The organism is Deferrisoma sp., from assembly GCF_054681715.1.
In genome coordinates, this window is sequence record NZ_BAAHFQ010000014.1 from 1 (window position 1) to 49,719 (window position 49,719).

General features: G+C 73.2%; 48 protein-coding genes. 36 read left to right on the forward strand and 12 right to left on the reverse strand.

The features are described 5' to 3' along the window. From ACY0I8_RS03805 to ACY0I8_RS03820, 4 genes are all read left to right on the forward strand, one after another. Positions 1-808, forward strand: an 808-nt coding sequence (locus ACY0I8_RS03805; protein WP_461393645.1) for an FAD-dependent oxidoreductase, incomplete at its 5' end; no start/stop codon positions are given. A gap of 141 nt (positions 809-949) precedes the next feature. After that, positions 950-1,798, forward strand: coding sequence for a glycosyltransferase family protein (locus ACY0I8_RS03810; RefSeq protein WP_459939886.1), 849 nt, complete (start codon positions 950-952; stop codon positions 1,796-1,798). After that, positions 1,777-2,727, forward strand: coding sequence for a ParB/RepB/Spo0J family partition protein (locus tag ACY0I8_RS03815; RefSeq protein WP_461393646.1), 951 nt, complete (start codon positions 1,777-1,779; stop codon positions 2,725-2,727). Before ACY0I8_RS03810 ends, ACY0I8_RS03815 begins: the two co-directional genes overlap by 22 nt. Continuing rightward, positions 2,724-3,785, forward strand: a complete 1,062-nt coding sequence (locus ACY0I8_RS03820) for an SPL family radical SAM protein (RefSeq protein ID WP_461393647.1) — start codon at positions 2,724-2,726, stop codon at positions 3,783-3,785. Before ACY0I8_RS03815 ends, ACY0I8_RS03820 begins: the two co-directional genes overlap by 4 nt. A gap of 95 nt (positions 3,786-3,880) precedes the next feature. On the opposite strand, the gene ACY0I8_RS03825 is transcribed toward ACY0I8_RS03820, so the two are convergent. Continuing rightward, positions 3,881-4,402, reverse strand: coding sequence for a Slp family lipoprotein (locus ACY0I8_RS03825; protein ID WP_459939889.1), 522 nt, complete (start codon positions 4,400-4,402; stop codon positions 3,881-3,883). Between the two features lie 460 nt (positions 4,403-4,862). On the opposite strand from ACY0I8_RS03825, the gene deoC reads away from it, so the two are divergent. Next, a complete protein-coding gene (gene deoC, locus ACY0I8_RS03830) occupies positions 4,863-5,531 on the forward strand; it encodes a deoxyribose-phosphate aldolase (RefSeq protein WP_461393648.1) in 669 nt (222 codons plus the stop codon). Positions 5,532-5,552: 21 nt separating this feature from the next. Here the strand turns inward: deoC and ACY0I8_RS03835 are convergent, their stop codons facing one another. Continuing rightward, on the reverse strand, positions 5,553-6,737 hold the full coding sequence (locus tag ACY0I8_RS03835) for a pyridoxal phosphate-dependent aminotransferase (protein WP_461393649.1): 1,185 nt from the start codon (positions 6,735-6,737) through the stop codon (positions 5,553-5,555). A gap of 91 nt (positions 6,738-6,828) precedes the next feature. Beyond that, a complete protein-coding gene (locus ACY0I8_RS03840) occupies positions 6,829-8,112 on the reverse strand; it encodes an IMP cyclohydrolase (protein WP_461393650.1) in 1,284 nt (427 codons plus the stop codon). Between the two features lie 172 nt (positions 8,113-8,284). Between ACY0I8_RS03840 and ACY0I8_RS03845 the strand changes: the two genes are divergently transcribed. The 5 genes from ACY0I8_RS03845 to ACY0I8_RS03865 are packed head-to-tail and all read left to right on the forward strand — an operon-like array spanning position 8,285 to position 13,146. Continuing rightward, the gene (locus tag ACY0I8_RS03845) at positions 8,285-8,632 is read left to right on the forward strand and encodes a hydrogenase maturation nickel metallochaperone HypA/HybF (RefSeq protein ID WP_461393651.1); all 348 of its coding nucleotides are present in this window, start codon (positions 8,285-8,287) and stop codon (positions 8,630-8,632) included. Further along, positions 8,629-9,288, forward strand: a complete 660-nt coding sequence (gene hypB / locus ACY0I8_RS03850; protein ID WP_461393652.1) for a hydrogenase nickel incorporation protein HypB — start codon at positions 8,629-8,631, stop codon at positions 9,286-9,288. The genes ACY0I8_RS03845 and hypB overlap by 4 nt, the downstream gene beginning before the upstream one ends. Positions 9,289-9,340: 52 nt before the next feature. Further along, the gene (gene hflX, locus ACY0I8_RS03855) at positions 9,341-11,026 is read left to right on the forward strand and encodes a GTPase HflX (RefSeq protein WP_461393653.1); all 1,686 of its coding nucleotides are present in this window, start codon (positions 9,341-9,343) and stop codon (positions 11,024-11,026) included. 16 nt (positions 11,027-11,042) lie between these two features. Further along, a complete protein-coding gene (locus tag ACY0I8_RS03860) occupies positions 11,043-12,653 on the forward strand; it encodes a methyl-accepting chemotaxis protein (RefSeq protein ID WP_461393654.1) in 1,611 nt (536 codons plus the stop codon). Then, positions 12,646-13,146, forward strand: coding sequence for an acyl-CoA thioesterase (locus ACY0I8_RS03865; RefSeq protein WP_459939897.1), 501 nt, complete (start codon positions 12,646-12,648; stop codon positions 13,144-13,146). The genes ACY0I8_RS03860 and ACY0I8_RS03865 overlap by 8 nt, the downstream gene beginning before the upstream one ends. 19 nt (positions 13,147-13,165) lie before the next feature. Here the strand turns inward: ACY0I8_RS03865 and ACY0I8_RS03870 are convergent, their stop codons facing one another. After that, on the reverse strand, positions 13,166-13,444 hold the full coding sequence (locus ACY0I8_RS03870) for a hypothetical protein (RefSeq protein ID WP_461393655.1): 279 nt from the start codon (positions 13,442-13,444) through the stop codon (positions 13,166-13,168). On the opposite strand from ACY0I8_RS03870, the gene ACY0I8_RS03875 reads away from it, so the two are divergent. Continuing rightward, positions 13,443-14,510, forward strand: a complete 1,068-nt coding sequence (locus tag ACY0I8_RS03875; RefSeq protein WP_461393656.1) for a uroporphyrinogen decarboxylase/cobalamine-independent methonine synthase family protein — start codon at positions 13,443-13,445, stop codon at positions 14,508-14,510. The two genes, ACY0I8_RS03870 and ACY0I8_RS03875, sit on opposite strands and share 2 nt — an antisense overlap. A 32-nt stretch (positions 14,511-14,542) precedes the next feature. On the opposite strand, the gene ACY0I8_RS03880 is transcribed toward ACY0I8_RS03875, so the two are convergent. After that, a complete protein-coding gene (locus tag ACY0I8_RS03880; protein ID WP_461393657.1) occupies positions 14,543-15,658 on the reverse strand; it encodes a tetratricopeptide repeat protein in 1,116 nt (371 codons plus the stop codon). A 228-nt stretch (positions 15,659-15,886) separates the two neighbouring features. Here ACY0I8_RS03880 and ACY0I8_RS03885 point away from each other — a divergent pair, with 228 nt between their 5' ends. From ACY0I8_RS03885 to ACY0I8_RS03900, 4 genes are read left to right on the forward strand one after another with little or no spacing between them, the layout of a single operon-like run. Next, the gene (locus ACY0I8_RS03885) at positions 15,887-16,276 is read left to right on the forward strand and encodes a PaaI family thioesterase (RefSeq protein WP_461393658.1); all 390 of its coding nucleotides are present in this window, start codon (positions 15,887-15,889) and stop codon (positions 16,274-16,276) included. A gap of 10 nt (positions 16,277-16,286) precedes the next feature. Then, a complete protein-coding gene (locus ACY0I8_RS03890; RefSeq protein ID WP_461393659.1) occupies positions 16,287-17,444 on the forward strand; it encodes a cation:proton antiporter in 1,158 nt (385 codons plus the stop codon). Continuing rightward, positions 17,441-18,814 carry a cation:proton antiporter gene (locus ACY0I8_RS03895; RefSeq protein ID WP_461393660.1) on the forward strand — a complete coding sequence of 458 codons (1,374 nt, stop codon included), beginning with the start codon at positions 17,441-17,443 and terminating at the stop codon, positions 18,812-18,814. The genes ACY0I8_RS03890 and ACY0I8_RS03895 overlap by 4 nt, the downstream gene beginning before the upstream one ends. Position 18,815: 1 nt before the next feature. After that, positions 18,816-19,985 (forward strand): exo-beta-N-acetylmuramidase NamZ family protein, encoded by a 1,170-nt coding sequence (locus tag ACY0I8_RS03900; RefSeq protein ID WP_461393661.1) that lies wholly within the window; start codon positions 18,816-18,818, stop codon positions 19,983-19,985. Positions 19,986-20,020: 35 nt separating this feature from the next. Here the strand turns inward: ACY0I8_RS03900 and ACY0I8_RS03905 are convergent, their stop codons facing one another. Then, positions 20,021-20,209 (reverse strand): hypothetical protein, encoded by a 189-nt coding sequence (locus ACY0I8_RS03905; protein WP_459939905.1) that lies wholly within the window; start codon positions 20,207-20,209, stop codon positions 20,021-20,023. Between the two features lie 63 nt (positions 20,210-20,272). Here ACY0I8_RS03905 and mpl point away from each other — a divergent pair, with 63 nt between their 5' ends. Next, positions 20,273-21,703, forward strand: coding sequence for a UDP-N-acetylmuramate:L-alanyl-gamma-D-glutamyl-meso-diaminopimelate ligase (mpl, locus tag ACY0I8_RS03910; RefSeq protein ID WP_461393662.1), 1,431 nt, complete (start codon positions 20,273-20,275; stop codon positions 21,701-21,703). Further along, complete coding sequence (locus ACY0I8_RS03915) at positions 21,703-23,511, forward strand: family 10 glycosylhydrolase (protein WP_461393663.1); 1,809 nt, start codon at positions 21,703-21,705, stop codon at positions 23,509-23,511. Before mpl ends, ACY0I8_RS03915 begins: the two co-directional genes overlap by 1 nt. 104 nt (positions 23,512-23,615) lie before the next feature. On the opposite strand, the gene ACY0I8_RS03920 is transcribed toward ACY0I8_RS03915, so the two are convergent. Then, complete coding sequence (locus ACY0I8_RS03920) at positions 23,616-24,395, reverse strand: DUF4197 domain-containing protein (protein ID WP_459939908.1); 780 nt, start codon at positions 24,393-24,395, stop codon at positions 23,616-23,618. A gap of 128 nt (positions 24,396-24,523) precedes the next feature. Next, complete coding sequence (locus ACY0I8_RS03925) at positions 24,524-25,327, reverse strand: DsbC family protein (RefSeq protein ID WP_461393664.1); 804 nt, start codon at positions 25,325-25,327, stop codon at positions 24,524-24,526. Between the two features lie 875 nt (positions 25,328-26,202). Between ACY0I8_RS03925 and ACY0I8_RS03930 the strand changes: the two genes are divergently transcribed. The 19 genes from ACY0I8_RS03930 to ACY0I8_RS04020 are packed head-to-tail and all read left to right on the forward strand — an operon-like array spanning position 26,203 to position 46,239. After that, positions 26,203-27,009 (forward strand): ExeA family protein, encoded by an 807-nt coding sequence (locus ACY0I8_RS03930; RefSeq protein ID WP_461393665.1) that lies wholly within the window; start codon positions 26,203-26,205, stop codon positions 27,007-27,009. Then, positions 27,006-27,950, forward strand: a complete 945-nt coding sequence (locus ACY0I8_RS03935; protein WP_461393686.1) for an HD-GYP domain-containing protein — start codon at positions 27,006-27,008, stop codon at positions 27,948-27,950. Before ACY0I8_RS03930 ends, ACY0I8_RS03935 begins: the two co-directional genes overlap by 4 nt. 29 nt (positions 27,951-27,979) lie before the next feature. Next, positions 27,980-28,288: a PqqD family protein gene (locus tag ACY0I8_RS03940; RefSeq protein ID WP_459939911.1), complete on the forward strand. Its 309-nt coding sequence runs from the start codon at positions 27,980-27,982 to the stop codon at positions 28,286-28,288. Then, positions 28,285-29,340, forward strand: coding sequence for a radical SAM protein (locus ACY0I8_RS03945; protein WP_461393666.1), 1,056 nt, complete (start codon positions 28,285-28,287; stop codon positions 29,338-29,340). Before ACY0I8_RS03940 ends, ACY0I8_RS03945 begins: the two co-directional genes overlap by 4 nt. Next, positions 29,337-29,492: a hypothetical protein gene (locus tag ACY0I8_RS03950; RefSeq protein WP_461393667.1), complete on the forward strand. Its 156-nt coding sequence runs from the start codon at positions 29,337-29,339 to the stop codon at positions 29,490-29,492. Before ACY0I8_RS03945 ends, ACY0I8_RS03950 begins: the two co-directional genes overlap by 4 nt. Then, the gene (locus ACY0I8_RS03955) at positions 29,489-30,331 is read left to right on the forward strand and encodes a hypothetical protein (protein WP_461393668.1); all 843 of its coding nucleotides are present in this window, start codon (positions 29,489-29,491) and stop codon (positions 30,329-30,331) included. The genes ACY0I8_RS03950 and ACY0I8_RS03955 overlap by 4 nt, the downstream gene beginning before the upstream one ends. Then, positions 30,328-31,701: a nucleotidyltransferase family protein gene (locus tag ACY0I8_RS03960; protein ID WP_461393669.1), complete on the forward strand. Its 1,374-nt coding sequence runs from the start codon at positions 30,328-30,330 to the stop codon at positions 31,699-31,701. Before ACY0I8_RS03955 ends, ACY0I8_RS03960 begins: the two co-directional genes overlap by 4 nt. Continuing rightward, a complete protein-coding gene (locus tag ACY0I8_RS03965; protein WP_461393670.1) occupies positions 31,698-32,690 on the forward strand; it encodes a polysaccharide biosynthesis/export family protein in 993 nt (330 codons plus the stop codon). Before ACY0I8_RS03960 ends, ACY0I8_RS03965 begins: the two co-directional genes overlap by 4 nt. A 2-nt stretch (positions 32,691-32,692) precedes the next feature. Further along, positions 32,693-34,795 carry a GumC family protein gene (locus ACY0I8_RS03970; protein ID WP_461393671.1) on the forward strand — a complete coding sequence of 701 codons (2,103 nt, stop codon included), beginning with the start codon at positions 32,693-32,695 and terminating at the stop codon, positions 34,793-34,795. Further along, the gene (locus tag ACY0I8_RS03975; protein ID WP_461393672.1) at positions 34,792-36,150 is read left to right on the forward strand and encodes an O-antigen ligase family protein; all 1,359 of its coding nucleotides are present in this window, start codon (positions 34,792-34,794) and stop codon (positions 36,148-36,150) included. Before ACY0I8_RS03970 ends, ACY0I8_RS03975 begins: the two co-directional genes overlap by 4 nt. Continuing rightward, a complete protein-coding gene (locus tag ACY0I8_RS03980; protein ID WP_461393673.1) occupies positions 36,147-37,349 on the forward strand; it encodes a glycosyltransferase family 4 protein in 1,203 nt (400 codons plus the stop codon). Before ACY0I8_RS03975 ends, ACY0I8_RS03980 begins: the two co-directional genes overlap by 4 nt. Then, positions 37,346-38,728, forward strand: a complete 1,383-nt coding sequence (locus ACY0I8_RS03985; protein WP_461393674.1) for a hypothetical protein — start codon at positions 37,346-37,348, stop codon at positions 38,726-38,728. Before ACY0I8_RS03980 ends, ACY0I8_RS03985 begins: the two co-directional genes overlap by 4 nt. Before the next feature lie 31 nt (positions 38,729-38,759). Then, positions 38,760-40,091, forward strand: coding sequence for a WbqC family protein (locus ACY0I8_RS03990; protein WP_461393675.1), 1,332 nt, complete (start codon positions 38,760-38,762; stop codon positions 40,089-40,091). Beyond that, positions 40,088-41,224 carry a glycosyltransferase family 4 protein gene (locus ACY0I8_RS03995; RefSeq protein ID WP_461393676.1) on the forward strand — a complete coding sequence of 379 codons (1,137 nt, stop codon included), beginning with the start codon at positions 40,088-40,090 and terminating at the stop codon, positions 41,222-41,224. Before ACY0I8_RS03990 ends, ACY0I8_RS03995 begins: the two co-directional genes overlap by 4 nt. Beyond that, on the forward strand, positions 41,221-42,201 hold the full coding sequence (locus ACY0I8_RS04000) for a glycosyltransferase family 9 protein (RefSeq protein ID WP_461393677.1): 981 nt from the start codon (positions 41,221-41,223) through the stop codon (positions 42,199-42,201). Before ACY0I8_RS03995 ends, ACY0I8_RS04000 begins: the two co-directional genes overlap by 4 nt. Further along, positions 42,198-43,673 carry an oligosaccharide flippase family protein gene (locus tag ACY0I8_RS04005; protein WP_461393678.1) on the forward strand — a complete coding sequence of 492 codons (1,476 nt, stop codon included), beginning with the start codon at positions 42,198-42,200 and terminating at the stop codon, positions 43,671-43,673. Before ACY0I8_RS04000 ends, ACY0I8_RS04005 begins: the two co-directional genes overlap by 4 nt. Further along, positions 43,670-44,797, forward strand: a complete 1,128-nt coding sequence (locus tag ACY0I8_RS04010; RefSeq protein ID WP_461393679.1) for a glycosyltransferase family 9 protein — start codon at positions 43,670-43,672, stop codon at positions 44,795-44,797. Before ACY0I8_RS04005 ends, ACY0I8_RS04010 begins: the two co-directional genes overlap by 4 nt. Continuing rightward, the gene (locus ACY0I8_RS04015; RefSeq protein WP_461393680.1) at positions 44,794-46,005 is read left to right on the forward strand and encodes a glycosyltransferase family 4 protein; all 1,212 of its coding nucleotides are present in this window, start codon (positions 44,794-44,796) and stop codon (positions 46,003-46,005) included. Before ACY0I8_RS04010 ends, ACY0I8_RS04015 begins: the two co-directional genes overlap by 4 nt. A gap of 51 nt (positions 46,006-46,056) precedes the next feature. Further along, positions 46,057-46,239, forward strand: coding sequence for a DNA gyrase inhibitor YacG (locus ACY0I8_RS04020; protein WP_461393681.1), 183 nt, complete (start codon positions 46,057-46,059; stop codon positions 46,237-46,239). A gap of 222 nt (positions 46,240-46,461) precedes the next feature. Here ACY0I8_RS04020 and ACY0I8_RS04025 read toward each other — a convergent pair whose 3' ends face one another. The 4 genes from ACY0I8_RS04025 to ACY0I8_RS04040 all read right to left on the reverse strand — a co-directional run. Further along, positions 46,462-46,920: a PaaI family thioesterase gene (locus ACY0I8_RS04025; RefSeq protein ID WP_461393682.1), complete on the reverse strand. Its 459-nt coding sequence runs from the start codon at positions 46,918-46,920 to the stop codon at positions 46,462-46,464. Continuing rightward, positions 46,917-48,389: a class I adenylate-forming enzyme family protein gene (locus ACY0I8_RS04030; protein ID WP_461393683.1), complete on the reverse strand. Its 1,473-nt coding sequence runs from the start codon at positions 48,387-48,389 to the stop codon at positions 46,917-46,919. The genes ACY0I8_RS04025 and ACY0I8_RS04030 overlap by 4 nt, the downstream gene beginning before the upstream one ends. Beyond that, complete coding sequence (locus tag ACY0I8_RS04035) at positions 48,386-48,751, reverse strand: VOC family protein (protein ID WP_461393684.1); 366 nt, start codon at positions 48,749-48,751, stop codon at positions 48,386-48,388. The genes ACY0I8_RS04030 and ACY0I8_RS04035 overlap by 4 nt, the downstream gene beginning before the upstream one ends. A 56-nt stretch (positions 48,752-48,807) precedes the next feature. Further along, a partial coding sequence (locus ACY0I8_RS04040; RefSeq protein ID WP_461393685.1) for an ABC transporter substrate-binding protein occupies positions 48,808-49,719 on the reverse strand: 912 nt, incomplete at its 5' end.

Here is a 49,719-nt window from a genome sequence, read left to right on the forward strand (position 1 = left end):
CGAAACGGAGGTCCGGGCCGGGGCCCGGGTGTACCGGGTGTTCCCCCACGAGTCCCGGGTGCTCCTCAGCGACGGCACGAGCCTCTACTTCGACCGGCTCCTCATCGCCACGGGGGCGGCGCCGCGCATGGGCCGGCGGGCGGCCGAACTCCGGCACAAGGTGTTCACGCTGAACTCGTTTGCCGACGCGATCCGGCTGGCCGGCGCGGCGACCGGAGCGGGGCAGTGGGTGCTCGTGGAGGGGGAGGGGCACACCGGGCTCGAGGTGGTCCGGGCCTTTGCCTTGCGGGGGTGCCGGGTGGTGTACCTCACGAGCCACACCCGGTTTTGGCCGCCGGGGTCGCCGGTGGCCCGGGCCGACGTGCTCGAAAAGCTGCTTTCCGAGAAGGTGGAGGTGCTGTTCGACGAGACCGTGCTGGACATCCTCGACCGAAACGGCGAGGGCTACCGGGTGGTCACCTCGTCCCGCCGGGCCATCGACGCGGGGCTCGTGTGCGAGGCCGGGGCCCTGGAACCCGCCGTCGAGTACCTGGCGGGGAGCGGGCTCCTGGTGGACGGGGGGGTGGTGGTGGACCGGGAACTCCGGACCAACTTCGACAACATCTACGCGGCGGGCGACGTGGCCCGGGTGTTCGACAGCGAGCACGGCTGGATCCGGGGGAACTTCGGGTGGGAGAGCGCCCGGGACCAGGGCCGGGTGGCCGGGTACAATCTGGTCCACGGCGGGGGCCGGGAGGTGGGGGCGGCCGAGCCCAACTTCCGGAAACTGACGGGCACGAAGCTCCTGGAGCGCTGGCAGAAGGGCTAAGGGGGAACCACGGAGGGCGCGGAGGGAGCCGCGCCGGAGTCCTCTCGTTCCCCCGCGGCGCTCGACGAACGTGCTGAACGAGGCCGACCGGCCCAACGATTCACGACTTCACGATTCACGGTACCCCCCAGCGGACACCCCATGCCCCACGTCTCCGTGGTGATCCCGACCCACGACCGCCTCGGCCTGGTGGACGAGGCGGTCGCGAGCGTTTTGGAACAGACCTTCCCCGACCTCGAGCTCGTGGTGGTCGACGACGGCAGCACCGACGGCACCGCCGAGCACCTGGCGGCGCGGTTTCCCGACCCCCGGCTCCGGATCGTGGTCCAGGAGAACCGGGGCGCGAGCGCGGCGCGAAACCGGGGGGCGGCCGAAACCTCGGGGGAGTGGCTCGCGTTCCTCGACTCCGACGATAGGTGGCTCCCCCGGAAGCTCGAGCGCCAGCTCGAGGCCCTGGCGGCCCACCCCGACCACCCGGCCGCCTACACCGAGGAGATCTGGTACCGCAACGGTCGCTGGGCGAATCCCCGGAAGATCCACGCCAAGTACTCGGGCTGGATCTTCGAGCGCTGCCTGCCCCTTTGCATCATCAGCCCCTCCTCGATCCTGATGCGGCGCGAGGTGTTCGAGGCCCTGGGGGGCTTTGACGAGAGCCTGCCGGCCTGCGAGGATTACGATCTCTGGCTCCGGCTCGCGGCCCGGCACCCGGTGTTGCTCGTGCCCGAGCGGCTCATCGTCAAGCGAAACGGCCACCCGGGCCAACTCTCCCAGGCCCACTTCGGGCTCGACCGGTTCCGGGTACGGGCCCTGTGGAAGGTGGCCTACGACCCCGAGGTGCCCGACCGGCTCCGGGCCCGGGCCCTCGAGACCCTGGCCGAGAAGGCGCGGGTGGTGGCCCTGGGGGCCCGGAAGCGGGGCCAGACGGAGAGGGCCCGGGTGTTCGAGCACTCCCGGCAGGAGGCGTTGGCGTGGCGGGAACGGATCGGCTGACCCTGGTGGAACCGGACGCGCTGCGCCCGGATCCGGAACGCTACTCGTTTTCGTGGCCGCCCGGGGAGGAGCGGGCCCGGCTGGCCGAGAGCGTCGCCCGCGTGGGCGTGCTTCGGCCCCTGTGGGTCCGGGAGGAGGGGGGAGGGCTTACCGTCGTGGCGGGCCACCGCCGGCTCGATGCCCTGCGCCGGGTCGGCGCGTCGTCGGTTCCGGTGCGGATCACCGACCTCGAGGGGCCGGCCCTGTGGGACCTCCTCCTCGCGGACCACGCCGACCACCGGCCCTGGAACCCCGTGGAGGCGGGGCTCTACCTGCGGCGGCGCACGGCCGACACCGGGGAAGCCCTGGAGGGGTTGGCCGAGACCGTGTTCCCCCGCCTTGGACTCGCCCCGCGGCCCCAGGCGGCCCGCGACGCCCTGTGGTTCGCCGGGTTGCCCGAGCCCCTCCGGGATGGCGTGGTGGAGGGCCGGGTTCCGGCCGCCGCGGCCCGGGCCCTGGCCGGGGTGCCGGAGCCCGAGGCCGTGTCGGTGCTCACCTGGCTTTCGGCCTGGCGGCTCGGGGGGAACCGGTTCGCCGAGTTGGCGCGTCTGGCCCTGGAGTGCGCCTGGGCCGAGGGGGCCGAGGTGGAGGGATGGCTCCGGGCCGAGGGGCTGTGGGAGTGGAAGGGGACGCCCGAGGGCCTGCGTGCCGAACTGCGGGCCCGCCGGTTTCCCACGGTGACCCGCTGGGAGGGGCGGTTTCGCCGGGTGGTGAAGGATCTGGAGCTCCCCGAGGGGGTGCGGGTCGAGGCGCCCCAGCATTTCGAGGGGGGAGAACTGCGGTGCGCGGTGGCGTTCCGGAGCCTGGAGGAGCTCGCCCGCCGTCTCGGCGAGGCCCGGCGGGCGGCCGAATCGGGGGCCTGGGACGCCCTGGCGGAGTTTCTCGGGTGACCCGGCCCTTTTCGCGCATCGTGGTAGACGAGGACGTCCGGGACCTGCCCTTCACCCGGGCATTCCTCGGCCGGGTGGGGGACGAGGTGCCGGTGGAGGTGCGGCCCCAAGGGGCCCCCGGCCCCCGCGGCCGACGCACGGCGCATGTGACCCGCGACCCCGGCCGGTTCCTGAAGCCCTGCCCCTGCAGCCCGGGGGTGGTGCGGTGCGGGTATTGGGTGCTGACCCCGGCGTTTCAGTGCCCGTTCGGGTGCACGTACTGTTTCCTTCGGTTCTACGCGCCCGAGGAGCCCCTGACCGTCTACGCCAACCTGGCCGACGCCGAGGCCGAGTTTCGGGAAGCCCTGGAGGCCTGGCCCGGCCCGGTCCGGCTCGGCACCGGGGAGTTCGCCGACAGCCTGGCGCTGGACCCCTGGACCGGCCACGCCCGGTGGCTCCGGGACCTGGTGGCCCCCCACCCGCGGGTGACCCTGGAGCTCAAGACCAAGAGCGACCGCATCGACGGTCTCCTGGGTCTGGAGCCCCTCCCCAACCTGGTGGTGGCCTGGTCGGTGAACCCCCCGGAGCGGATCCGCACGGACGAGCCGGGCACCGCCCCCCTGGACCGGCGCCTCGCCGCGGCCGCGGCGGCCGTGCGGGCCGGGTATCGGGTGGCGTTCCATTTCGATCCGGTGATCCTGGAGCCGGGGTGGCGGGAGGCCTACGCCGATGTCGTGGAGGCCCTGTTTTCGGCCGTGCCCGCCGACCGGGTGGCCTGGGTGAGCCTCGGCACGCTTCGGTTCCCCCGGCGGTTCCTGGAGCGCTGGGGCCCCAAACTCCGGGGCGCGAGGGCGTTTTTCGGGGAGCACGTTCCCGGGCCGGACGGGAAGCTCCGGTACTTCTGGCCGCTACGGCGCGACGCCTACCGGTTCTTGGCCGACCGGATCCGCCGCCGGGCGGGAGAGGGTTTGCGGCTCTACCTCTGCATGGAAACCCCGGCCATGTGGCACGCGGCCTTCGGGTTCGAGCCCGAACCGGAGGGCGACGTGGAGCGCTGGCTTGCCGCGCCGTTCGGGTGACGGGACGGGTGGCCCCCGGGCGCTTGGATCCCGGGAGGCATACGAGCGGAAGAAGTACCCTTCGCACGTCCACGCATCCGCGCGTCCCCGCGGAGTCACCACCACCACGGCCGGGTGCCCACGGCCGGGTCGTACCAGGGGGGATACCAGGCTTCCGCGCGGGAAAACGGGGTCCGGGCGAGTTCCCGGCGGGACCAGGCCCGCACCTCGGCGGCCTTGACGACGAGGTACCGGCGCGTGGCGTCCCCCTCGGTTCGTTCGGCCGTGCCCGCGAGTTCCCCAACCACGGTGACGGCCCGGCCGGGGGAGAACAGCCGCGGATCCAGTTCGGCGTCATACTGGGCGAGGATGCGGCCGTCGCCCAGACGGTCGGTGCGGGGCCGGTCCCACCCGTCGATGGGTTTGTGGAGGAGCCGCAGTTCGGTGCCGGTTTCGGTGGCCCGGACCTCCTCCACCACCCCGCCGATCACCACGAACTGGCCGACGCGCCGGTCGGCTTCCGCGAGGAGGTGGGAAAACCGCGGGGGCACCTCGTCGTCGGTGCGGGCGTCGAGATGGGCCGCGCACGAGGCGAGGAGGAGAAGGCCGATCAGGAGGAAAGCGTTCCGGATGCGCATCGCGGTGTCCTTTGTCTCAAGCCTACCCGGTGCCCGTTCGGATCGGCAATCGGCAGGGGAAGGTTGAGCCTTGGGGCTTGACCCGGTTTCGGCCGCAGGGAGGACCGCCGCGCCATGGGCTGAGGGACCGGGGACCACCGACCGGCGATCGTGGACCGAAGTTCCTTCGAAGCGTTACCAATACCTTCAAAAGTATTGCCGGGGGGCGGGTGGGGGACTGGTTACGGCCGGGCGCGAGTGCGGCACCGGATCGCCGCGCCTTTCCATGCCGTTGTCGGCTCGGCAGGGCGGGGCGGGGGTGGCGGACGTTCCGAACCTTTCAAAGCGATCCGGGCGTGGTGATGGCGCGGCGAGGCAAGGGGCCGCACCCGGCTCTCCACCAGCCCCCCACCCGCGGGTTTCCGTTGTAACGCCGGGGATCTGACAACACTTTCCGTTGGTCGTAGTAGGAGAAACCGCCATGGATCTCGATCGGCTTAGGGGGGCCCTGGAGTCCACGCTTCTTTCCCCGGTGTCCTCGGCCGGCCAGGTGGAGGCGCTGTGCCGGGAGGCGGCCGAACACGGCTGGCTCGGGGTGTGCGTGAGCCCGTGCCGGGTGGCCGAGGCGGCGGGGCACCTGCGGGGAACCGGGGTTCGGGTGGTGACCGTGGCCGGGTTCCCCCTGGGCACCTCGTCCACCGGGGCCAAGGCGGCGGAGGTGGAGCAGGCCCTTCGCGACGGGGCCGAGGAGGTGGACGCGGTCTGGAATGTCGGGTGGTTTCTCGAGGGGCGCTACCGGGCCGTGGCCGAGGAACTGCGCACCCTCAGGACGGCGGCGGGGGAACGGGTGCTCAAGGTGATCCTCGAGACGGCCTACCTCGATCCACCCCGGCTCAAGGAAGCCGGGGCCCTAGCGCTCGGCTGCGGGGCCGACTTCCTGAAGACGTCCACCGGGTTCGGGCCACGGGGCGCGAGCCTGGACGACGTGCGGCTGCTTCGGCAGGTGGCCCGCGGCCGGTGCGGGGTGAAGGCCTCGGGGGGGATCCGGACCCTGGAGCAGGCCCTGGCGTTTCTCGCCGCCGGGGCCGACCGGATCGGCACCTCCTCGGCCGGGGCGATCTGGGCGGAGGCGGGAGCGAGACAGGAATAGGGAGCCAGCCCCTGGGCTCGGCTACCCGGCTCCCGCCCGGGCCCAGCGCTCCAGGCGGTCGAGCGCCTCGTCCAGGGTTTCGTCCCGCTTGCAGAAGCAAAACCGCACCAGGGTTCTCCCCAGTGCCGGGTCGGAGAAGAAGCTCGACCCGGGAACCACCGCGACCCCGGCGTGCCGCACGAGCTCCAGGGCGAAGGCGGTGTCGTCCTTCGCCCCGAACCCCGAGATGTCGGCCATGACGTAATAGGCCCCCTCCGGAGGGAAGCACCGAAACCCCAGAGCCTCGAGCCGAGGAACGGACCGGTCCCGCTTGGCCTGGTAGAGGGCCGCGAGGTCGCGATAGTAGGTCTCGGGCAGCCCCAAAGCCACGGCGCCGGCCTCCTGGAGGGGGGCCGCGGCGCCTACCGTAAGGAAGTCGTGGACCTTCCGGATGCCCGCCGTGAGTTCGGGGCAGGCGATGGCGTACCCGATGCGCCAACCGGTGACCGAGTAGGTCTTGCTGAGGCCGCTGATCGCGATGGTGCGGTCCCGCATGCCCGGAAGGGTCATGGGGGCCACGTGCCTGCGGCCGTCGAACACGATGTGCTCATAGATCTCGTCGGTCACGAGCACGGCGTCGTGCTCCCGGCACAGGGAGGCCACGGTCCCGAGTTCTTCCGCCGTGAACACCTTGCCCGTGGGGTTCTGGGGGGTGTTCAAGACCACGGCCCGGGTGCGGGGGGAGAACGCCCGGGCGAGGTCGTCCGGGTCGAAGGTCCAGCGGCGCACGCCCCCTTCCTCCAGGGGCCGCAAGGCCACGTACCGGGGCGTGGCGCCGCACAGGATCGCGTCGGGCCCGTAGTTCTCGTAGAAGGGCTCGAACACCACCACCTCGTCCCCGGGATCCACCACGGCCAGGAGGCTCGCGATCATGGCCTCGGTGGATCCGCAGGTCACGGTGATCTCGGCCTCCGGGTCCACCTCGATCCCCAGGAACCGGCGGGTCTTCTCCGCCAGGGCCTCCCGGAACGGCCGGGCGCCCCAGGTGATGGCGTACTGGTTGATGTCGTCCTGGATCGCCCGGCACGCGGCGTCCTTGAGTTCCCGGGGGCAGGGGAAATCGGGGAACCCCTGGGCCAGGTTCACCGCCCCGTGGGCCACGGCGTGGCGGGTCATCTCTCGGATGACGGACTCGGTGAAGGAACGGGCCTTCTGCGATAGCGTCATGGGTCTCTCCGTGGGGAGGGGTGTCCCGTTTCTCATCCCGCCGCCCCCCGATCGTTCCGTCCGAACGTCCTACCGTCCCGACGTCCGCACATTAATGCTTGAAGCACCTCTGCCCGGTGAACACCATGGTGGCACCGGCCTCGTTCACGGCCTCGATCACCTCCCAGTCCCGGTTGGCCCCACCGGGCTGGCACACGGCCGTGACCCCCTCCCGGAGCCCCACGTCCACCCCGTCGCGGAAGGGGAAGAAGGCGTCGCTGATCATGGCCGAGCCGATGAGCCCGCCCTTGGCCCGGCGGGTTTCCTCCTGGATCTCGTCGAGCAGGGCCTGGTCGGCCTCCCCCTTGCGGACCCGCAGCTCGAGGTCCTTGTAGGGCAGCCCGTGGCGGTCGTAGCACAGGGCGTCGGCGTATTTGGTGTAGGCCTTGAACACCGCGATCTCGGCCACCCCCACCCGGTCCTGCTCCCCGGTGCCGATTCCCACCGTGCACCGGTCCTTCACGTAGAGCACGGAGTTCGACGTGACCCCCTGTTCCACGCACCAGCCGAAGAAGAGATCCGCGAGCTCCGCGGGGGTCGGTTCGCGGTTCACCCGGTACTCCCGGCCCTCGTGGGTGGCCACGGCCGGCTGAAAATCGGAGGGGCTCTGGATGGCGTTCAGGGGCGACTGCTGCACGATGAGGCCCCCGTCGATCAGGCTCTTGAAGTCCACGAACCGGCGGGTTCGGTACTCGGCCAGTCGGTCCATGCGGGGCACGGCCAGGATGCGAAGGTCCTTACGGCGTTTGAGGATCTCGACCACCCCCTCCTCGTAGTCGGGTGCCGCGACCACCTCCAGGTACTGCTCCACCACGGCCTCGGCCGTGGCCCGGTCCAGCGGCCGGTTGACCACCAAGGCCCCGCCGAACGCGGCGATGCGGTCGGCCCGGAACGCCCGGCGGAACGCCTGCTCGAGGCTTTCGGCCTCGGCGGCGCCGCTCGGGTTGTTGTGCTTGAGGATCACGGCCGTGGGCTTTTCCATCAGGTACCGTAGGATGTTGAGGCCGTTGTCCACGTCGGTCAGGTTGATCTTCCCGGGGTGTTTTCCGGCCTGGAGCATGTGCTCCTCGGCCAGGGACGAGACGAGACCCAGGCCCGGCTCGATGAAGGTGCACTCGCCGAGCGTCAGGTTTCCGGCCACGAGCTCGTAGAGGGCCGCCTCCTGGCCGGGATTCTCCCCATACCGAAGGCCCTTCTCCACCAGCTCGCCGGACGCCTCGGGGAGCTTCCAGGTGCGCTTGCGGTACTCCAGGGTCTGGTCGCCGAAGGTGATGGTCAGGCGGTCGGGGAAATGGTCGTCCATCACGGTGCGGTACATCTTTTTGATGTCGGCCATGGAACTCCTCCGCGGGTTGGGGAACGAGGTCGGCACTTACTACCACAACCCCCGGCAGCCGGGAACCCCCGGGGCCGCGTTGACACCCGGCCCCCGCACCCCTATAACGGGCGCCCGACGCGCGGCGGCGACGACCGAACGCCGCGAGCCCACAACCGGAGGCCACCTGCCCGTGCACGAAACCGGAATCGCCATGGAAGTGTTGCGGCTCGCCCGCGAGACGGCCGAACGGGAGGGAGCGGCCCGGATCGCCCGGCTCAAGGTGGTGGTGGGCCGGTGGTCCGGGGTGGAGCCCGAAACCCTTCGGTTCGCCCTGGAGACCCTCCTCGAGGGTCCCGTGCTCGAGGGGGCCCGGGTGGACATGGAGGTGCGGGAGGCCGAGTTCCTGTGCGGCCACTGCGGCGAGCGGTTCCCCGCCCAGGGGTATTTCGACCCCTGCCCGGCCTGCGGCCGGGAGGGCGCCGAGATGGTGGCCGGCGACGAGCTCCTGCTGGAGGAACTGGACGTGGAGGACGGATGACCGAACTTCGGGTAGAACAGAAGATATTGGCTCGTAACGACGCTCTGGCGAAGGCGAATCACGAGTTGTTTGCTTCCGCCGGGGTGCGCCGGAGCGTGAACCTGATCTCGAGCCCGGGTTCCGGGAAGACCACGCTCCTCGAGACGACCCTGCGCCGGCTGCCCGGAGGCGTGCGGGCCGCGGTGATCGAGGGCGACGTCCAAACCGAGAACGACGCGGAGCGCATCGCCCGCACCGGTGTGCCCGTGGAGGCCGTGGTGACCGGGGGGGCGTGCCATCTCGACGCCGCCATGGTCCGGCGGGCGTTCGAGCGGCTCCGGCACCGGAGCCCGGGGGGCGTCGACCTCCTGATCATCGAAAACGTGGGGAACCTCGTCTGCCCGGCCACCTACGACCTCGGGGAGGACGAGAAGGTGGCCCTCGTGAGCGTGACCGAGGGCGAGGACAAGCCGCTCAAGTACCCGGCCGTGTTCCACCACGCCACCGCCGCCGTGGTCACCAAGGCGGACCTCTTGCCCCACCTGGACGTGGACCTGGACCTCCTCCTGCGGAATCTGCGCGCCGTGAACCCGGAGCTCCGGGTGTTCGTGGTGTCGGCCCGCACGGGGGAGGGGATGGAGGCGTGGATCCGCTTCCTCCTCGGCGAATGCGGGTGATAGGATGGGATCCGGAAACCGGACCGCGAGGAGGTGACGACCCATTTCCCAGGTGCAGGGCAACCTGACGGGCCTCAAGCCCAGCCAGATCCGGGCGCTCGAGCGCCTCTACCGCCGGAGGATCCCCGAGGAGGACCTGGTCACCGCGGAGCTCGCCAACCAGATGGCCCGGCTGAGCCGGGAGACGGGCCGCCAGGTGGGGGTGGTCGTGGACCGGCGGGGCAGCGTGCTCCACGTGGTGGTGGGGGACGAGGCCGGCATCCTGATCCCCGACCTCTCCCGCCACGGCCTGGGTCGGGGAAAGCTCCGGGGGGTCCGGTGCGTCCACACCCATCTGCGGGGCGAGGATCTGAACGAGGACGACCTCGCGGACCTGACGCTCCTCCGGCTCGACGCCATGGCCGCTGTGGAGGTCACCCGCGAGGGCCGGCCCGGAACGATCCGGGTGGCCCACCTCCTGCCGCCGAACCCCAGGGGGGAAACCTACCGGCTCCTTCCGCCCCAGGACTTCTTCGCCTTTCGGCTGCCTTTCGGGGAGTTCATCCGGGCCCTCGAGGACGAGATCGCCAGCCGCCAGGCGGGCACGGTGGAGACCCGGCTCGCCGCCGACCGGGCCATCCTGGTCCACGTGTCCACGGCGCCCCGCCACGAGGTGGAGGAACGGGTCCGGGAGTTGCGGGAGCTGTGCCGGACCGCCGGTGTGGAGCCGGTGGAAACCGTGGTCCAGCGGCCCCGGCGGATCAATCCCCGGTACCTCCTGGGGGAGGGGAGGCTCCGGGAGGTGATCGCGTCGGCCCTCCAGAAGGGGGCCGATCTCCTCGTGTTCGACCAGGAGCTCTCGCCGGCCCAGGCCCAGGCCATCTCGGAACTGGCCGAGGTCCGGGTGATCGACCGCACCCAGCTCATCCTCGACATCTTCGCCCGCCGGGCCCACACCCCCGACGGCAAGGTGCAGGTGGAGCTGGCCCAGCTCCGGTACATCCTGCCGCGGCTGCGGGGCAAGGGGCTGGCCATGAGCCGGCTCACGGGCGGCATCGGCGGGCGGGGGCCGGGGGAGACGAAGCTCGAGGTGGACCGCCGCCGGGTTCGCGACCGCATCGCCCACCTGGAGCGCCGGCTCGAGGCCGTGGCCCGGGGCCGCACCCAACGGCGGCAGCGGCGGCAGCGCTCGGGCGTGCCGATCGTGAGCATCGTGGGGTACACGAACGCCGGGAAGAGCACGCTCCTGAACGCGCTCACCCGCTCCGAGGTGTTCACCGAGGACCTCCTTTTCGCCACCCTGGACACCTCGACCCGCCGGCTTCGGTTCCCCCGGGAACGGGAAGTGATCATCACGGACACCGTGGGGTTCCTCCGGGATCTTCCCGAAGGGCTCGTGGGGGCGTTTCGGGCCACCCTCGAGGAGCTCCACGACGCGGATCTGCTGCTCCACGTGGTGGACGTGGCGAACCCCGCCTTCGAGGCCCAGATCCGGGCCGTGGAGCGGCTGCTGGGCGAACTCGACCTCGGCGACAAGCCCACGCTCCTGGTGTTCAACAAGGCGGACCTCCTGCCCCCGGGCGAGGCCGAGCGGCTGGCCAGGCTCCACGGCGGCGTGGCCGTGAGCGCCCGCCGGCCGGAGACCCTGGCCCCGCTCCTGGAGCGCCTGGAGGAGAAATTTTGGAAAGACGAGGGGGCCCCGCCGGGGTCAAGTGGCGCGCCGCCGTGGCCGATCGAAGAGAAGATCACCGAACCGTGAGAAAGGAGATCGGCGCATGGATGGAAGCGGCTCTCGCCTGGGCGGGTGGATCGGCGGGCTCCTGGGCCTGGCTGGCGCCGGGATCGCCTGGGCCGGGTGGGGGGCGGCGGGAACGGGGCTGGCCGCCATCGGGCTCGCCGTGACAGGCCTGTGGCCGCGAACCAGCCGGCCGCCCGCGACCCTACGGGAGCTCCTCGAGGTGGCGCGGGAACATCCGGACGGTCCCTGGGGCCCCCTGGGCCACGAGCTGGAGGACCGTCTCCGCCGGCTGGACTCCCACGCCGACGCCATCCGCGACGTGGTCCGCCGGATGCAGGAGCACGCCACCCTGCTCGGGTGGGTGCTCGACAACCTGGGCCGGGCCGTCGAGGGGGCGAAGGAGGGGCTCTCGGTGGTCGACGGGGCGGGGGAACGGGTATGGGACCGGGCACAGCGGGTCCAGGCGGAGAGCGAGCGGGGGCTCGCCTTCATGGACACCCTGGCCCAGAGCACCGAGGAACTCTTCTCCGGGGCCGAAACCCTGAACCGCTCGGTGGAGGAGGCCACGGCCTCGATCACCCAGATCTACGGGGCCCTGCGGGAGATCCACGGCAACGTGGAGCGGGTGAGCGAGGCGAGCGACCGCACGACCGGGTTCGTGGCCGAGGTCGGCCGGGCCATGGGCGAGATTCGCAACCGGATCGACCGGAGCCTCGATCTCTTCCAGGAGGTGGAGGGGGCCGCCCGGGAGGGGCGGGACGCGGTGGTTCAGGTGGGGGAGGGCATCCGGCGGATCGAGGGCGCGTCACAGACCCTGGGGGCCGCGGTGCAGGCGCTGGCCGACCGGAGCCGGGAGATCGAGGGCATCCTCGGGGTGATCACCGAGGTCAGCGAGGAGACGGGTCTCCTGTCCCTGAACGCGGCGATCCTGGCCGCCCAGGCCGGGGAGCGGGGGGCCGCCTTCGCGGTGGTGGCCGACCAGATCCGGGGCCTGGCGCGGCGCACCCGGGAGAACGCGGGGCAGATCGCGGCCCTCATCCGGGAGGTTCAGGAGAACATCGCCGAGGCGGCCCGGGGCCTTTCCGAAAGCCTCGCCGCCGTGGACGATGCGCGCCGGCTGGGGGAGAGGGCGGGGGGGGAGATCCAACGGATCGAACAGGCCGTGGTGGCCGCCGTAGGGGAGGCCCGGGAGATCGCCCAATCGGCCCAGCGCCAGGACGAACAGGCCCGGGCCATGGTGAGCGCGGCCGACGAGGTGAACGCGAGCCTCCACCGGGTGGCCGAGAACCTGGACCAGGGCATGCAGGAGATGGACCGGGTTCAGGCCCTGATCCAGACCCTGGCGGCCCTGAGCCAGTCGCTCCGCGCGGCCTCCGACAGCCACCGGGACACGGGCCGGCAGACCGCCGAACTCATGGAGAGCTTCGCCCGGGAGGTGGAGGAGATCGGAGGGGCCCTGGAGGAGCAGCGGCAGGCGGCCCGGGCCCTGGAGGAGCACCTGACCACCGTGGCCGAGTCGGGGGAGGGGGCCGGGGAGAGCTTGGAGGGGTTCCACGAGATCGTGCGCCAACTCGTGGCCCAGGCCGACGGCCTGCGCGAGGACGCGAGGGTGGCGGAGACCCGAAACGAGGAGTCCGAGGATGGCTGAGGGCAGGAGGGTGTCCGAGACCCGGGTTGAGGTGGCGGAGATGATGCTCCCCCAGCACGCGAACCTGGCCGGCAACGTCCACGGCGGGATGATCATGAAGATGATCGACGACGCGGCCGGGGTGGTGGCCTTTCGCCACTGCCGGGGCAACGCCGTCACCGCCTCGATCGACCGGCTCGACTTCCACGCGCCGGTGTACGTGGGAAACCTGGTGGTCCTCAAGGCGTCCATGAACTACGTGGGCCGCACGAGCATGGAGGTGGGGGTGCGGGTGGAGGCCGAGGACCCGAAGACCGGGGTCGTCCGCCACACGGCGTCGGCCTACCTGACGTTCGTGGCGCTGGACGACGAGGGAAAACCCCGGCCGGTGCCCCCGCTCATCCTCGAGACCGAAGAGGATCGACGCCGCTGGGAGGCCGCCCTGCGGCGCCGGGAGGAGCGCATGCGCACCCGCTCGATCCTCAAGGCCGAGGGCCTGTCCCGGAGGGCCTAACGGGGAAGGCGGGCCCGGGTCAGCCGAACCCGAACCGCCCGGTGACCAGAAGGTGGGCCAGGGCCGTGAGGCTCGCCGACGCCAGGATCACGGCCGAGACGAGGTGGAGGAGGGTCTGGACGAGTCCCAGATCCCACGTCAACGTTTCCCGGTGGCGGAACAGATCGAGGAGGGCCAGCACCAGGGCGACGCCCGTGCACACGGGAACGGCCAGGCCCCATCCGCCGGTACGCCAGCTCACGGCCAGGACCACGGCGGCGGCGGCCCAGAACCCCAGGGAAAGGATGCGTTTACCCATGCCGTTTCGTTCCTCCCAAGAACCTGCGGGCCCTCGCCTGTCCGATCTCCTCTCGCCCGGGGGGCTGCCCACGGGAATCGGAAGCCTCCCCCACACCGATCCGGAGTCCGCGGTGGACGCCGTGCTCCGCCACCTCCCGGAGATCCCGTTCTGGCCCCAACTGCCCCGGCGGAGCCCGCTGGAGGGGATGGTGCCCCAGTACGTGGAGGGGTTCCCGGTGGGCGACGACCTAAGGCTCCCCGACGCCGACGAAGGGGTCCGGGGGCTCGAGGGGTTCTACGAACGGGTTCTCGCCGGCGATCTGGAGGCGTTCGGCCTGAGCCCCGGGCGGGCCCCCGGATTCTATGCCCTGGAGCGGCGCCTCGTCCAGGACCCGCCCCCGGAACTGCGGTGCGTGAAGGCCCACGTGACCGGCCCGGTGACCTTGGCCTCCTCGATCAAGGATCCGGCGGGTCGGGAGGCGCTCCACGACGACGGCTTCCGGGACGCCCTGGGTCAGTTGGCGGCCCAAAAGGCCCTGTGGCAGGTGCGGCGGCTGGCGCGGCTCGGGAAACCCGTGATCGTGTTCCTGGACGAGCCCGTGATGGAGGTGTACGGCTCGGCCTACTCGAGCCTGAGCCGGGAGATGGTGCTGGACCTCTGGCGGCCCACCCTGGAGGCCCTGGAACCGGAGGACGCCTGGGTCGGGATCCACTGCTGCGGGAACACGGACTGGGGCCTCCTGTTCGAGAGCGGGGCCCACATCGTCAATTTCGACGCGTTCCACTTCCTGGAAAAGATGCTCTTGTACCCGGGGGAGGCCCAGACCTTCCTGGACCGCGGGGGCGTGATCGCCTGGGGCATCGTCCCCACCTCCCCCGAGGCGCGCGACGTCACCGCGGAGGGTCTGTGCCGGCGCCTCGAGGAGGCCATGGGCCGGTTCGCCCAAGCCGGGGTGGACCCGGATGCCCTCCGGCGAGGGTGCCTCCTTACACCCTCGTGCGGCATGGGGAGCCTCGACGAGCCCCTGGCTGAGCACATCCTGGGCCTTCTGAAGGAGACCTCGGCCCGGTTTCGGGCCGGGTAGGGGAGGGGGAATCGGGGCGGGGCGAGGTCCCCTCAGCCGACGGGTTTACTTCGCGTCGTGTGGGTGCACGACTCCACCGGCATGCCGCTCCCGCAGGGGCAGGGGGAGGTCAAGGGCAGGCGCTGGCGGTTTTGAAAATCCACCGGGATCACGGCCCCGGCCGGCCCGGGATCCCCCTCTCCGGCCTCGGCTTCGTCCCGGGGCCATCGGTCGGCCTCGTCGAACAGCCGCCGCACCGCGGCGTAGCGCTTCGCCAGGGTGCTCACCGAGATCCCCCAGTGTTCGGCCACCTCGGCCCGGGACACCTCGTGCCCCAGCATGCGGTGGCAGGTCCAGGCCAGGGCCGCGGCCCAGGCCGCGTCGAGCACCCTCGGGGCCGAGCCCGCCTGGGCCACCTCGGCCCAGACCCCCTCCACCAAAAGCACCTCCAGATGGCTCGCCCCCTTGGACCGGAGCCAGGCGCGCAGCCGCCGCAGTTCGGCCCGTTCCCCGGGCCGGAGGGTGCGGCGCTGGGCCCGGATCTCGGGGAGGAGGGCGCGCATCTGCTGCCGCTCCAGGGCTCGGCCGGCCCGGCCCTCCCGCACGGCCCGGAGGGCGGCCTCGAGCTCGGGATCCTCGGGGGTGAGGGCCAGGGCCGTCTCGAGATGGAACTCGGCCTCGTCCCATCGGGCCTCGCTGGCGAGGATCAGGCCCAGGTCAATGTGCGCCGGGGGGTAGTAGGGGTGGAGCCGGGCCGCCCGTTCCAGAACCCGTTTCCCCTCGGTTTTGCGGTTCTGCTGGTAGAGCACCCACCCCAGGGCGCAGAGACACCCCGGATGGTCGGGCGCCTGCCGCAGGGCGTCCTCCAGTTCGGCACAGGCCTCCTCGCCCCGTTCGGAACGCAGGAGCGCATCGGCCAGGAGGAGGCGGGCCGAAATGTGTTCCGGATCGTGCCGGGCGGCCTCCTGGAGCACCTCGACCGCGCCCGCCGGATCGCCGGTCTCGAGAAGCGCCATCCCCTCGTGAAACGAAAGGAAAAAGGCGTCCTCGGCCGTCTCGGGCTCGGGCTGGTGCTGCCGAACCCGCTCGAGCAGTCGGAGAACCAAGGGCCAATCCTCATCGAGGGCGTGGCGCTCGATGAGGTGGAACAAGAACCGAACGTCGGGCATTCTTCCCTCTCGCAATGGCAACCACGAACGCCCGGGCCCCGGGGGCCGGGCGGGCGGACTATACCAGGGCAGCCGATCCCATTCCAAGGTATACTTGCCCGCCCGCCGTCCCCCCTGGGTTCCGGTGGGAGCAAAGCCTTCTCGCGGGGATGCCGAGGCAAAGGGGGCGCTTTGCGTCGGCGCTCGCCGGGGGCCAGCCGTCGTTGAAGACACAAAAGGAGGACATCCATGGAGCCGAGAACCCATCTGGCCATCCGCCCCGAGTGGGTGGGGGAGATCCTGGAGCTCGACGAGGGCCGGTGCCGCGCGAGGCTCGTGGCCCGGCCCGAGATGGCGGCGGACGACCGGGGCCTCGTGCACGGGGGGTTCACCTTCGGGCTCGCGGACTACGCCGTGATGATGGCCGTGAACGACCCCTTCGTGGTGCTGGGCGCCGCCGAGGTGCGGTTCACCGCGCCGGTGCGGGTGGGGGAGACCCTGGTGGCCGAGGCCCGGGTCGTGGAGGTCAGGGGCAAAAAGCGGGTCGCCGAGGTCCACGTGGACGTGGACGGCCGGCGGGTCCTCGAGGGAACCCTGACCGCCTTCGTGCTCGACCGCCACGTCCTCGACCCCGCCTGATCCGACGCCCGTGAAACAGATTCTCGGCATCGGCCTGGTGACGGCCCTCGGATTCCTCGCCTCCCAGAAGTGGTTCGGCAGGGTGGCCGGGTGGACCCGGTCGCGCTTTGTGTACCTCACGGGCGAGGAGTTCCTGTTGCTCGGGGTCTGCCTGGGCCCCCTGGGGTTTGGGCTCCTGGACCGGGAGGGGCTTCGGGGCCTCGAACCCTTCATCGGGTTTGGCATGGCCTACGTGGGCTTCGTGTACGGCATGCAGTTCGAACCCGGCATCTGGGGGAAGCTTGCAGGGCGGGAGATCGGCGCGAGCGCGACGAGCAGCCTGATCGTCGCCGCGGTCGTGGCCGCGGCCTGGCACGGTGTTTCACCGATCCCGGACCCCGCGGTGTCCCTGGCCGTGGGCGCGGCGGCCGGGGGCACCTCGACCGCGTTTCTCCACTTGGTCGACCGGCATACCCGGATGGGGCGGGTTCCCCTCTTCCGGTTCCTGCGCATCAGTTCCGTCCTCGACGACCTCTGGGGCATCGCCCTCTACGCAGGGGCTTTGATTCTCCTCGGACCGCCGGGCTGGAAGGGGATCCTGGGGGTCCTCGCGGTGGTGGCCGCCGTGTGCGCGACCCTACGCCTGGTGCTCCCTTCCACCGGGGACCCAGCCGAGACGATGGCGGTGCTCGTGGGCGCGGTGCTCTTCGTGGGCGGCACGGCAGCCCTGGTGGGCTTTTCCCCGCTCGCGGCGGGCGCGGCCACCGGGCTCATCCTCCCCTGGGCCTGCCGGGACTGCCGCCAGTACCTGAACCGTTTGGTCGTGGTGGAGCAACCCGCCTATCTCCTGATGCTCGTCCTCGCGGGCGCGTGGTGGGCCCCGGCTCCGGTGACCGCCAAGGCCACACTGGCGCTCGTAGGCGCCTACGCGATCTCGCGGGGCATCGGGAAAGCCGTTGGCGGGGTGGCTGCCGTGGCCTTCCTCGAAGGCCGGTCCCGGTGGACCCGCCTGGGTCTGGGGGCGCTCGCCCAGAGCGAGGTGGCGGTGGTGGTGGCGGTGGAACTTCTGGTCATCCACGGGACCCCGGCGAGCCGGTTGGGCGCTACGGCGCTCCTGGCCGGGGTGGTGGTGAACGACCTGCTGGCTGCAGGGTTCTATAACTCGGCCTATGGGAGAAGGGGACCATGAGCTCCGCGCCGACCCACGGTCCCGCACTCCCGATGCGGGAGCCGTGGCCATGGAAACAGGGTGCGGCGGCCCTCTTGGTCGCGGCGGCGGTCTTCGCCTTCGACTCGGTCGGGTTCCCTCCCGGCACGCTGGCCCGGCCGGCCCGGCTGACGCTGAACTTCGGGTTTCTGCTCCTGGAGGCGTATCTGTTCGGTGTGCTTTTCCGGGCGGTGGGTCTGCCGAAGATCAGCGGGTACATCGTGGCCGGCATCCTGTTCGGCCCTCACGGCCTCGGGGTGATCGGCGAGGCGTGGGTCAAGCCGATGAAACTCGTGGATGACCTCGCCCTCACGATCATCGCCCTGGCGGCCGGAGCCGAACTCGCGCTGGAGCGGCTCCGGCCGCGGCTCCGGGAGGTGGCGTCGGTCCTCGGCGCCACGGTGGTCCTGGCCATACCGGCGATCCTGGGGTTCCTGATGGTCGGGGGGCGAGATCTGTTCCCGTTCCTGCCGGAGGATTGGGGGGGGCGGGTCGGGGCGGCGCTCGTCATGGCCGTGATCGCCACGGGGCGTTCGCCCACGGCCGCGATCGCCCTCATCCGGGAGTGCAGGGCCAAGGGCCCGTTCACCGATCTCAGCTTCACCGTCACGATCGCGATGGACACGGTGGTAATCCTCCTGTTTGCCGCCGCGGTGGCCGTGGCAGGAGGGCTGGCAACGGGGGGCGGGGTGCAGTTGGGGTTCCTCGCCCTTGTGGCGGCCCAGATCGCGGCCTCGGTCGTCCTCGGGGTTTTGCTCGGTTGGGTCCTCTCCAAAGCCCTCGGCCGCATGACGGTGGAACTCCCGACCATGTTGATCGTGTTCGCGTTTTTCCTTGTGGAGTTCGCCGGGTGGTTCTCTCACCAGTTCCAGGCGCTGTTCGGCCTGCCGTTTCACCTGGAGGCCCTCCTGATCGCGATCTCGGCCGGGTTTTTCGTGCGCAACGCTTCCCCCCACGGCGCGAGGCTGCACGGCGGAATCCAGGCCATCTCGTTGCCGATCTTTGCCGTGTTCTTCGCGATGACCGGGGTACACCTCGACGTCTCCCTGGTGGCGCGCCTGTGGCTTCCCGCCCTTTTGTTCGTGGTGGCGCGCATGGTGGTCCTCGGCGGCGCGACCTTTGCCGGGGCCGTGTGGCACACCGGGGCGCCCCGAGCCGGGCTTCTCGGGATGACGTTTCTGACCCAGGCGGGCGTGAGCCTCGGACTCGCCCAGGAAATGGTCCGCCGGTTCCCTGGCTGGGCGGAGGTGGGAACGTTTCTCGTGGCCTGCATCACCGTGAACGAGGTGGTGGGACCCATCCTTTTCAAATATGCCCTCGACCGTTCGGGGGAATCGGGAGGGGAGCCGTAGGATGGTAACGGTGGGGCTGGAGCGGTTCTGCCGGGAACCCGGCCGCTGGGTGCGGCCCGGGGAACGGGTGGGGCTGCTGCTCAACACGGCCAGCGTGGACCGGGAGTTCCGGTGGGCCCGGGACCGGGTGGCGGCGCTCCCGGGGGTGCGCCTGCGGGCGCTCTTCGGCCCCCAGCACGGGGTGCGATCGGACGTGCAGGACAACATGGTGGAGTCGCCCCACGGGGTGGACCCGGTGCTCGGGATCCCGGTGTGGTCGCTCTACGCCGAGCGCCGGGAGCCCACGGCCGAGATGCTCGACGGGCTCGACGTGCTTCTGGTGGACCTCTGGGACGTCGGTTGCCGGGTCTACACCTTCATCTGGACCCTTCGGCTCGCCATGGCGGCCTGCGGCCGGGCCGGGGTGCGGGTGGTGGTGCTCGACCGGCCCAACCCCTTGGGCCGGGCCGCCGAGGGAAACCTCCTCGAGCCGGAACAGCGGTCGTTCGTGGGGCTGGAGCCGATCCCCATGCGCCACGGGCTCACGGTGGGGGAGTTGGCCCGGTGGTTCCGGTGCGCCCGGGGCGTGGAGTGCGAGTTGGACGTGGTGCCGGTGGAGGGGTGGGACCCCGGGGGCCTGTGGCCCGAGGTGGGCCGGCCCTGGATCATGCCCTCGCCCAACATGCCCACCTTCGACACGGCGTTGGTGTATCCGGGCACCGTGCTCCTCGAGGGCACCACGGCCTCGGAGGGGCGGGGCACCACCCGGCCCTTCGAGATCGTGGGCGGCCCGTGGGTGGGTGGCGAGGCCCTGGCCCGGAGGCTCGAGCGGTACGGCTTGCCCGGGGTGGTGTTCCGGCCGGTGGGGTTCGAGCCCACCTTCCAGAAGTGGGCGGGCCGGCCCTGCGAGGGGGTGCACCTGCACGTCACCGACCCGGCGGCGTTCCGGCCGTACCGGACCGGCCTCGCGATCCTCGCGGCCCTCTGGGACCTCGCCTCAGACCGGGGGTTCGGGTGGCGGCCGCCCCCCTACGAGTACGAAACCGAGCGGCTTCCGATCCACCTCCTCCTGGGGTCGGAACGCCTCCGGGAGGCCATCGAGGCCGGGGCTGACCCCAGGGAAATGGAATCCGGGTGGGCCGAGGATCTGCGGCGCTGGGAGGAAGAAACCGCTATGGTGCGCCTGTACTGAACCCCCCGAACGGGGGAGGGCGATCCGGCCGCCCCTCAGGCCGCCCGCCGGTTCGCCTGGAGCTCCTCCACCCGCCGCCATACCGTGTGGCGGCGCCGGGCCTTCAGGTTCTCCCGGTCGGCCCAGTAGTGGAACGCGGGTTCCAGTTCCGGCTGGCCCATATCCTTCCACCACTTCAGGAACGCGTGGGCGAGGATGTACGGGACGGCCTGGTCGCGGTTCATGAGTCCCTCCCTATGCGAAGCAAAATCAAACGCGGACTTGGAGTGTAACAAAAGGATCCTGGCGTGTTCAACCAGACAAAACAGTTCTCCTCCATTTCGTTGGACAACCAGCACCTCCATTTCCTCGGGATCTGCGGCACGGCGATGGCCTCCGTGGCCGTGGCCCTCCACCGCCTGGGCGTTCGGGTGACCGGCTCCGACCAGGCCATGTACCCCCCCATGTCGGAGGTGCTCGCCGCGGCCGGCGTTCCGGTGTCGGATCGGTTCGACCCGGCGAACCTCGACCCGCCCCCCGACCTGGTCGTGGTGGGAAACGCCATCAGCCGGGGCAACCCGGAACTCGAGGCCGTGCTGGACCGGGATCTGGAACGGTGTTCCCTACCGGAACTCCTGGGCCGGGCCTTCCTGCCGGGGCGAAAGGGCCTGGTGGTGGCCGGCACCCACGGCAAAACCACCACCTCGGCCCTGTGCGCCTGGGCTCTGGAACAGGCCGGCCGCAAGCCCTCCTGGCTCGTGGGCGGGGTGCCCCGGGACATGGAGGGCGGCTTCCGACTGGGGGAGGGGGAGTGGTTCGTGCTGGAGGGCGACGAGTATGACACGGCCTTTTTCGACAAACGGCCCAAGTTCGTCCACTACCGGCCCCGGATCCTCGTTCTGAACAACCTGGAATACGACCACGCCGACATCTACCCGGACCTGCCGAGCCTCAGGAGGGCGTTCCTGCAGGCCGTGCGCATCGTCCCGCGCACCGGGGCCCTCGTGGCCAACGCCGACGACCCCGAGGTCATGACCCTGGTCCGCGACGCCCCGTGCCCGGTGGTGACCTATTCGGCCCGGGGGAACCCGGCCGAGTGGACGGGGGAGGGCGGGGAGGGGGAACTCGCCGCCCGGGGGCCGGAGGGCCGGACCCTCGCGCTGCGGTACGCCCTGGTGGGGCCCCACCAGGCCTGGAACGTGCTCGCGGCGGCCGCGGCCCTGACCCTGGCCGGGCTCAGCCCGGGGGAGATCGAGGAGGCGGTGGAGAGCTTCCCCGGGGTGCGGCGGCGGGCCGAGCTCCGGGGGGAGGCGGCCGGGGTGGCGGTGTACGACGACTTCGCCCACCATCCCACCGCGATCCGGTCCACCCTCGAGGGGTTCCGCCGCCGGTTCCCCGGCCGGCGCCTCTGGGCCGTGGTGGAGCCCCGGTCGAACACCATGCGCCGCCGGGTCTTCCAGGGGGCCCTCGTCGGGGCCTTCGACGCCGCCGACCGGGTGTGCCTGCGGGAGGTGCCGAACCCCGAAAAGGTGCCGCCCGAAGACCGGCTCGACGTGGACCGGCTGGCCCGGGACCTCACGGCGAGGGGGGTGCCGGCCCGGGCGTTTCCCGACGCCGGGGCCATCGTGGAGTTCCTGGCGGCCGAGGCCCGTCCCGGGGACGTGGTCGTGGTGCTCTCCAACGGCGGGTTCGAGGGGATCCACGAACGGCTCCTGGAGGCGCTGCGGGGGAGGGCGTGATGCGCCTCGGTGCTCTTCTGGCCCTCCTCGCCGTGGCGGGGTGCGCCGCGGGCACGGCCCGGCGGGCCGCCTGGCTCGTCCGGGACCGCCTGGCCGACCCCGCGGAACTGACCCGGGCCTGCGAAGCCGCGAAAACCGCGGGGCTCGACCGCCTGGTCGTCCAGGTGCGGGGCCGGGGGGACGCCTGGTACCCGAGCGAGGTCGCTCCCCGGGCCGAGCCCCTCCGCGCCGCCCCGGAGGGTTACGACCCCCTCGCCCTGGCCCTCGAGGCCTGCGCCCCGGTTCCCGTGGCCGCCTGGCTCAACGTCTACTACCTCTGGGGCGACGAGGCCCCCCCGGCCGACCCGGCCCACCCGGCCCGGGCCCACCCGGAATGGGTCCTCACCGACGACGAGGGCCGCCGAGTGGACGGGTACGGCCCCGTGGAGCGGGCCCTGGGCTGGATCGAGGGGATCTACGCCGACCCGGCCTCCCTGGGGTACCGGGACCTCTTCGTGGAAGTGGTCCGGGAGCTCGTGGGGGCCTATCCCGTGGGGGAGATCCACCTCGATTTCGTGCGGTACCCGGGGCCGGGCTACGGCCAGGGCGGCCCCCTGGGCGAGCGGTTTCGGGAAACCTGGGGCCTGGACCCCCGGCTTCTGCCCCCCGAGCTCCGGGACGCCCCCGACCTCGCGGCCTGGCTCGACGGGTCCATGCCCGCCGGGGACCGGATCCTCACCACCCTGGGGCTCCTGTGGGCGGAGGCCCGGGCGAGGGAGGTGACGGCCCTGGTGCGGGCCGTGCGCCGGGAGCTCGACCGGGTGGAGGGGCGGCGCGTTCGGCTCTCCGCGGCGGTCTGGCCCGATCCGGGGTCCTCGTACCGGGACAAGGGGCAGGACTGGCGCACCTGGGCGGCCGAGGGGCTCGTGGACGCCCTCTATCCCATGGCCTATTTCGGACCTCCGGCCCGGGTGGAGGCCCAGGCGCGCCGGGCGCTCGCCGCGGTGGGGCCCTGGGGGACCGAACTCTGGCTCGGGCTGGGAGGGTACGTGAAGGCCCCGGCCCAGATCCACGAGGAGGCGCGGCGGGCCGCCGTGGGGCGGTACTGCCTGTTCGACTGGGGAACCCTCCTGGACCGCCCCGGCGGCCCCGGGCCGTGGATTGAGGCGCTGGGGGGCCGCTTGGTCCCCCCGGCCTCCCACCGGGCGCCCCCGGCCCCCCGCACGGAGGGCGGCCGGCGCCTGTGGGCCCTGGTGGACCGGGTGGTCGGCGGGGACTGGGCCGGATTGGCCGTCTCGGACGGAGCCCTGGACCGGCGGTGGGCGGAGTTCGAGGCGGCGCGGCAGGGGGTTCTTTCCGCCGCCGTGGAGGCGGCCGCCCGTTCCACGGTCACCGTGCCCGACTGGGTGGACCTGGAGGGGATCTTCCGGTACGTGAATCCGGACGACCCTCCGGAGCGGGTGGCCGAGCAGGCGTCCCGGGCCCGGGAGGCCTTGGAACGGGCTCGGGCCGGGGAGGACTTCGGCCGGGTGGCCCGGGAGGTGAGCCAGGGCGGGACGGCCCGGTTCGGAGGCCCCCTGGGCCGGCGCTACCTGACCGAGGGGTTCCCCGGCCGGGAGGCCTTGGCCGCGGCGAAGCCCGGGGACCTGGTGGGCCCGGTGCGGGTTTCCAATGGGTTTTGGGTGTACCGGGTCCGGGAGCGAGGGCAGGGGAGGGCGGTTCCCTTTACCGAGGCGCCGTGGCCCGCCCGCCGAAACGCCCTCCGCCGGATCCTGGCCTCCACGGGGGTTCGGCTGGGAGGCCAGGAGGCTGGGAGGCTAGGAGGCTAGGAGGCTGGAACGCTAGAAGGCTCGGAGGCTAAACCCTGTGGCGACTCGATTGCCAAAATCCGTCCCGGTGCGTACCGACGCCTTCCCAGCCTCCACAAGCGGTCCTACGGTTGGCCCCCGAACACCTTCTTGAGGAGGTCGGTGGTCCGGGCCACGGGGTTCGTGCGGATCTTCTGCTCCTCCTCGGCCACCAGGGTAAAGAGCCCGTCCAGGGCCTTGTCCGTCACGTAGTGGTCGAGGTCGAGGTCCGATCCGGCCACGTAGGAGGCGATCTCGGGCCGGCCGGCAAACCCCTTGTAAGCCCGGGTCACCCCGACCTCCTCCGAGGCCTTCTTCACCACGGGCAGGAACCGCGCGTAGAGATCCTCCCGGGTGGTCTTTTGCAGATACTCGGTGGCCGCGGTGTTCCCGCCCTTCCAGATCGCGTGGACGTCGTCGAAGGTGAGGGACGTGACGGCGTCGGAAAAAACCGGCAGGGCCTCGGCCGCGGCCCGCTCGGCAGCGCGATTGATCGTCTCCTCGAACGCGTCCGCCTGGCCGCCCAGCCCGAACCGCCGGGCCACCGAGGCCGCCGTCTGGAGGCGGTCGGGCAGGGGGATCCGGATCTTGGGGTTTTCGAGGAACCCTCCGGCCTGGGACGCCCGCTCCACGGCGGCCCGGGCCCCCTTGGCCAAGGCCTCCTTCAAGCCGGCCGCGATCTCGTCGGGGGAGAGCTGTGCTCCCCCCGCCGCCTCGGTTCCGGCCTCGGTGGCCTGGCCCGGCACGGCCTTTTCCACGGCGCCCTTCAGGCTGTCGAGCCACCCGGCGTCTGCCCCACCGCCCGCGCCCAAGAAACACGCCGCAACCACCAAACCCAGTGCCCCCGCCCTTGTCGTGATGCTCATCCCCGCCTCCCGATGTGCGAGCGCTTCCCCAGCCGCAACCCCTCCGGAACACTCACAGGGACACCCCAGAACGGTTCGGCATCCCGGACGTCCGGCGCTCCGCCAAGGCCTATGTGCTATGCACGGCGTCAGTGCTTGGCCGCCTCCTTTTTACCCCCGGTCTCCGGCGTGTCCAGGTACGAAAGGATGGTGGCGGCATCTTTGTAGCCGGGAACGACCCGGCCGTCGGGGAACACGAGGGTCGGGGTGGAGCGCACCCCGATCTGTTTCGCTAGCGCCTCGTTCTTCTCGATCTGGTCGGTCTCACAGGTCGGGTCCGGGATCGGCTTCCCCGCCAGGCTGTCCTCGAGCATCTGGGCCGATTTGGCGCAGATGATCGCCTGGGCCTTCTTGCGGGCGTTGGGGTGGATCTTCAGCGGCAGCATCTTGATGAAGAACGCCACGTCCGGCCGCTTCTGGACAACCTTTTTCATCTCGGGGTGCAACTTTTTGCAGAAGGGGCATTCGGGATCGTCGAACACCACAATCCGCGTGGGCGCCTCGGGATCCCCGATCACCACGGCGTCCTCCAGGGGGATGACGGAGGGATCGATCCGGTTCAGATCGATGTACCGCTCCCGGGTCACGCTGGTCATCTTTTCAAGATCGATGACGTCTCCGGTGATCACGAACCGCTTCGAGTAGTCGAGGAACACGGGGAGCTTCTGGCCTCGCTTTTCGACGTCCACCTCCCACATGCCCGGCACCGCGGCCTCTCGCACGCCGAGAACCTTGTCCACGAGCTTCCCCAGGGCCGCCTCCGCCTCCTTCTGGGTCAAGGTGTGGCAGTCGGAGCACTTTCCGGAGCCGCAACCGTCCGTCATGAAGGCAAGGGCGGAAAAGGACACAAGGGATAGGGCTGCCACCGAGAAGAAAACAACGACACGACGCATGTAACTCACCTCCCTGACCGCGACGGAATCCTGGGAACCGTCCACGGCCCCTTTCGCAACTCCCCGGGCCGGAACTCTCCTAGGGGCCGCGCAGGGACCGTGGGATCGGGCACTCTACCAAGCCCCGCGCAGGAGGGGAAGGGCGGCAAGGACCGGTCCAGACCGGGTCACGGTCATAACTTGACATAATATATCTTATCAGACGTTGCTTATCCGGGGCGGCATTGTCTCCTCCGCGACTGGGCGCTCTGATTTGGGTGGTTCCGTGTATTGGTTTCGGGTCGGTCAAGCCTTTGTGGGCTCCCGTTTCGGCCGACGGGTCGGCGTCGGAACCCGCGGATTCCTCCAACCCCCCGGGTTCCGCCCGGACCCGTCCCGGTACGACGCGTGCGAGCGTTCCCTTTGCCGCCCGACGGCGAGTCCCGGCGGTGTTCGGGAACCCGCAACCGCCCGGACCTCGCCGAAGCGTCCGCCATTGACCCACCGAAGGTGCCGCTTTCGGCCGCGACCGGACTGGCCCGGGGCTTTTTGCCGGGCGCGTCCTTGACGACGGTTCGGGGGCCGCCGGGGTTCGCCGCGGCCAGGGTTCGGCGACGTGACGAGTGTCCTCGGGTTCAGGGGGAACCTAGTTGCGATGGTCTGAACGGTGGGTTCTTGGGTATGCAACAACTACAGACAAACGGGAGAAATTACCGAATTGCGCACTATGTGACGATGGCATCTCGAAACCGCCTGAAATTCCAAAGAAACACAAGGTCGGCGTTGAGGTGTGAAACTTTGCGGTGGCAATGTGTGAAAAAACCCTAAAGTCTCTTTGCGCCCCCGCCGATCCGTGAGCCCGACGCGTCGGACCCCGCAATACCGGGAAGGGCCCCATGTACGAGACCTATTGGAACCTGCATGCCCCGCCGTTCGAGAACGTCCCGGACCCCCGGTTCTTCTACGCCTCGGAGGTCCACCGGGAATGCCTGGCCCGGGTCCAGTACGCCGTGAGCCGGCGCAAGGGTGCCGTGCTCGTGGTGGGCGACGTGGGGTGTGGCAAGACCCTGCTGTGCCGACGGTATCTGGCCACCCTGTCCCCGGGAGCCTACGACGTGGCCCTGCTCGTGCATCCGAGCCTCGATCCGGTGGGGTTCCTCCGGGAGGTGTTGCGGCAGTGGGGCGAGGCTCCCCGCGGAGACTCGAAGGACGAGCTCCTCGGGCAGGTCCGCGCGCGCCTGCTCCAGAACCACCGGCGGGGGGTCGAGAGCCTTCTCGTGGTGGACGAGGCCCAGGCGATTCAGGGGCTCGAGACGCTGGAGGAACTGCGCCTCCTTCTGAACCACCAACTGGACGACCGGTTCCTGCTCACGGTGGTCCTCCTGGGCCAGCCCGAGGTCCTCAACCGCATCCGGGCCCTGCCCCAGCTCCACCAGCGCATCGGCATCCGCGCCCGGCTCGGCCCCCTGACCCAGGACGAAACCGTGCGGTACGTGCTCACGCGGCTCAAGCGGGCGGGCGCCACCCGGTGCATGTTCCGGCCGCGCGCCCTAGCGGCCGTCTACCGGCTGTCCAGGGGCGTCCCCCGCGACATCAATACCCTGTGCGATCTCGCCCTGCTGCGGGCGTACCTGGAGCGGGCGCCCTTCGTGGAGGAGGCCCACGTGGCCTTCGCCGACGAGGAGGTGGTGTCGTGCGCATGATCGATCTGGTGGGCAACGGAAGCGCCGCGACCGCCCTGGAGCTCCGGGGCGGGGTGCCGCCCGTGGGATCCGGCGAGTCGCTTTACGAGGAGTTGGTGGAGGGGCTGGCCCGCGTGGCGGACGGGATCCGGAGGCGCTCCCGGGTGCGGCTCGGGCGGATCGTGGGCACGGTGTGCCGGTGGGCCCGGACGGGCGACCCGGACGGAGCCCTCCTCCGGAAGAGCCTGGAGCCCTATTCCCCGGAGGAGTTGATCGCCCGCCACTCGGCCAACGTCACCGTTCTGAGCCTCACGATCGCCCGGGCCATGGGGCTCGACGAGGCGTCCCGGGTCAACGTGGCGCTCGCGGCCGCGGCCCACGACCTCGGGATGGCGGCCCTGCCCGAGGACGTGGTGCTCAAGCCCTCGGCGTTTTCCGAGGGGGAGCGCCGCGTGGTCGAGGGGCACCCCTCCCTGGGGTTCCGGCTGTTGCGGAATCTGGGGCCCAGGGCCGAACCGGCGGCCCGCGCGGCCTTCGAGGAGCACGAGCGCGAGGACGGCAGCGGCTATCCCCGGCGACTGCGCGGCGACGCCATCTCTTTGGAAGCCAAGATTATCGCCGTGGCCGACACGTTCGAGGCCATGGTGCATCCCCGGCCCCACCGGCCGGCCATCCCGGCCCATGAGGCGGTGGAGGCCCTGGCCAAGCGGCTTCGCAGCCGGCTGGATCCCCGACCCGTCCGCGCCCTGGTGCGGGAGCTGACCCCGTTTCCTCCCACGACCCGCGTGCGTTTGAGCGACGGCCGCACGGGCACCGTGTGGGAGGTGCGGCCGTCGGCGCCGCTTCGGCCCGTGGTCCGGGCGTGGGAGTCCGGGGGGACCCGGAACGTCGATCTCCTGCGCCACCCGTCGCTGCGGATCGCCGAGGTTCTCCAAGACCCCCGCCCGGGGGAGCCCCACTGAGGCCTCCCACCCCCCGAAGGAGACGTACCATGCAGACCTTGATCCGGTTGGATCCGATCCCCCTTCCCCGCCCGTCCCGCCACGTGGCCGCGCGCCGGGTGGGATCCCAGATGGTCCTCGTGCCCACCGCGCGCAGGGCTTCCGAGCTCGGGTCGGTGTTCACCCTGAACGAGGTGGCCGCCCGGATCTGGGAACTCCTGCCCACGGCCCGGTGCGTGGACGAGATCGTGGACGCGTTGCTGGCCGAGTACGAGGCCGACCGGCTCATTCTGCGGGCCGACGTGCTCGGGTTTCTGGCCGACGGGATCGCGGCGGGGGTGCTGGAGGTCACGGAATGACCCCCACCGTTCCCCTGACCCTGTGGGCCCAGGAAACGGCCGACGAGTTCTGGGAACACCGGGTACCCGTGGAGGGCACCTTCGAGCTCACCCGGGCCTGCCCCTTCTCCTGCCCCCACTGCTACTGCCCCGAGGCCACCCCGGGCGCCGAGCTGACGACGCCCCAGATCCTCGGGCTCCTGGACGAGCTGGCGGAGGCCGGCTGCCTGTGGCTCACCCTCACGGGCGGGGAACCCCTGGCCCATCCGGGGTTCGAGCGGATCTACCTCCACGCCGTGGAGCGGGGCTTCCTGGTGACCCTGTTCACCAACGGGTTTCTGCTGGACCGCCGGGTGCGCGAGGTCCTGGCGTACCGGGCCCCGGCCTCGATCGAGATCTCGGTGTACGGGGTGTCGGAACACGGCTACGGCCGGGCCACCGGGCGGCCCGACGCCTGGCCCGCGGTCCGGGCCCACGTGGAGGCGGCCGTGGCCGAGGGACTCCCCGTCACGCTCAAAACGGTCCTCACCCGCGCCACGGCGCCCGAACTGGACGCGATGGCGACCTGGGCCCGGGACCTGGGCGTGGGGTTTCGGTTCGACCCCGCGATCAACCCGCGCCTCGACGGCGCCGCCCAGCCCCTGGGCGAGCGGCTCTCCCCCGAGGAGGTTTTGGCCGTCGAGGCCCGGTTCTCCGACCGGAGCGAGGCCTGGCGGGAGGCCTGCGCCCTTCCCTCGGGGGGCGCCGGACCGAACGGCCTGGGATGCGGCGCCGGCCGCACGGCGTTCCACCTCACGGCGGAGGGGGCCGTGACCCCCTGCCTGTTGCTCCCGGGGGTGGGGGTATCGGCGCTGGAGGGAGGGTTTCGGGCCGCGTGGGAGCGCGACATTCCCCGGATGCTGGACCTCCTGCCCCCCGGAAATCCCGAGTGCGGGGCCTGCGACCTGGGGAACCTGTGCGACCACTGCCCCGCCTGGGCCTTTCTCGAGCACGGCCGGTGGAACGCCAGGGTCGAGTACCTGTGCTCCCTGGCCCACGGCCGCGCCGAAGCCTTCGGGAGGAAGTGCGCGTGAACCGGAAACCTTACGCCAAGCCGGAGATTCGACGGGTGGAGCTGGCCGTGGAGGAGGCCGTGCTGGCCGCCTGCAAGACCCAGCGGTGGCAGCCGGCCCGGGGCCGGAAGTGGTGCCTGCACCCCTGGTGCAAGCAGAGGCTCGGGTCATGACGCCGGCGGCGCGGTTTCGGATCGGGGACGTGGTGGTCGGGGTGGAACGGCGGGACGGCGGGCTCCCCCTGGCTCGGCCAGCGTACGGGCCGTTCCGGGTGGAGCGGGAGGACGCGCCCCCGGACGTGGCGGTCACCGCCCTGCCCGGCCCGCCCCCCCCCGTTTCGGGGACGCTCCGGTTCCGGAGCGACGAGACCTGGAGCCTCTGGGAGGCGGGCGACGGGTTTCTCTTTCGCCCGGCCGAGGGGCCCGGTACGGCCTGGATCTCCGAGACGTTCCGGGAGGTGCGGGTGTACGGGCTGGACCCCGAGGCCCCGGTGCTCGACTACCCGCTGGACGAGCTCCTGTTCGTGCACCTCCTCCCCGACCTGGGCGGGGTGCTCCTCCACGCCTCGGCCGTGGTGCAGGGGGGCCGGGCCCTGGGATTCACGGGGGTTTCGGGCACCGGGAAGTCCACCATGGCCACCCTGTGGGCCTCGGCCCGGAGCGCGCCGGTGCTGAGCGACGACCGGGTCGTTCTCCGGGTCCGGGAGGACGCGGTGTGGTGCCACGGCACCCCGTGGCACGGCACGGCCGGCCGGGCCCTGGGGGGCGGCGCGCCGCTCGGGGCGCTCCACCTCCTGACCCAGTCCCGGGTGCCCTACCGCCGCCCCCCCGACCCCGACACCGCCCTGGCGCGGCTCTTGCCCTGCGTGTTCCTGCCCCACTGGGACCCCGTGCGGACCGCGTGGGCCCTCGAGGCCCTCCACCAGATCGTGACCCGGATCCCGCCGGAGGAGGTGGGATTCTTCCCCCATCCGGCGTGCCTCGACACCCTGTTCCCGAGGGAGGCCGCATGAGCCGAGCGCCCCTGCCCGATCGGGTGGTCCTGGTCCGGGGGGGCTCCATGGCGCCCTGCCTCCTGGCGGGCGACCGGGTGTTCGTCCGGCCGCCGGCCGAAGGGGAACCCAGGCCGGGGCAGGTGGCGCTCCTGGCCGGCCCGGTGCCGGTGCTTCACCGGGTGCTTCGCCGATCGGGCGGCACCCTCTGGGTGCGGGGCGACGCCCAGGCCGGGCCGGCCGAACCGGTTTCCGCCGGGAGGGTTCTGGGGGTGGCCCAGTGGCGGGTCCGGGACGGGCGCCTGGAGGACTTGCCCGGGCCGAGAAGGGCCCGGTTGCGCCTGCCGGGCCCGGCGCCCAAGACCGCCCCGGCCTGGGTCCGGTGGTGCCTGCCGGCCGACCCGCCGGAACCCCCTCCTCCCGAAGAGGTGGCCCGGTGGGCCCCGGCCGCCCGGCGCGAACGCCTCGCCCCCCTTCTGGCCCACCGCCTGGCCCCCGCCGGCCCCCTCCCCCCCGGACTGGAGCGGGAGGCGCTTCGCGCCGCGGCGGCCGAGGCGTTCCAGACCGGGCAGCTCGCCCGGGCCCTGGAGGCCCTGGGCCGGGCCGGGGTGGACGTGATGCCCCTCAAAGGGGTGTGGCTCGCCCACCGGGTGTACCCGGCCGCCCACCTGCGGCCCATGAACGACGCCGACCTGCTGGTGCCCCCCGGACAACGGGCCCGGGCCCACGAGGTCCTCGCCGCCCTTGGGCTCCGGCCCCTCGGGGAAACCGTGCCGGACGCCCGGCCCCCGGGCTCCCCCCTGCCCTCGACCCTCTACCGGGACCCCGAGGGCGCCTTCGCCGTGCACCTCCACTGGGACCTCGTGAACGCCACGGTGCCCCTGGCCCACGCCGGCCGGGGCCCGGATCCGTGGCGGGACGCCGCCCGCGCCGAACTGCTCGGGAGCCCGGTCTGGGAACCCCCTCCCGAGGTCCACGGGGCGCTGCTGCTCGAGCACCTCACCCGCCCCGGCCACCTCCTGCGCCCCCTGGTGCGGCTGGTGGACCTGGCCTGGTTCGAGGCCCGCTGGGGACGCGGCGCCCTGGACCGCGCCGCCCTCCTCGCCCAGGACACGGGCTGGGGCGGCGTCACGGCCGCCGCGCTGCCGGCGGTGCTCCGGCTCCTGCGGGACGGGTGCCTGCCCGGCCGCCGCGACAGGGTCCGGGTCGCGGGGGCCCACCTGCGGGGCCACGCCGGCCTTCGAAACAAGATGAACTTTGTGTTTCGAACCCTCGTTCCGGAGCAGAGGTTTCGCTCCTCTTCCCAAGGGGCGCGCGGGTCCGCCCCCCTGGTGGCCCTCCTGCGGGCGGCCCGGCTCGTCGGGGCCCTGGGGCCGGAGGTGGAACCGTGAGGGGCCTGGCCGCGGTGGCCCTCGTCCTGGGGGGCTGCGCCCTGGCGCCGCCGCCGGTGGTGGAGCTTCCGGCCGCGCCCCCGGCCGAGGTGACCGCACCGCCGCACACCCCGGAGCCGCCGCCCTCCCCTCCCCTGCCCCCCGATCCGGCGGAAAACCGGGTGTTTGCCTGCCGCGAGGGCCGCTGCGAGTACCGCCTGGGCCCGGGCGACCGGGTCGAGCTCGTGTTCCTGGGGGAACCCGAGCTGCCGGTGCGGCAGTTCCCCGTGGAGGCCGACGGGTACCTGGCCCTGCCCCACGTGGGCCGCCTCAAGGCCGGGGGCCGCACCCTGACCGAGGTCCGGGCGGAGGTCGAGGCCCGCCTGTCGCGCCTCCTGCGGGATCCCACGGTATCCCTGCGGCTCGCGGAACCCCGGGCCCACCGGGTGACCCTGCGGCTTCCCGACGGCGCCCAGGTCGTGGCGCTGGACGGCCTCACGCGGCTCGGCCCCTTCCTGGCCGGCCGGTACGCGGGACCCGAGCGGGGGCTCGTCACGGTGCGCCGCGGTGATGTGACGTGGCGCATCCCCCTGGCCGAAGCCCTGGACCCGACGGGAGCGGGACGGCTGGTGCTCGACGCGGGCGACCAGATCGCGGTGGCGCCGGAGGGGCCGGCCCGGTTCTACGTGATCGGCGAGGTGGAGCGCCAGGGCACCTATCCCCTGGAGCGCCCCACGGACGTGCTCCAGGCGGTCGCCCAGGCCGGGGGGTTCGGCCCCCGGGCCCGGCGCGATCTGGTGGCGGTGCTGCGCCCCGGGCCGGAGGGCGCCCGGGCGATCCCCGTGCGGCTCGGTTCCCCGGGGCCGCTCCTGGAGCCCGGCGACGTGGTGTACGTGGGCCGTTCCCGGGCCGGCGACTGGAACGCGTTCCTCGAGCAGATCCGGCCCACCCTGGAGGTGCTCAATCTCACCAGCGGCACCGGCCTGAACACCCGGAACCTCACGGAGTAGCGATGCGCACCCTGGATCTCGACCTGCCCCGCCTCGTGCGGATCCTCCGGCGCCGAGCCCTCGCCCTGGCGGCGAGCGCCGGGGTGGCCGCCGCGGCGGCGGGGTTCTCGGCCCGGATGACGGCCCCGCCCCCGGTGTTCGAGGCGGTCGCCACGGTCCGGTACGAGCGGGAGAGCACCCCCGTGGGGCTCTTCCTGGAGACGGTGTCCTGGTCGGCCGCCGACGAGATCGAAAGCCAGGCCGCCGTGATCGCGTCGTTCCCGGTGCTCGCCGAGGCGGCCCGCCGGGCGGGCCTCGTGCCCCCGGAACTGGACGACGAGGCACTTGCGGCGGCCCCGTCCCACGTGGCCGTGCTCGAGGACCTGTCGGGACGGGTCTCGGCCCAACGCCGAGGGGCCACGAGCCTCATCGACGTGCGGGTGCAGGACCAAAGCCCGGAGGGCGCGGCCGCCCTGGCGAACCACCTGGTGGCCGCGTACCGGGACCTCAACGCCCGCCAGAAAACCCGGCGGGTCCGGGCGGCCCGGGAGTTCATCGAGGCCCAGCGCCGGGCCACCGCCGAGCGGCTCCGGAGGGCCGAGGAGGAACTGCGGGCTTACCGGCAACGCACCGGGGTCATGGACCCGGGCATCCGGCTGGACCACGACCTCGAGGAGGAGGCCCGGCTGCGGCTCGAACTGGACCAGATCGAGGCGGCCCTTCAGGGGCTCCGGGGGACGGCCGACGCCGAGAACCCCACCGTCCGGGCCAGGGCCCAGACCCTGGTTGATCTGGAGGAACTCCGGGCCCGGCTCCTGGAGCGCTATACCCCGGAGCATCCTCAGGTGCGGGAACTGGAGGACCGGATCCGGGAGGCCCGCGAGGCCCTCGAAGGGGCCGTGGCCCAGGTCCGTGACGCCCTCGAAACCCGGCGCGCCGAGGTCCGCCGCCGCCTCGACGCCCTCGGGGACCGCCTGTCCGGCCTTCCGGCGGCCGCGCTGGGGCTCGCGCGCCTCGAGCGGGAGGTGAAGGTGGAGGAGGAGCTCTACAGCCTCCTCGCTTCCAAGCACCAGGAGGCCCTCATCCGGGAGGCCGAGCCCGTGCAGGAGGTGGCCCTGGTGCGGCCGGCCTTCCCGCCCACGGAACCGGTGAACGGGAAGAACCCGATGCTGCCCGTGGCCGGCGGGGGGATCGTGGGGCTCCTCCTGGGGGTGTTCTGGGTCCTGGGCGCCGAGAGCTTCGGCCACCGGGTGGAGGAGGACGAGCACCTCACTGAGCTCGTGGGCGCGCCCGTGCTCGCCGTGCTGCCCGCACCCCCCGAACCCCTGTGGCCCACCCTGCTCGAGGAGTTCTCGGCCGGCGACACCCCGCGGGTCCACGGTCTGCGGCGGGCCTGCTCCCGGGTGACCGGGGGCGGGGCCCCCGGGAACGGCCTGATCGGGGTGGCGCCCCTCCTTTCGGCCCACCGGGACCCGGCCGCCCTGGAGCTCGCCCTGGCCGCGTCTCTGAGCGGCCGCGGGGTGGCCCTGGTGGACGCCTCGTTCGAGACGCCCTGGCTCTCGGCGGCCCTGGGCCTTGCCGACGTGCCCGGCCTGGCCGAACTTGCCGGCGGCACGGCCGGCCCCGACGACGTCCTGTACGGCCCCTCCGACCTCCTCCTGGGGCCGATCGACACCGGCCACCTGACCACCTGCCCCGCTCTCGACGGGCTGTGGGTGGTGCCGGCCGGCGCCCGGCCCGCGTCCGGAAACGAGTTCCTCGCGACCCCGGAGGTTCGGCGGGCCCTGGCGGGCCTCCGGGATCGGTTCGAGGCGGTGTTCGTCGCCCTTCCCGGCATCGTGCCGGCGACCCCCGCCATAGGAGTCGCGCCGGTTCTGGACGGTCTGGTCCTGGCGTGCCCGCCCGCGCCCCTGCCCGCGGCCCCCCTCCGGGAGGCGGCGGAGCTCTGGGGCGGCGCCGGGGGCCGGGTCTCCGGCGCCCTGTGGCGCGCCCGGGCGGGCCGGGCCGCCCAGCGCCCGCTGGCCCGCCGGGCCGCCTGGGCCGTGGCCGGTGCCCTCACCACGGCCACGGTGGGAAGCGCCCTCTGGGTCACCGGGCGGCTGGGCCCCTGGGGAGGGGCGCCGTGAGGGCGGTCGCGCTTGCCCCGTCCCGGCCGGCCGGGCCCTGGGTCCTCGTGACCGCGGCCGTCCTCGGGGCCGCCTGCGGCCTGGCCCCCCTGGCCGGCACGGCGGCCCTCCTGGGGCTCGCGGTGGCCGCAGTGGGGTTCGGGTCGGCCGAGGCGGGGCTCGCCCTCCTCCTCGCGGCCATGCTGCTTTCGCCCGAGATCCCGCTCCGGCCGGGGGCTTCCGGTGGGCTGGAGACCGGCCGGGCCGTGACGATCCGCCTGGACGACCTCGTCGTGGCCGGGTACTGCGTGGGCCGGTTGGCCCGCATGGCCGTGGACCGGGCCGCCCGGTTCCGGATGCCGACCGCGGTGGCCCGGCCCGTGCTCGCGTACCTGGCCGTGTGCGCCGTGTCCACGGCCGCGGGTCTGGCGGCCGGCCGGGTCCGGCCCCTCACCGGCACCCTTTTCGTCCTCAAATACGCCGAGTATTTCCTGGTGTTCGCCCTGAGCCTGGAGCCCCTCTCCCGGCCCGGCCGGGCCGGGCGGTTTCTGGGCCTCTTTTTCGCCGTGGCCGCGGTGGTGTGCCTGTGGGCCCTCACCCAGGTCCCGGCCGGGGGACGGATCAGCGCCCCCTTTGAGGGGGATCCGGAACCCAACACCCTGGGGGCCTACGTGGTTCTCGCCGGGTGCCTCGCCGCCGGGCTCTGGCTGGAGGCCGGCCGGCCCTGGGCCCGGTGGGGGCCGTGGCTCCTCGGGCTCTTCGGCGTGACCCTGCTTCTGACCCTTTCCCGCTCCTCCTGGCTCGCCGCCGTCGCGGCCGCCGGGGTGTTCGTGCGCCACAGCCGGCGGCGGCTCTGGGTGGCCGGGGCGTGCCTGCTCGCCGCCGCCGCCCTGGTGGCCTTCCCGCCCCCGGCGGTCAAGGAGCGGGTGCTCCACACGGTCCGGGAACGAAGCTCCCAGCCCCAGGTGACGGTGGCCGGGGTCACCCTGGACGCCTCCACCTCGGCCCGGATCGAAAGCTGGGTCCAGGTGGCCCGAGACGCCCTGCGCCACCCGCTCCTCGGACACGGGGTCACGGGGTACGGCTTCGTGGACGCCCAGTACGTGAAGCTCCTGGCCGACACGGGACTCCTGGGTCTGGGGGCCTTCCTGTGGATCCTGGGGTCCCTGCGGGGGCGGGGCCGGGCGGCCGTGCAAAGCCCCGAACCCCTCCGCCGCGGCCTGGGGCTCGGGTTTCTCGCGGCCACATGGGGCCTCGGGGTCCACGCCCTGGGGGCCAACACCTTCATCCTCATCCGGGTGATGGAGCCCTATCTCTTCGCCGCCGCCTGCGTGGTGGCCATGGAGCCCAAGAGGGGCGAGGAGGAATCGCCGTGACCGAGTTGCGGATCTGCCACGCGGTGACCCGCCTGGACCGGGGGGGATCGGCCGAGAACACCCTTCGCACGGCGGTACACCAGGCCCGCTCCGGGCACCGGGTGTGGCTGGTGGCCGGGCCGAGCCACGAATCCGCCATGGGTCCCCGGGAGCGGGCGGCGCTGGAGGCGGAACTCGAGGCGGCCCGGCGGGCCGGGGTCCGCCGCGAGACGAGCCCCGCCCTCGTGCGCGCGGTTCGGCCCGCCCAAGACCTGGCGGCCCTCCTGGACCTCTGGCGGCGCCTCCGCCGGATCGGGCCCCATGTCCTCCACACCCACACCAGCAAGGCCGGGGTGCTGGGCCGCCTGGCCGGGCGCCTCGCGGGCGTGCCCTGGGTGATCCACACCTTCCACGGCCACGTGTACGAGGGGTACGGAAGCCGCCTCGCCTCGGCCGCGTTCCTCTGGGTGGAGCGGGCCCTGGCCCCCCTGGCCGACCGCCTCGTGGCCCTGACCCCCCGGGAGAAGGCCGACCACCTCCGCCGGGGGGTGGGACGGTCGGACCAGTTCCGGGTGGTGCCGAGCGGGGTGCCCCTGGACCGGTTCCGGTCCCGGCCTCCCCGGGCCGCGTCCCGGGCGAGCCTGGGCCTTCCCCCCGACGCCTTCCTGGTGGGGTCGGTGGGCCGGCTCATCCCGCTCAAGGGCCACGACCTGCTGGTGCGGGCCCTCTCCCACCTGCCGGAGGACGTCCACGCCGCAGTGCTCGGGGAGGGGGAGGAGAAGCCGGCCCTCGAGCGCCTGGCGGCCGAACTCGGGGTGGGCCATCGGCTCCACCTCCTGGGCTGGCGCGACGACGTCCCGGGGTTTTTGGCGGCGGTGGACGTGCTCGCCATGCCGTCCCGCAACGAGGGCATGGGCCGGGCGGCCGTGGAGGCCATGGCCGCGGGCCGGCCCGTGGTGGCGGCGCGGGTGTCGGGCCTCGCCGACGTGGTGGCCCACGGGGAAACGGGGTTCCTGGTGCCCCCGGAGAACCCCGGGGCCCTGTCCCGGGCCCTCGAGCGGCTCCGCCGGGATCCCGGCCTGCGGGCCCGGATGGGGGAGGCCGGCCGGAAGCGGGCCGAGGGGTTCAGCCTGGAAACCATGCTCGCCCTCCTCGACGATCTGCTCGAAGAGGCGCGGGCCCGGCTGGGGGCCGTGTGCCCCCAGGGGGTGGGACCGTGATCCGGGTCGCGCTGGGGGCCCTGGTCCTCCTGGCGGCCGCTCCGGCGGCGGCCCGGCCGCTCGTGGTGGCCGCCCACGTGCACACGGTCTGGTCCGGCGGGGCCCACACCCCCGAGGAGATCGGCCGGTTGGCCGCCGAGCGCGGCGTGGACGCCGTGCTCCTGGCCGACCACGACCTGGTGCGGGCCGTGTGGGGCGTGCCGCCCTTCGAGCACCTCCTGGCCTGGCGGGTGGACCGGCCGAGCGTCCTCGCCCGCGGCCCGGCCGCCTACCTGGCCGAGGTCGCGGCCGCGACCCGGGCGACCGGGGTCCTGCTGGTGCCCGGGGCTGAGGTGTCGGCCCACGCCCGGTGGGAGGGGCTTCCGGGCGACCTCGCGCTCCGGGGCTGGAGGCGGCACCTGCTGCTCTACGGCCTGGCGGATCCCGAGGCCTGGGAGGACCTCCCGGTCCCGGGGAACACGGGGCGGGTCCGGTGGGACCGACTCCCCTGGGGGCCCCTGGTCGGGGCCGGCCTCGGGCTTCTTGTCTCCCTGGGGCTCTGGGCCTCGGCCCGGCGCCCGGGGGAGCGCAGGTGGGCCGCCGGCCTGGCCGCGGTGAACCTCCTCGGCCTGGGGCACCTCGCCCTCACCCCGGCGGTTCCCTGGCCGGTGCAGGGGCCGGCGGCCGTGCGGGCCGGGTGGGCCCCGTACCAGGCCGTGATCGACCACGGCCGGGCCCACGGCGCCCTGGTCGTCTGGGCCCACCCGGACGCGGCGCCGGCCGACGAGCGGGTCGGGGAGGGGCTCGCCTCGGCCACGCTCCGGGACGAGCCCTACCCCGAGGCCCTGGTGGCGACCCGCGGGACCCACGGGTTCGAGGCCCTGGTGGCCGGGCCCTCCCCCTCGGCCGACCCCGGGGGGCCCTGGGACGCCGCCGCAACCCGGAGCGCCGCGGCCGGAGAGGCCCCGCCCTGGGGGTTCGCCGGCCAGGACCTCCACCGGGACGGCCGGGCCGGTTGGCTGGGGGAGATCGTGCTCCTGGTCGACGCGGCCGAGGCCTCCTGGCCCGCGCTCCGGGAGGCCCTGGCGGCCGGCCGGTTCACCGTGGCCCGGCGGGAACCGCACCGGGAGGCCCACGTCGCCTGGTTCTCCCCCGCCCCCGACGGCGCCTCGGTCCGGGTCCGGATCGAGGGCAGCCCCGGCCTCGAGGCCGCCCTGACCCTGGTGGCGGCCGGCCGGCCGGTGGCGCGCGCCCGGGTGCGGGTTCCGGCCGAGGTGACCCTCCCCCTGCCCCCCGCGCCCTCGCCCCAGCCCGTGCGGCTTCGGCTTGAAGGGCCGGGCGCCCTCCGGGCCCTCACGAACCCCGTCCTCGTCCCGGCCGCGCCGCCGAAGCGGTCCTGATTCCCCAACAGGGAGCGAAAGGAGTCGTTCCATGATCGTCGCCGTGCACCAGCCCCAGTACCTGCCCTGGCCGGGGTTGTTCGACAAGATGGCCCGGGCCGATCTCTTCGTGTTCCTCGACAACGTGCAGTTCGTGCCCCGGGAGTGGCAGAACCGGAACCGGATCCGCACCTGGCAGGGGTGGCAGTGGCTCACGGTGCCGGTCCACGGCGGGGGCCGCCCGCTCATCCGGGACGTGCGCATCGACGCCTCCCGGGGCTGGGCCGAACGGCACCTGCGCACCCTCGAGGCCAACTACAAGCGCTGCCCGGGGTACCCCGAGGTCATGGGATGGCTCGAACCGCTGCTGCGCCGACCCTGGTCCCACCTGTGGGAGCTCAACGTGGCCGTGACCCGCGCCATGGCCCGGGCCCTGGGCATCACCACCCCCACCCGGGTGGCCTCGGACCTGGGCCCCCTGCCCACGGGCGCGGACAACCGGATCCTGGCGATCTGCGAGGCCGTGGGGGCCCACACCTACCTGGCCGGCGCCGGGGGCCGGAACTACATGGACCTGGGGCGGTACGAGGCCGCCGGGGTGCGGGTGGAGTTCCAGGCCTTCACCCCCCCCCGTGTACCCCCAGGTCCAGGGCGAGCCCATCCCTGGGCTCTCGGCCATCGACCTCTTGTTCCAGCGCGGGCTCGAAACCCCGGAAAGGAGCGCGGCATGAGGATCCTCGCCATCGGGGCCCACCCCGACGACATCGAGATCGGCTGCGGGGGAACCCTGGCCAAATACGCCCGGGGGGGGCACGACGTCTACCTCATGGTGCTCACCGGCGGCGACCGGGGCGGCGACGCCGGCACCCGGCGGGCCGAGCAGGAGGCCGCGGCCCGGGCCCTCGGGGCCCGGGAGCTCCTGTGGGGCGGGTACGCCGACACGGAGCTGCCCCTTGCGTACAACGAGGTGATCCAGAAGATCGAGGGGGCCCTCAAGCGGGTGCGGCCCGACTTCATCTTCGTGAACTACTTCGAGGACACCCACCAGGATCACCGCACGCTGGCCGAGGCCACGCTGTCGGCCACCCGGTACATCCGAAACGTCCTGTTCTACGAGGTGCCCACCACCCGGGACTTCAACCCCACCGTGTTCGTGGACATCGAGCCGGTGTTCGCCGAGAAGCTCCGGCTGCTCGAGTGCCACGCCTCCCAGGTGATGCGCACGAACTGCGAGGGGGTGAGCATCCTCGAGGTGGCCCGGTCCTCGGCCCATTTCCGGGGGGTCCAGGGCCGGGTGCGCTACGCCGAGGGGTTCGTGTGCCTGCGGCTCTTCATCAACGTGCTCGACGGAACCGAACCCGGGCTCCAGGAGGTGGCGGCATGAGGGCCGAGGATCGAAGCGCGCTGGCCTGGGGGGCCGGGGTGGCGGGGGCGGGCCTGGGGCTCCGGTTCGCGGGGGCACCGGGGTGGCTCGCCGCCCTGGTCCTGGCCGGGGGGCTCGGGCGGCTCCTCATTCCCCTGGCGGGCCGCCTCGCCCGGGGCATGGGCGCCGTGGACAAACCCGGGCCCCGCCGGATCCACCGCACGCCCACCCCCCGGCTGGGCGGGGTCGCCGTGTTCCTCGCCTTCCTCGCCGCCCTCTGGGCCGGCGGGGGATTCGCCCCGGCCGTCCGGGGGGTGGTGTTCGCGGCGGCGGTCATCTTCGCCCTGGGCGCGGCCGACGACGCCCGGGGGCTTCCCGCGGGCCTCCGGCTCCTCGTGCAGGCCGTGGCCGTGGGCATCCTGGTCCAGGCCGGGGTGGTGGTGAAGCTCGTGCCCCCCAAGGCGGCCGCCTGGTGGTGGGCCGTGGACGTCCCCCTCACCTTCCTTTGGATGCTGGCCGTCACCAACGCCTTCAACTTCCTCGACGGGATGGACGGCCTGGCCGGAGGCCTGGGCGTCATCGCGGCCGGGGTCCTGGGGGTGCTCGCCTGGCGCACCGGCACCCCCGGCCTCGGGGTCGCCACGGCGGCCCTGGCCGGGGCCGCCCTGGGGTTCCTCCCGGCCAACTGGCGGCCCGGCCGGCCGGCCCTCATTTTCCTGGGGGACTCGGGATCCACGTTCCTCGGGTTCACCCTGGGGGCCCTGGCCATCGTGGGCGACTGGTCCCCGGCCCGCCCCCTCGTGTCGGCCTGCGTCCCGGTGCTCGTGTTCTTCGTGCCGCTGTTCGACCTGGCCTACACCAGCGTCGAGCGGTTCGCCACGGGGAAGGTCTCGACCCTAGGGGAGCTTCTGGCCTACGCCGGCACCGACCACATCCACCACCGCCTGGCCGCGGTGTTCGGAAGCCGCACCGCGACCGTGGTGTTCATCCACGCCTTCGCGGCCACCGTGGGGCTCGCGGCCGTGGCCCTGCCCCGGGCCGAGGGGGGGCCGGCGGCGGTGCTGCTCGTCCAGGTTCTCGGCGTGGCCGGGCTGGTTTCGGCCCTGGAGGTGGCGGCCCGGCGGCGGCTCGCGCTGCGGGAGGACCGGCCGTGACCCGGATCGTCGCCGTGATGCTCGGGGGCATCGGGAACATGGTGCTCCTGACCCCGGCCCTGAAGGCCCTGGCCCGGGCCCACCCGGGGGCCCGGATCGACGCGGTGGTGGCCTCGGAAGCCGCCTGGTCCGTGGTGGAGCGCGCCCCCTTCGCCGGCCGGGCCTTCCGCTACCGGAGCGGGCGGGACCTCCCGCGCCTGATCCCCTGGCTGCGGCGCCCCCGGCCGGATCTCTTGTTCGTGGCCACGGGGCACAACCCGGCCAAGGCCCGGTGGATCGCCCGGCTCGCGGGGGCCCGGGCCACGGCCGGGGAGGGTCCGGGGTTCACCCACCCGGTGGCGCCGGACTTCCGGATCCACGAGGTGCCGGCGAACCTGCGGATCGTGGCCCCCTTCGCCCCGGACCGGGAGGTCCCCGATCCCGAGGTCTGGACCACGGAGGACGACAGGGCCCAGGCGGAGACCGTGCTTTTCCGGCACTGGGGCCCCGGGCCCCGGGTGGCCCTCCAGGCCGGGTGCGGGGCGGGCCTCGCCTTCAAGCGCTGGCCGGGCGAGCGGTTCCGGGCGCTCGCCCGGCGCCTCGCGGCCCAGGGCTGCTCCGTGGCCTGGCTCGCCGGCCCCGGCGAGGAGGACCAGGTGGCGGCCCTTGCCGAGGGGCCCGTGATCCCCCCGGTGCCGATCCGGGTGGCCGCGGCGCTCCTTGCCCGCCTCGACCTCCTGGTCACCAACGACTCGGGCCCCATGCACCTGGCCGCGGCCGTGGGAAAGCCCACGGTGGCCCTGTTCGGCCCGACCCACGAGGCCCGGTTCGGCCCCTGGGGGGACGGGCACCGGGTGCTCTCCCGGCCCCTCCCCTGCCGGCCCTGCTACCCGCCCCGCCGGAGCTGCCCCGACCGCCGGTGCCTCACCGCCCTTTCGGTGGAGGAGGTGGAGGCCGCGGCCCTCGACCTCCTCGGGCCGCGGAGGGCCGTGGGATGAGCGGGCTCGCCCGAAGGGGGCTTTGGACCGTCGGGGCCCGACTCGTGTCGGCCGGGGTCGGGTTCGGCCTCACCCCCTACGTGGTGGGCGTGCTGGGGCCGGAGCGGTTCGGGCTGTGGTCGCTCGTGGCCGTGGCCGTGAACTACGCCGGATTCCTGGACCTCGGCGTGTCCTTCGCGTACGTGCGGGAGCTGGGCCGCCACCTGGGGGCCGGCCGGCCCGACCGGGCCCGGGCGGCCCTGTCGAGCGGCACCCTCTTCTACCTCGCGTTCCTCGGGGTCGTGGTTCCCGCGGCCTGGGTGGCCGCCCCCGTCCTCCTCCCCCTCCTCGGGGTCGGCCCGGCCGACCTCCCCCTGGCCCTCCGGGTGTTTCGCGGGGTGGCCCTGGTGCTCGCGGTCCGCCAGGCCACGGCCGGATGGCGGGGGCTCCTCTTGGCGGCCGAGCGCCACGAGGCCGCCGCCCGGGTCGTGATGGTCTCCGCGCTCCTCCACGGGGGGCTCACGGTCTGGGTGCTCCGAACCGGCTGGGGGCTCGACGGGCTGGTGGCCGAGGCGCTCATCCAGGCCGGGTTCTGCGCCGCCGCCTACGGCGCCCTGTGCCGGAAGCATGTGCCATCGGTAAGGCTGGTGCCACAGTGGGTTAGGCTTTCCGACCTCAAGCCCCTTGTGAGCTATGGCCTCCGGCTCCAGGGCACCGCGCTGGCGGACCTCGTGAACGGCCAGGTGGACAAGCTCCTCCTGGGGGCCTTCGTGGGGCTCGCGGCCGTGGGGCACTACGAGGTGGGGGCCAAGATCCCGCTCCAGGCGGCGTGGCTCCCCTGGTTCCTGGCCATGCCGGCCGTGGCGGCGGCCGCCCGGCACGCAGGTCGTGCGGCCGGGGTGCTGGAGGAGGCCTGGCGCCTCACCGTGCCCCTGGGGCTTCCCCTGGGCCTCCTGCTCCTCCTGGAGCCCGGCACCCTCCTCACGCTCTGGATGGGGCCCGGCGCCTGGGACCCGGCCTCCGCCGCCGTGCTCTCGGCCCTGGCCGCGTTTCCCCTGGCCTCCGCCCTCACCTCCCCCGTGCGCGCGGTGCTCCGGGGCTCCGAGGTGCCCCGGCTCGAGCTTCGCGCCGGGCTTCTGGCCGCCGGGGCCAACGCCCTGGGCTCGGTCCTCCTGGTGCCCCGGTTCGGGCTTCCGGGAGCCCTGTCCGCCACCGTAACCGCCGCGGTCGCGGCCCAGGCCGGGTTCCTGTGGGCCGGGCTCCGGCGGGTCTACGGGCCCCGGATCCCCTGGACCACCCTCGGGGGTCCGGTGGCCCGCGCCGTCCTGGCGGCGGCGGCGGTCTGGACGGTGGGCTCCGTCCTTCCCGCCCCGGGAGGGCGGGGGGCCGCGGCCCTGCGCCTGGCCTTCGCGGCCGCCCTGTTGTTCGCCCCGTCCGTCCTCGAACGCGTCCTCATCGGCTCCCGCGTCCGGGCGCCGGAGGCGGTCCGGTGATCCGCCGCCTCGCGCCCCTGTGCCACTGGGTCCGGGCCCGGGCAGCCGCCCCGGGACCGCGCCTCGGGCCGGTGCGGCCCGCCGAGGCGGCCGGCCTGGCGGTCTTCTTTCCCCACCGCCTGGGCGATCTGGTGCTGGCCTCGCCCACGATCGAGGCCCTGGCCCTGGCCGCGGCGGGGCGGCCGGTGGCGCTCCTGTGCCGGCCGGGCCTCGCGTCCCTGGCCGGGCGGATCCCGGGGCCGGACCGCGTCCTCTCGGTTCCGGCCGGCGCCCCCCCGAAGGACGTGGCCCGGCGGTTGCGGGAGGTCCTCCCCGCCGGCAGCGCCTTCGTGGACCTCACGGCCGACGAGGACCTCCAGGGCGTGCGGATCGCCCGGGCCCTCGGGTGGCCCGCGGCCGGGTTCACGACCCGGGGCCGGGGCCGGATCTTCGGCACCCGGTTCGGCTCGGCCCGCACCCCCGAGCACTTCTGGCGGGTGGTGGCCCGGGCGGCCGACCACCTTTGTCCCGGCGTGCCTGTGGGGCTTCCCCGCCTGTTCCCCCGCCCGGCGGAGCGGCAGGCGGCCGAACGGCACCTCGGTCTCGGGCCGGCGGACCGGGCCCGGCCCCGGGTCGCCCTGGTGCCCGGCGGCACCTACCCGAGCCAGCGCTGGCCGGCCGAGCGGTTCGGCCGGGTGGCCGACGAACTGGCCCGCCGGGCCAGCGCGCGGGTGTTCGCCTTCGGGACGCCCGGGGAGCGGGACCTGGTCCGGACGGCGGCCGGCACCACGGGCGTCGCGGTCTGCGACCTCGACCCCTCGCGGCTCGTCGACGCCATGAGCCTCATGGACCTCGTGATCTCCAACAACACCGGCCCCCTGCACATGGCCGCGGCCCTGGGCGTTCCCACGGTGTCCCTCCTGGGCCCGACCGATCCGGTGCGGTTCTGGCCCCTGGGGTCCGAAAACCGGGTGCTCTGCCCTCCGGTCTCCTGCCGGCCCTGCGGGCGGGGCGCCTGCGCCGACCACCGGTGTCTGGCGGCCATCGGGGAGGATGAGGTTCTGGCCCCGGCCCTGGAGATCCTCGGCGCCGCCCCGGGCCCCTTGGGAGCCCTTCGGCACGAACCCGAGGGGGCCGAGCGATGACCGTGAACCCCGCGCCCAACCGGGGACCGGCCCCGCCCCTCCGCTCGCTCCACCTGAGCGACCAGACCCGGGCCGACCTGGGGGGGCAGCAGAGCCTCCTGGGGCTCGTGGCAGGGCTAAGGGCCCGGGGTCACCGCCCTTTGGTCGCGCTGCCGGCGCCGGGGCCCCTCTCCTCGGCCCTCGACGCCCACGGGATTCCATGGACGTCCGGCCCCCTGGGGCCCGGCTCCCGGGGTCCCGCAGGGCTCGCCCGCCGGGTCTCGTTTCTGCGGCGGGAGATCCGGCGAACCGGGGCGGCCGTGGTGCACGCCGACCGGCCGCTCAGCGCCTTCGCCGCGGCCCTTGCGTGCCGGGGGATCGGGGCCCGCGCCGTGTGGCACGTGCGGGTCCGGGAGCCCGATCCCCTGTTCGACCGCCTTTTGCCCCGGCTCGTGGACCGGATCGTGGCGACGAGCCGCGGCGTGCTGGAGCGGTTTCCCCCGGCCGTTCGCCCCCGGGTCGCGGTGGTCTACAACGGCCTGGACCTCGAACGGTTCCGGCCGGCGGGGCCGCCGGAGGCCCCGCCCCTCGTGGGGTTCGTGGGTCAGTGGATCCCGCTCAAGGGGGTGGACGGGTTCCTGGAGGCGGCGCGGACCGTCGCGGGGCGGGTGACCGGTGTCCGGTTCCTGGTGGTGGGGTCCGGCTCGGGGGAATACACGGAACGACTCCGCACCCTGGCCCGTCCCCTGGGGGGGCGGGTTGAGTTCGCGCCCCCGACCCCCCGGCCCGAGGGCCTCTACCCCCGACTTACGGCCCTCGTGGCCCCCACCCGGGAACCCGGGGAGGGGTTCGGCCGGGTGGCGGCCGAGGCCATGGCCTGCGGGGTGCCCGTGGTGGCGAGCCGGGTGGCGGGGCTTTCGGAGGTGGTGGCCGACGGGGAGACCGGGCTGCTCGTGCCCCCGGACGATCCGGCCGAACTGGCCGGAGCGATCGAGAATCTTCTCCGGGATCCCGTCGAGGCGGCGGCCCTGGGCCGGGCCGGCCGGGCCCGGGCCGAACGGCTCTTCTCCCTCGAGGCCCACGTCCGGGCGATGGAGGAGGTGTTCCGGTTCCCCCCTCACCCCGGCCCTCTCCCCCAAGGGGGAGAGGGAGACAGACGGCGCCCGGCTCCTCGCCGGGCAAAGCGGCTCCATTTTCCCTGGTGGGAGGGGGGCAGGGGGAGGGGATAACCACGACGGCCCCTTTTCTCGGCCCCGGGCGGTTCGGTATCCTTCGCCGCCATGACCGTGCGCTGCCCCACCTGCAAAGCCCCGACCCCCTGGGAGGGGAACCCCTACCGGCCGTTCTGCTCGGAACGGTGCCGCGCCGTGGACCTCGGCCGCTGGTTCCGGGAGGAGTACCGGATCGAGGCCGAGGAGGACGACTCCGACCTCGCCCCGGACCCGGAAGACCCCGTCCACTGAGGGCCCCGGGGTTGGGCCCCTCACCCCGGCCCTCTCCCCCTCGGGGGGAGGAGGGAGACAGACGGCGCTCGGTTTTCCGCCGGGCAACGCGGTCCTCCCTCCCCCGGTGGGAGGGGGACGGGGGGAGGGGGAGAAGGAGGGACCCGCTTGCCTGCGGCCCGGGGCCGGGGACTCGCGGTCGGAGGCGAAAGGACGAGACCCTCACGCCCCGGCCCGGAGAAGCTAGTCCCCCTTCCCCTCCTCGTCCAGGAACGGCACCGGGGTGCCTTTGCGGTAGGCCAGGGCCTGGGCCGCGGCCACCACCTCGCCGTCCTCTCGCACCACCCGGATGTGGTAGGTGGCGGTGCGGCGGGTGAGGGCCACCTCCCGGGCCTCGGCCACCAGCCGCTCCCCGGGCCGCGCCGCGTTCACGTAGGTCACCGAGAGGTTCAGGGCGAAGGCCGTGACCCCGTGGGAGTTGCAGGCGATCTGGAACGCCTCGTCCAACAGGCTAAAGAGCGCCCCCCCGTGCACGGTGCCGAAGAGATTGGTCATCTCGGGGGTGGGAACCATCTCCACGCGGCACCCGCCGGGTTCCACGTCGAGGAGCCGAAGGCCCATGTGCCGGGCGTAGGGCTCGGACCGGCTGGCCCGGGCGATCGCCCGGCACGCGGCCTGGGGGTCGGGATCGGGTCGGGTCATGGAGATGTCGCCTTTCCGAAGGCCCGCAGGGCCTCCTTTCGGATCTTTCCCAGTTCGGTGCGCGGCAGCGCGTCGAGGAACACGATCTCCCGGGGGCACTTGAACCGGGCGAGACGGCCGGCGCACCAGGCCAGGATCTCCTCGGCGGTGGCCGGGGCGCCGGGCCGAAGCTCCACGAAGGCCCGGCCGGCCTCCCCCCACACGGGGTCGGGCATCCCCACGACCGCCGCGTCGGCCACGGCCGGATGCCCCCGGAGCACGGCCTCCACCTCGGCCGGGTACACGTTCTCGCCGCCGGAGATGTACATCTCCTTGGCCCGGCCCGCCAGGTACCAGTAGCCCCCGTCGTCCACCCGGGCGAGGTCCCCGGTGTGAAACCAGCCCCCCCGCAGGGCCTCCCGGGTGAGACCTGGATCCCCCCAGTACTCCAGGAACACGGCGGGACCCCGCACCCGGATCTCGCCCCTCCGCCCCAAGGCCACCTCGGCGTGGCGCACCGGCCGGCCGAGGGTGCCGGGGCGTTGCCGGAGATCCTCGGCCGAGGCCCAAAGCACGATGGAGGTCTCGGTTTGCCCGTAGAGTTGGCGGATCTCCACGCCAGCGCCCAGGCAGGCGCCGATGAGGTCCGGCGGCACCGGCTCTCCCCCCACCCCGCAGGCCCGAAGCCCCGCAAGGCAGCCCGGGCCCCCCGCCTCCAGGACCCGGCGGAGCACCGTGGGCACGGCCAGGAAATGGGTGATGCCCCCCTCCCGGAGGTCCCGGGCCACCGCGGCCGCGTCGAACCGGGGGTGGAGGATCACGCTCGCGCCGGCGTAGAGCGCCGGCACCACCTGGATGAAAAGCCCGCCGGAGTGGAACAGCGGGAGCACCACGAGCATCCGGTCCCCGGGCCCGAGGCCCAGGAACTCCTGGGCGTTCAGCGCGTTGAAAAACCCCTTCCGCACGGGGAGCAGCGCCCCCTTGGGCCGGCCCGTGGTCCCCGAGGTGTAAAGGAGGGCCTGGGGCGCATCGGGCGTTCCCGGGCCCCGCGTCGTTCCGCCGCCCTCCCCCGCCCCTTCTCGGAACCCCACGGCGCGGCCCGAGGCCAGCACCTCGGGGGCCAACCGTTCCCGCAGGCCGGGTTCCACCACCACTAGGCGCGGCTCCGCGTCGTCGAACCGATGGCGCGTCTCTTCCGGGGCGAGCCGCGCGTTCCAGGGGTTGAACACGGCCCCGACCCGGCTTGCGCCGAGGAACAGGAAGACCACGTGGGGATGGTTCCGGTGGAACGAGGCCACCCGGTCCCCCGGCCCCACGCCCAGGGACCGGAGCCACCGGGCGGTTTCCCCCGCCTCGGCCTCGAGATCCGCCCAGGTCCAGACCCTCTCGCCGAACCGCAGGGCCTCCCCCCGGGGCCGCCGGGCCGCCCAGGTGGCGACCCACCGGTCCGGCGCCATGGCCCGGGCCAGGGCCCTCGCGCCCCGGGTCATGCGGGCCCCTCCACGAGTTCCAGGAGCCGGCCGCTCACCGGGTCCGCGAGAAACGCGATCGAGCCGTGGAGTCCCGGGCGGGGGAAGCCGTCGAGCACCCCGAAGCCCGAGGCTTGGAACCGCGCCATCGCATCCCCGAGGTTCGGGACCCGAAGGGCCAGGTGGTGGAGCCCGGGGCACGGCCGGGTCACCCGGGGGTCGAGGCCGGGCACGTCCCCCCGGAACGAAAGCACCTCCACCGTTCCCCCGAGATACACCCGGGCCCGGAGCCCCACCTCGGGGATTTCTCGCGGCTCGTAGGGGCCCAGCAGCCGGCCGAAGGCCTGGGCCGCGGCCTCCAGGTCGGCCACCACGAACCCCACGTGATCGAGCCGGGCGGGGGCCGAGGCCCCCGCCCGGGTTCCGTGGCCTCCCCGGCTCAGAGCGGGGTCTCCACCAGCTTGCCGTCCCGGATGCCGAGCCATCCGCTGATCGGCACAAACCGGCCGCCCTGGACCTCCACCATGAACCCCTCGTCCTGGGCCAGGTGGTCGTCGGGCCCGAAGCTCACCGGACGGATGATGCCGTTCTCCCAGTTTTGGATGGACTCCAGGGCAGCGATGAGCCCCTCCCGGGTCAGATCCCGGCCGGCCCGCTGGAGCCCCTCACAGAAGAGCTTCGTGTAGAAGTACCCGTACAGGTTGTACCGGTTGGGCTCGTGGCCGGGCCGGTATTTCCGGAGGATCTCCCGGTACTCCTTCATCGCCGGGCTCTCGTCCCGCACCGGGTCGGGCCAGAGCGAGAGGCCCCAGACCCCCTCGCCGACCCCGCCGGAGAGCACCAGGAACTTCTCGTCGGTCAGGGGCCCCGAGGAGATGAGCTTCGTCTTTTTGAGACCGATCTTGGCGGCCTCCTTGAGCACCTGTGCCCCGGGGCCCGGCACCAGGGCCAGGAGGCAGGCGTCCAGGTCGGCTTGGGCGATCTTGGCCACCTGGGGCGCCACGTCGGTGGCCCCGCGCTTCACGGACTCCGCGACCGCCACCTCGAGGCCCTTGGCCTTGAGTTCCGCCGTCAGGGTGTCCAGGAAGAACTTTCCGTAGGCGTCGTCCTGGTAGATGATGCCGATCCGCTTGAACCCCTTCTTCTCCGTGAGCCACCGGGCCACGATCTGGGTCTGGGTGTCGTAGTAGGTGAACGAGGTGAAAACATATTTCTGGTTCTTCCGGCAAATCGTTAGGTGCCCGGGGGTGGAGGTCGAGCAACCCCTTTCGACATGATCGCCATGGTTCCAAAGAAAGAGTCGCCGCCATGCGGCCGATCCTGTGGGTTGGAACCACCTACACGATCGGAG

What these genes read in the sequence shown, in the direction of transcription:
- ACY0I8_RS03995 (WP_461393676.1), top strand. Translation starts at nt 40,088, where the DNA reads ATGAGGGCCGAGGATCGAAGCGCGCTGGCCTGGGGGGCCGGGGTGGCG.
- ACY0I8_RS03935 (WP_461393686.1), top strand. Translation starts at nt 27,006, where the DNA reads ATGATCGATCTGGTGGGCAACGGAAGCGCCGCGACCGCCCTGGAGCTC.
- ACY0I8_RS03930 (WP_461393665.1), top strand. Translation starts at nt 26,203, where the DNA reads ATGTACGAGACCTATTGGAACCTGCATGCCCCGCCGTTCGAGAACGTC.
- ACY0I8_RS04020 (WP_461393681.1), top strand. Translation starts at nt 46,057, where the DNA reads ATGACCGTGCGCTGCCCCACCTGCAAAGCCCCGACCCCCTGGGAGGGG.
- ACY0I8_RS04030 (WP_461393683.1), bottom strand. Translation starts at nt 48,389, where the DNA reads ATGACCCGGGGCGCGAGGGCCCTGGCCCGGGCCATGGCGCCGGACCGG.
- ACY0I8_RS03835 (WP_461393649.1), bottom strand. Translation starts at nt 6,737, where the DNA reads ATGACGCTATCGCAGAAGGCCCGTTCCTTCACCGAGTCCGTCATCCGA.
- ACY0I8_RS03970 (WP_461393671.1), top strand. Translation starts at nt 32,693, where the DNA reads ATGCGCACCCTGGATCTCGACCTGCCCCGCCTCGTGCGGATCCTCCGG.
- ACY0I8_RS03895 (WP_461393660.1), top strand. Translation starts at nt 17,441, where the DNA reads ATGAGCTCCGCGCCGACCCACGGTCCCGCACTCCCGATGCGGGAGCCG.
- ACY0I8_RS03885 (WP_461393658.1), top strand. Translation starts at nt 15,887, where the DNA reads ATGGAGCCGAGAACCCATCTGGCCATCCGCCCCGAGTGGGTGGGGGAG.
- ACY0I8_RS03840 (WP_461393650.1), bottom strand. Translation starts at nt 8,112, where the DNA reads ATGGCCGACATCAAAAAGATGTACCGCACCGTGATGGACGACCATTTC.
- ACY0I8_RS03905 (WP_459939905.1), bottom strand. Translation starts at nt 20,209, where the DNA reads ATGAACCGCGACCAGGCCGTCCCGTACATCCTCGCCCACGCGTTCCTG.
- hypB (WP_461393652.1), top strand. Translation starts at nt 8,629, where the DNA reads ATGACCGAACTTCGGGTAGAACAGAAGATATTGGCTCGTAACGACGCT.
- ACY0I8_RS03825 (WP_459939889.1), bottom strand. Translation starts at nt 4,402, where the DNA reads ATGCGCATCCGGAACGCTTTCCTCCTGATCGGCCTTCTCCTCCTCGCC.
- ACY0I8_RS03860 (WP_461393654.1), top strand. Translation starts at nt 11,043, where the DNA reads ATGGATGGAAGCGGCTCTCGCCTGGGCGGGTGGATCGGCGGGCTCCTG.
- ACY0I8_RS04015 (WP_461393680.1), top strand. Translation starts at nt 44,794, where the DNA reads ATGACCGTGAACCCCGCGCCCAACCGGGGACCGGCCCCGCCCCTCCGC.
- ACY0I8_RS03865 (WP_459939897.1), top strand. Translation starts at nt 12,646, where the DNA reads ATGGCTGAGGGCAGGAGGGTGTCCGAGACCCGGGTTGAGGTGGCGGAG.
- ACY0I8_RS03920 (WP_459939908.1), bottom strand. Translation starts at nt 24,395, where the DNA reads ATGAGCATCACGACAAGGGCGGGGGCACTGGGTTTGGTGGTTGCGGCG.
- ACY0I8_RS03955 (WP_461393668.1), top strand. Translation starts at nt 29,489, where the DNA reads ATGACGCCGGCGGCGCGGTTTCGGATCGGGGACGTGGTGGTCGGGGTG.
- ACY0I8_RS03945 (WP_461393666.1), top strand. Translation starts at nt 28,285, where the DNA reads ATGACCCCCACCGTTCCCCTGACCCTGTGGGCCCAGGAAACGGCCGAC.
- ACY0I8_RS04005 (WP_461393678.1), top strand. Translation starts at nt 42,198, where the DNA reads ATGAGCGGGCTCGCCCGAAGGGGGCTTTGGACCGTCGGGGCCCGACTC.
- ACY0I8_RS03900 (WP_461393661.1), top strand. Translation starts at nt 18,816, where the DNA reads ATGGTAACGGTGGGGCTGGAGCGGTTCTGCCGGGAACCCGGCCGCTGG.
- ACY0I8_RS03915 (WP_461393663.1), top strand. Translation starts at nt 21,703, where the DNA reads ATGCGCCTCGGTGCTCTTCTGGCCCTCCTCGCCGTGGCGGGGTGCGCC.
- ACY0I8_RS03880 (WP_461393657.1), bottom strand. Translation starts at nt 15,658, where the DNA reads ATGCCCGACGTTCGGTTCTTGTTCCACCTCATCGAGCGCCACGCCCTC.
- ACY0I8_RS03925 (WP_461393664.1), bottom strand. Translation starts at nt 25,327, where the DNA reads ATGCGTCGTGTCGTTGTTTTCTTCTCGGTGGCAGCCCTATCCCTTGTG.
- ACY0I8_RS03960 (WP_461393669.1), top strand. Translation starts at nt 30,328, where the DNA reads ATGAGCCGAGCGCCCCTGCCCGATCGGGTGGTCCTGGTCCGGGGGGGC.
- deoC (WP_461393648.1), top strand. Translation starts at nt 4,863, where the DNA reads ATGGATCTCGATCGGCTTAGGGGGGCCCTGGAGTCCACGCTTCTTTCC.
- ACY0I8_RS03810 (WP_459939886.1), top strand. Translation starts at nt 950, where the DNA reads ATGCCCCACGTCTCCGTGGTGATCCCGACCCACGACCGCCTCGGCCTG.
- ACY0I8_RS03875 (WP_461393656.1), top strand. Translation starts at nt 13,443, where the DNA reads ATGCCGTTTCGTTCCTCCCAAGAACCTGCGGGCCCTCGCCTGTCCGAT.
- ACY0I8_RS03990 (WP_461393675.1), top strand. Translation starts at nt 38,760, where the DNA reads ATGATCGTCGCCGTGCACCAGCCCCAGTACCTGCCCTGGCCGGGGTTG.
- ACY0I8_RS04025 (WP_461393682.1), bottom strand. Translation starts at nt 46,920, where the DNA reads ATGACCCGACCCGATCCCGACCCCCAGGCCGCGTGCCGGGCGATCGCC.
- ACY0I8_RS03940 (WP_459939911.1), top strand. Translation starts at nt 27,980, where the DNA reads ATGCAGACCTTGATCCGGTTGGATCCGATCCCCCTTCCCCGCCCGTCC.
- ACY0I8_RS03870 (WP_461393655.1), bottom strand. Translation starts at nt 13,444, where the DNA reads ATGGGTAAACGCATCCTTTCCCTGGGGTTCTGGGCCGCCGCCGCCGTG.